The following is a 57,671-nucleotide window of genomic DNA, read 5'->3' on the forward strand; positions in this document are numbered from 1 at the left end:
CTTTCAATTACCCACAAGTGGTCCGACGCCAGATTCCACTGATCGCAGCGGTATTGCGGCGATGGAATCGGCTATGATTCCTGTTCGCGCACAGGATCGCATTGGCGAGGTGCACGATTGTGGACGAGGGCTCAGAATCTCAGGATTGGATCGATGATGAATTTGCTGCGTCGCGTTTTAGCGATGTGCGTCTTGGGCGTCGGCTGCGCCAGTTGGTGACGCAGATGGCCGGTGCGGTGGGCGGCCCAATCCCACTTGCCTGTCAGGACTGGGCCAACACCAAAGCCGCCTATCGCTTTCTTTCCAACTCAGATGTTAGCGAAGGTAAAATTCTGCAGGGCCATTTCCAATCCACGGCATTGCGTGTTGCAGCCGTTGAGGGACCGATCCTGGTTCTGCAAGATACCACCGAATTTTCATATGAACGCAAAAAGCCGGAACAGGTTGGGGCCATCGGCTATGCCCCAAGCAAGCGCGAGACTGTCGGGATTGTCAGGCGTCACACCATTTGCGGGCTGTTGATGCATAGCAGCCTGGTGGTGACGACCGAGGGACTGCCGCTCGGGTTGGCGGCGATCAAATTCTGGTCGCGCAGTAAATTCAAAGGCTCCTCTGCGCTTAAGCGTCATATAAATCCGACGAGGGTACCGATCGAGGCCAAGGAGAGCATCCGCTGGCTGGAGAATATGCGCTCCTCCACGGCTCTGCTGGGCGAAGGCCAGCGCCTGATCCACATCGGAGATCGCGAAAACGACATTTATGAGTTCTTCTGTGCTGCGCGCGAAGCCGGAACCCATTTCCTGGTACGGACATGCGTTGATCGCCTGGCGGGCGATGGCAAACACACCATTGCTGCTGAAATGGCGGACTCACCCATTGCAGGTCGCCACATGATTGAAATTGCCGATGGCGTGACCGCCAGCCTGGCACTGAAATATAAGCAGATCCGGGTCTTACCGCCGATCGGAAAGCAGAAGCGCTATCCCGCTCTCGATCTTACCATCGTCCACGCTCAGGAACAGGATGTCCCGGAGAACCGCTCTCCCATCGACTGGAAGCTGATCACTGACCTGCCCATCACGTCGCTGGAAGGGGCGGTCGAAAAGCTTCAATGGTATGCCTTGCGTTGGAAGATAGAGGTTTTTCACAAGATCCTTAAATCTGGATGCCGCGCAGAAGATGCCAAATTGCGTACCGCAGAGCGGCTTGTGAACCTGCTCGCGATTTACTGTGTTCTGAGCTGGCGGATGTTCTGGATGACCATGATCAACCGCACCGCGCCCACAGCCTCGCCAGATATCGCGCTGACCAAAGATGAAATCGACCTCATCGACCGCATTGTGATACAGCGGACGGGCCAACCACCGCCACGAGAATTATCAAGTTACCTAACACAGATCGCCAGACTTGGCGGCTATCTCGCTCGCCAGCGCGACCCTCCTCCAGGAAATACTGTCATATGGCGCGGCTGGTCCCGTCTTATGGACATGAAACTTGGAATTGATCTCGCTGGGCGCACTTATGGGTAATTGAAAGCTTCCGTCGGCGCTTACGCCGATCCATGGTCTGAGACCTTAGCGGCCGCATCCGGCCAGCCTTGATTGCCCAGATCGGAAAGTCCGCCGGTCTGCACCTGGGAACGGACAATCCGACGCTGAATGGCCGGCAGGGGGCGATGATAGATGCGAAGTATGAGATGCGACTTCGGGATCAATATCATCTGAAGCCAAATATGATGGCCTACGGCTGAGGAACGACGGCATCCATGACGGTGAGACGATCCAACGGCTTTGCCCCGACCCGCGAATTGGTCACCAGGATCGTGGCACCCGGCTTCAGGACGCCGCGCACCAGGTTATAGAAGGGTTTAGGCATCCGCACGCGGTTGAGGATAGCTTCATCCACCTCATGCCCGTCGTCATCGCCGTGACCCGGCAGGCCCACATAGACCCAGTGCGGCTTGCCGTCGCGGATCACCAGGGTGATGACATGCGACCCCGGATCATCGTCCTTGATCTGGGTGACACTCCGCCCGATCTCGATACCATTGCGCAGGACGACGATCCGCTGGTCCAATTTGGAGACGATGATCGTTAGCGGACCTTGGGGTGCTGCTTCGGGTTCCCATCGATAGGCCTCACCGGCCAGGGGCTTGACGGTTGCGGGCTGGCCCTTGGCATCGAATGGGGCAAGAAGGCTGTTCTCGCTGGTATGGACATGATCGGCGGCGCTGCCCTGTACGATCACCGTGATGCCAAGGTTGGTGATGGCGAACAGGGATCGAGCGAACTCGTAGGGCAAATGAACGCAGCCATGGCTCTCAGGGTATCCCGGTAGACCGCCTGCATGGAGCGCCACCCCGTCCCATGTTAGCCGCTGCTGAAAGGGCATGGGGGCATTATTGTAGACGCTCGACCGATGATTTGCGTCTTTTTGCAGGATGGTGAAGACGCCGGTGGGCGTTTCATGGCCATCCTTACCTGACGAGATGGTCGTGGCGCCGATTCGAATGCCGTTGCGATAGACGAGCGCGATCTGTTTCGACAGGTCGACATAGATCATCACCGGCCCGCCGGGCGCGATCGCCGGGGCCCAGACCCACTGCCCGGGCTTGAGCGCATCGATCTGCCGCGCCAGTTCCGTTGCCGCGCTGATCTTTGAACCCTGCGCATGAACTGGACCTGCCATAGCCAGCGCAAACATGATGAGCGATACAGAGACAGATTTCATAGGGCGCTCCCTGAAATTGCGCATCATGCGAAAAGCAGCCCGAGCGTGGCTGTCGCGATAATGCTCACGATCATGCCGATGGAGGCGTCGATGAAGGATCGGAACCAGGATTGCCTGAGTTCCTGCTGGAACCAGCGGATCTGCACGATGCCATAAAAAAGGAAGGCGGCAATAATGGCGGCGAGGCCAAGAAGCTGAACGCTGCCATGAAAATGCGCCGTCGCACTCACCCCGCCGCTCAGCAGCAGGGCGAAGGGCGAGATCGCATAGCATTGGGCATAAAAGGCAGGCTTGAGCGTGTCGCGATCAAGATCCTGCTCGCTCCGATGGACTTTCCTCGCTGCGAGCACGAGGGCGAACGTACCGAACAGGACCAGCCGCAGGAAAAGCAGGGTCGTATTATCGTTGACAAGACTTGCAAGGCCGTGACGATGTTTGACGATCGCGTTGGTGCCGTCGATGGCAAGGCCCAGCCCCTGGATGAGAACGATGGTCAGGATCAGCATGACCGGCGGGCTGACCGTCGCGCGATATTGCTGGTCCTGATTCAGCCTTAGCTGATCCTGCGCATAGTGCATCGTCGCCAGCGGATGGCGCAGGATCCGCCACAGCGTTATCGGATAGAAGACGAGCCAGCTCATCACTTCATAGAGAAGCTCATCGAGCGAGTTTAGCCACTGGACGAAGTTCATGGCAGGACTTGGCCAGCCCTGCCTACCGGCAGAATTTGATGCGCCAGCGGCGAACCTTTCTCAAAATCCGAAAGACTGCCCAGCGTCGTTTGCGCAATCGCGCTCAACGCTTCCTCGGTCAGAAACGCCTGATGGCCCGTCACCAGCACGTTTGGAAAGGTCAGCAGGCGCTGAAGCAGGTCATCATCGATGATCTCGCTGGACAGGTCATCGAAGAAGATGCCGGCTTCCTGTTCATAGACATCTAGGGCAACGCCGCCGACCGACCGCGCCTTGAGGGCATCGATCAGCGCCCTGGTGTCGATCAGCGCGCCGCGGCTGGTATTGACGACGATCAGGCCGGGGCGGGCTTGCGCCAACGTCGCTGCATTGATCATGTGCTTTGTGTCAGGCGTCAGCGGGCAATGCAGGCTGATGACATCGGCCTCCCGCAGGAGGCTGTCCACGCTTGTATAGTGGACGCCGATCGCTTCAAGTTCCGGATCGGGAACCGGGTCGCTGGCCAGAACCTCACAACCAAAGCCTGCACGCAGGGTTCTGGCGACGAGGGCACCGATCTGACCGGTGCCGACCACGCCCATGATCCGTCCATGGAGATTGCGGCCGACCAGACCATCCAGCGCATAATTATTCTCCCGGACGCGAGACCACGCCCTGTGGATCTTGCGGTCCAGCGCGAGTAGCAAGCCGATGGTGAATTCCGCTACGGCATGGGGCGAATAGGCAGGAACCCGCGTAACCGCGATGCCGGATCTCGCTGCCGCTTCGAGATCGACATTATTATAGCCGGCGCAGCGCAAGGCGACGATGCGCACGCCAAGGCCTGCCAACAGTTCGATCACTTCGGCGTCGAGGCAATCATTGACGAAGGCGCAAACGGCGTCACTGCCGGCCGCTAGCGGAGCGGTCGCCCGATCGAGGCCAGCCTCCAGAAATCTGAGTTCGTGGTCATGACCCGCATTGGCGGCGGTCAGGAACTGCCGGTCATAGCTCCGGGTGCCGAAAATGGTGACGCGCATGGCGGCGGCTCACCGACAACCTTGGTAGGTGCCGATGTCGGCGACATTCTGAACTCGCCCGTCGGAGACGCCCATCTGGACGCACTGGCGCGTGCGATCATTGAACCAGTAGGTGTAGCTCGACATGCCGCTTTTAAGCCCGCCCACATTGCGGAAGCCGCGACTTTGCATTTCGCTTTCGGCGCCTGCGGCGCGCGCGTCGACAAGGTCGTTCAGGTCGACCGACGGTCGATAACCGGCGCCGTCTGCGCGGTGGCTGTCTCGATGGCCGGTTTCCCGGCCCTTCTGGCTTACGCCAGCCTCATAGCCACGCGAATATGGCTCGGACCGATCATAATTATGGTAGGTCTGGGAATAGAGGCCGTCGCGAAAGCCACGCTCGTAGGTAGCGTCGGAGGCATTATCGTCATAATGTTGGCCATTATCGTGATTGTGCGATTTATGAGCCAGCGCGATGGCACCGATGATGGCGGCGATGCCAACGCCCGCGGCAACCGCCGATCCGCTTGGACCCTTGCTGCCAATCTTTTGATTGCAGTCAGGCGCGGTTGTTGGGGTGATCGAATCGAATCGCCCCTCTTTGACGGCAATGCTGACGCAGTTTTTCTGAGCGGGCTGCCACCAATAGCTCCAGACTCGGTCGTCGCCCGGATCCGTCTTGATATGCACCCAGCCACGCGATTGAAGCGCGCTTTCTCCGCCGGGCGCCCGTGCGCCTACCAGATCGTTCAGGTCATTTGCTTTCTGGGCATGAGCGGATTGCGGCGTAAGAAGCGCCGCACTGGCCAACAGCGTGATCATCAGACGCATGCTATTTCCCCTGTAGCTGCTCAACGAACCCACCGGTCATGCCATGATTTATGGTGTTTTCTAAGACATTCTGCAGCGAATTCGGCGGAGTTACATTTGGCAATGAACCAGAAGTGATATGGACATAAAATGCTGACGTAAGGATGAGAGATGGGGTGTGATGGGAGGTGGCGTCAGCTCCTACGAAGCGATCACACCGACATGTCGGATTGAGCGAGTATAGTGGGTCCAAGTCGCTTAGGCGAACGTCCGCCCTTGGGGTGAGAATTGAATCATGAATGGCCGGAATGGGGCGGGAGCGGTTATGCACGTCATGAACTTGGATATGATTTTCGAAGCCTCTAATTGGCGGATCCAATCCGTCTACTGGCTAGCCCTACTTTATAGCGGAATGCAGAAATTTTCTCAGACGGCTCAGGTTCCGCGCCGTCCCGGCCTGAAAGCGAGACCTTTTCTCTAAAATGGCGCAGAGCCATGCCTCTAACTGTTCACGAACGCGAGCGGAAGCCAGGCAGCATTATTGTCCAACTCTCTGTCCGGGAGGCCCGACAGCTTTTCCGTGGCACTATCTGCCGGTGCTGGCCCGCAAGCCCGGCGCTTTACGCAACGGAGCGCCCTTCCAGGACTGGGAGCTGCCGCCGGCGCTCGCCCGGTTGCGACGCAAGCTGGGCAACGGCGATGATGCCGATCGGCGGTTCGTGCACGTGCTGGCGGCCGTGCTGACCGATGGCCTGGAATTCGTCGAAGCCGCCGTGCGGGAGGCACTGGCAACCGGCACGGCGAGCGACGACTTGATCCTCAATATCCTGGCACGGCGCCGCGAACCGCCGCGACCGCTGACGATCGTCACGTCGGAGGACAATGCCCTGCGGCATCCGCCGATCGCCGACTGTGCCCGTTACGACCAACTGAGGAACTTCCATGCAGCGGCATGACATGATCGACGCGATGTGCGGACGCGGGCTCATGGGTGAACTCGCGTCCGCCCTTTTATCCGCCGGCCCCGCGACCTTGGCTTCTCGGTTTAAAGGCTTAAAGCAGCAAGACATAAGCCGCGCCGATCAACGCGGAGGCAGCCAGAACGGGCAAAACCCCAACCTTGAAGCGGAACACCGCGATCATGGCGCCGATCGACAGGAGCAGCGCGGGAATGTTGACGGATCTCAGGACCGGCACGTCCAGAGAACCGGTGGGTGTAGCCCATGTCCGGACGTCACCGAACAAGGTGTGAATGGCAAACCACAGCGCCAGATTAAGGATTACGCCCACCACGGCCGCCGTGATCGCGGTGAGCGCCGCGGACAGGGCCTTGTTGCCGCGCAACCGCTCGATAAATGGGGCACCGGCGAAGATCCACAGGAAGCAGGGCACGAACGTCACCCAGGTTGTGAGGATGGCGCCCAGGGTTGCCGCCAGCAGGGGCGAGAGCGAGCCCGCATCTCGGAAGGCGGCGAGAAAGCCGACGAACTGCGTCACCATGATCAGCGGCCCAGGCGTAGTCTCTGCCATGCCAAGACCATCGAGCATTTCGCCGGGGCGCAGCCAGCCGAAGGTGCCGACCGCCTCCTGAGCCACATATGCGAGCACTGCGTAGGCGCCACCGAAAGTCACGACCGCCATCTGGCTGAAAAAGCTGGCGATATGTGAGAACACATCGTCAGGGCCGAGCGTCAGGAACAACGCCAGCACCGGCCCCAGCCAAACCAGGAGCAGAACCGCGCAAATCCGCACAGACCAGCCCAGATTGGGCTTCGCATGTTCGGGCAGCGCCTCGCCAAGGGCAGTGTCGCGGTCATGGACGACCTCGCCGCCGGCCGCGCCATGGCCATTGCCACCCTTGAATTGCGGAGATCCGCTGAGGCCGCCCACATAGCCGATAAGTCCCGCTGCGAGGACGATGACTGGGAAGGGCGCGTCGAGGAAGAAAATGGCGACGAACGCCGCCGCCGCTATACCGCGCATGACGTTGTTCTTGAGCGTACGCGATCCGACCCGAACCACGGCCTGCACGACGATTGCGAGCACCGCCGCCTTGAGGCCGAAGAAAAGTCCTTCGATCAGTGGCACCTGACCCAGCAACACATAAATGTAGCTCAGGCCCAATATGGCCAGGAATCCCGGCAGCACGAACAGTGCGCCGGCAATCAGACCACCCTTCGTCTTGTGCAGGAGCCAACCAATATAGACCGCGAGCTGCTGGGCTTCCGGTCCCGGCAAGAGCATGCAGTAGTTTAGGGCATGCAGAAAGCGCTCCTCGCCGATCCATCTTTTCTCTTCGACGAGGATTCGGTGCATCACCGCAATCTGTCCCGCCGGGCCGCCGAAGCTGAGCGCGGCGATCCGGGCCCAGACGCGCACGGCTTCGTTCAAGGAAATGCCATGATCGCCATCAGTCGATTTTTGCGCAGGCGCGATGGAGGATGCACTGGCTGTCATCGGTCCGTCTTTCTGTTGCTGAAAAAGGCGTGGAACTGATCGAAGGTCGCGGTCGCCATGGCGATGCGCTGAAGATCATCGTCCGTGGACGCGCAGACACCGGAGAGCATGGCGCCGATGCCAGCTGTCTCCGGGCGAGCGAATTTGCCGTCGCCGATATCCAGCTCGTGGATGATCTCGCCGATCGCAACGAGGGCGGGATCATCGATGAGGTTGGCATGGAGCAGCAGGGTTTCGAAACTGCACCGGTCCTCCTCATGGGTGAACTCGGCATCGACCATGTCGAAACGCAGTTCGCCCAACATCGGTTCATAGTGCCGACTGTCGGCGAATTTGAAGATTGCATCCGGGTCGATGAACCGACGGATCAGCCAGGCACAGGCGATGCGATCGACATGAACGCCGCTGCGAGTGACCCAGGTCCGTTTCGTAAAATCGATCGGTTCGGAAACGTCCGATGGGTCGTTTCGGCTGACATCAGGATGCCGGTAGCGCTGGCGATCCAACTCCGCGAGCGCGGCTTCGGCTTCTTGCCGGCCATGAGCGCCGAAGAAATCCAGCTTCCCAACCTCTTCAAATCTGCGCTGGAGCTTTACAATGTCGGGGCCGCTGGCGGGGCCGGTTTCCAACAACCGCCGGGCTGTCTGCACGATCTCCTCATAATCCGCATCGCGTGCAGTATCGAACAAGGCCCGGACATCATTGTCCGACTGTCCGGCGAGCAACCTTGCTTCGATCAATATCGCTTCTCCGCCATTGGAAGTGATTTCCTCCAGGAGATCACGGAAAGCGGATTGCGATGATGAGGAATGGGGCAGCACATGGACGGCGTTCTTGAGCGGTACGGCGCCTATGGCCTGCAAGCGTCGCCATATCTTCACCCGCAAATAAGGTGGCTTGGCCGGAAGCTGATGAAGCAGGGCAAGCCAAGGACCGGTGTCTGAAACGTTCATGATTCATGTGTATCACAAAATAGAATTTTTGAAATATCTATATCAAAATCATTTGACCGGTACTTTTGTCCGATAATGTCAGTGTGACGGGTCTGGATCGTCGGCATCGACCATTCCACGATAGCGCAAATCATAACACTTTGATTATCCTGCCATGAGCTGAGAAATTCTCGTTGGCTCATGGTGGAGTTCCCCGACACTCTCGTTTCACAAGAAAACGCAGAAACGACGGCGGGCGCAGCGATGCGTCCGCCTTCATCGTCCGGGGAGAGGTGAGGCGTTCGAAAGGCGCCCCCTGATTGGCTCGTTGTGAAACAGGGAGCCATCTATATGTCCGTTACGTTGTCCATCCGCTTTTCCACGCGCGCCGCGCTGCTGCTTGCCTGCGCCGCCGGGGCGCTGAGCGCCGCCCATGCGCAGGAGCCGGTGGACGGCGATGAGGGCATGATCACCGTTACCGGCCGCCGTATCTCGCAATCGGCCGAAGCGATCGGCGAGGACAAGGTCAGCAATGTCGTGGCGGTGACGCGTGAAGCGCTGCTGTCTGCGCCTTCGGGCATTTCGGGCCTCAAGATGCTGGAGCAACTGCCCGGCTTCAACGTGCAGACCGACGGCGCGCTCGGCCTCTACGAGTTCGGCAACAGCGTCCAGACGCGTGCCTTCAACCTCGATCAGATCGGCTTCGTTGTCGACGGCATCCCGACCGGCCGCAGCGACGCCTTCGGCGGCAGCCCGGTCTTTCGCTATGTCGACAATGAAAATCTGGGCGTGGTGGAAGCGGCCGTCGGCGCGGGCGATGTCGGCCTGCCCAGCTATTCGACGCTCGGCCCGGTGGTGCAATATAGCAGCATCAAGCCGCAGGAAGAGATGGGCCTGTTCGTGTCCCAGAGCTTCGGCGACTTCAACATGAAGCGCACCTTCATCCGCGCCAGCACCGGGCAGGTCGGGCCGTTCCGGGCCTATGTCAGCCGCACCAAGCTGGACACCGATCTGTGGCGCGGCGACGGTACAGTCGATCGCGAACATTGGGAAGGGATGCTCCACGCCGATCTGGGCGGCGATAGCTGGGCGCGCTTCAAATTCGTATCGAACAAGTTCAACGACTTCGATTCCCCGTCGCTCAGCCGCAGCCAATATCTGACCGGCACCGACATTGGCGGGAAAAGCGGTCGGGATCGCGGCTATATTTCGGTCGTGCCCAACACCACGCCAGGCTTCGCGCCGGTCGCGGGCGGCCCGGCTTACAGCAACGCCAACTATGCCTATACCAACACGCTCGCCATCAACGTCCGCGACGACAAGCTCTATGGTGGCACCGTGCATGCAGGCATCGCCGACGGCGTCTGGGCCGAAGCGACGGCCTATTATGAGGACAAGGGAGGCTATGGCGTGTCGCCCGATACCTATGCCAACAGCCTGACCATCTACCAGCGCGAAACGGCGGCGGGCATTGCGCTCACTGCGCCCAAGGGCACGCAATATGGCCTGTCGACCGTCGGCGGCGACCGGTATGGCCTGACCACCAAGCTGCATTGGGAGATTGGCGCACACACGCTGGAGGCAGGCCTCTGGGGCGAGGTCGACACCTATAACCGCACGCAGGCGCGTTACAACACGACCGACGGCTCGCCCGCCAGCGCGCCAAACCTGGACGAACTCGTCTATGTCCGCCGCAACTATCAGAGCCAGCGCAATACGACGCAGGCGTTCGTGAAGGACCGGATCGCGTTGCTCGACGACAGGCTGATCTTCGATCTCGGCATCAAGGCGCTGAACATCGATTATCGCTACAGCGGCTATCGGGATTTCAACGATTATTATCGCAACGCCGGGACGACCGCCGCGCCGCGTTGGGTTGCGGGCTGGGGACCGCAGACGTTGCGCACCAGCTATAGCGACGGTTTCCTGCCGATGGCGGGTGTGCTGTACAAGCTCGATAACCAGAGCCAGATCTTCGCTTCCTATGCGGAGAATATGGCATTGCCCAAGGGACTGGACGACGTCTTCTCGGTGTCGCTCAACAGCAGCGCAACCGGCGTGCCTGCGCCGGCTCCGGAACGGTCGCAGAATTTCGAGGCGGGTATCCGCAGCAATCAGGGCGAATTCTACGCCTCCTACGCAGTCTATTACACGAAGTTCAAAAATCGCATCCAGTCGATCGGGTCGATCTTGCCCGGCACCACCAACGTCATCGAAACCTTCTACCAGAATGTCGGCCGGGTGACGGCCTATGGCGCGGAATTCAGCGGCACCTACAAGCCGGGCTATCTGAACGGCCTCGCCTATTTCAACCTCAACGCGACCTACAATATCGCCAAGTTTAAGGACGATATCCGGACTGCCACGCTCACTTATCAGACCGACGGCAAATATATCCCGGACAGCGCCAAGTGGATCGTCAATGGCGGCGTGACCATCGAGCCGGCGAGCTGGCTGGTGGGCAATTTCAGCGGCAAATATACTTCGCGCCGCTGGTCGACCTTCGACAATTCGGCCGGGTCGAGCGTCAAGGGCTTCACCGTGTTCAGCGCCTATGTCGATATCGGCGACGGCATCAGCCTGGGTCCGGTCAAGGGGGTGAAGGCGCGGTTCAACATCGACAATATCTTCGACAAGGATACGCTGTCCTACATCTCGCCGGCGGTGACGGGTGACGGCAATTTCCGTCCGCTGTCCCCGCGGACTTTCCAGTTCACCATCTCGGGTGAAATCTGATGCGGGCTGTTCTGCTGATGGGAGCGGCGCTCGCCGCGTTGCTCCCGCTTACCGCGCAGGCGGAGGCGCCGGTCGTCACGAAGAAAGACTTGTCGCTGCACCAGCGGCTGCTGACGCTCGACAGCCATCTCGACACGCCTGCTTCGCTCGACCTGCCCGGCTGGTCGATCGAGGAGGAACATGGGGTTCATAGCGATTTCACCCAGGTCGACCTGCCGCGCATGAAGAAGGGCGGCCTCGATGGCGGCTTCTGGGCGATCTATACGGGGCAGGGGCCGCTGACGATCGAGGGCTTCTACAAGGCGCGCGACTTCGCGCTGCTGCGCGGCATGTCGATCCGGTCGATGGTCGCGGCCGACCCGGACAATTTCGCGCTGGCGACGGAGGCGAAGGACGCCGCGCCGATCGCGGCGGCGGGCAAGCGGGTCGTCTACATGTCGATCGAAAACGCCTATCCGCTGGGTGAGGACGTGTCCCTGCTCAAGACCTTCTACGACATGGGCGTGCGGGTGTCGGGCTTTGCCCATTTCGCGCATAACCAGTTCGCGGACAGTTCGACCGATCCGTCGAAGAAGCCGCGCTATGGTGGCCTCAGTCCGCTGGGCAAGGAACTGCTCAAGGAAATGAACCGGCTGGGCGTGGTTCCCGATGCGTCGCACAGCAGCGATCAGGTGCTGGACGATCTGCTGGCGCTGTCAACGACGCCGGTGCTGCTAACCCATTCGGGCTGCAAGGCGGTCTATGATCATCCGCGCAACATCGATGACGCGCATCTGAAGGCGCTGGCGGCCAAGGGCGGCGTGATCCAGATGAACGCCTATGGCGCCTATCTGCGCGCATCAAAGCCCAATCCCGAACGGCAGAAGGCCTTGCAGGCGCTCTACGGCCAGATGCGCGAGGATGCCAAGCTGTCGCCGGAGAAGCGCGCTGAACTGCTGGCGAAGCGGCAGGAGATAGATCGCCTCTATCCCGACACCGACCGGCCGACCTTCGACGATTTCATGGCGCACATGCTCCATGCGCTGAAGGTCGTGGGGCCGGACCATGTCGGCATCGGCCTCGACTGGGACGGCGGTGGCGGCGTTGTCGGCATGGAGGATGTGGTCGACCTGCCGAAGATCACCGCCGCCTTGCTGAAGGCCGGTTATAGCGAGGCCGATCTCCAGAAAATCTGGTCCGGCAATGTGCTGCGCGTCCTAGCTGCGGCGGACGCAGCCAAGGGGAAATAACGCTTGGCGGATTATGGAGCGTCGATGCCATCCGGGCCCGGATGGCATCGACCATTAGCCTCTCGTTATGCGCAGCTGCCCGGCGTGTACGCTCAACGATATCCTGCAGCCGCCAATATGGCGAGCAGGTCCATGCGTTTCACCTTCAGCGATTCCGGTGCCGATATGTCGATCCACTCATCAGTCGAATGGCCCCGCTCTCCCTTCGCGGCCCGGGGAATGGTGATGGCCGGAATGCCGAGGCCCATCGGCACATTGGCGTCCGTAGAACTGAAGCTGAGCCTCGCCGTGACGCCCTCCGCCGCATAGGCGGCCGCAGTCTGCTTCACCAGCGGCGTATCGGCGGCGGTGCTGCCAGCCGGGCGATCGCCGACCATCTTCTTTTCGACGCTGATCGCTCCGTCCTTGGTAGAGCGGGTGCTGTTTTCTGAAACGACCGCCCGATCCACTGTCGCCAGAACGGCCTTTTCCAGCGCAGCCAGTTCCGCGGCGCTTTCCGATCGCATGTCGACTTCAAGCCAGACTTCGCGCGGGATCGCGTTGACCGAAGAACCACCCCCGACGACACTGGCGCTGAATGTAGTTTTAGGCGATTTAGGCACCGGGATCTTGTAGAGATCGACGACCGTCTGGCTCATTGCGGTCATCGGATTGACCAGTCCGAAGGCGCCGAAACTATGGCCGCCGGGTCCGGTGAAAATCAGTCGATAACGCTTCGATCCGACGCCGCCATTGGTCAGCCCGTCCAGCGAGGAATCGTCGATCGAAAAGAAGGCCGCAATGCGGTCCTTATATTTCCCCTTGCCGAACAATTGCTTCATGCCTCGCAAGTCGCCCAGTCCTTCCTCGCCGACATCGCCCACGAACAGGATATCCATCGGTGTCGATATCTTCGATGCGACCAGCGCCTTGGCCAGGCTGAGCTGGGTGGCAAGGCCTGCCGTGTCGTCGCCTACGCCCGGCGCATACAGGCGATTGTCCTCGCGCCGCACGGTCACGGGCGTACCTTCGGGAAATACCGTGTCGAGATGGGCGGACACGACGACCAGTTTGTCGTTCGACTTGCCGGTCCCTCGACGCAGGCCAAGGACATTGCCCGCTTCGTCAATTTCCACGTCGGTCAGGCCGGCAGCGCGGAACAGTTCTGCATAGGCTTTTGCCCGTGCAGCTTCCTTGAAAGGCGGGGCCGGAATTTCGGTCAGCGCGACGATATTCTCAACCCATTGTTCATGCTCCGCTTCCAGCGCCGCAAAGGCAGCCCTGACCGCAGGTCGCGCCTTGATCGCCTCGATCAGGCGCGTGTCACCTGGTGCGTGCACGGGCGCGGTCGCTTGAGCCGCGGCCGTTACGGAGGCCGGCATGATTGAGCCGGCCAGGATCGCGCATAGCGCCAATCGCTTCATGATTTACCTCCTTGGGAAATTTTGACCGCAAAAACCATTAGTCCGCGGCGAAATAGGCGCCTAGCAAACCAGCGTCTCCGCCAAGCATCGTCACTGCCAATATCGGTTGCTCCGGCGCATCCAGCATGCTTGCCCGGACCTTACGATCGATCTCCGCGATCAGCTCGGTCGAATTGGACAGACCGCCGCCAACGGGCACGATCGTGGCCGGAATTGTGTTCAGGACAACGGACAGAACCCCAGCCAATATGTCGGTAAAATAGCTGACGGTCGCAACAGCGTGAATTTCGCCCGAAACAAAGCCATGGGTGATGTCCTTGCTGGTTGCCGTCTTGCCATGCAGGAAATGATGCAGGCGTTCCAACCCGCGGGCGCTGCCGATGGTATCCAGGCACCCCATGCGGCCGCAACCGCATTGGAACAGTGGCGTGGCATCGGGGGCCTTGGGGGAGGGGATGATTACCTGCCCATGCCCCCATTCGCCGCCTATGCCATGGATACCTGTGACGACCTTGCCATCCTCGATTACGCCGCCGCCGACGCCTGTCCCGAGAATGACGCCCAAGACCCGGCGATGGCCCTTTGCCACGCCCAGCCGTGCTTCGCCCAGCACGAAGGCATCGGCGTCATTGATGACGAAGACCGGACGGCCCAGTTCCTGGCTCAGATCATTTGCCAGCCGTCGGCCATGCGTGCATTCGATATTGGCCGAAATGATGCGGCCATTATCCGGGGCTGGCAAACCGGCGAACGCCAGCGATATGGCGTCTCCTTCTGTCATTTTATCTGCATGAAGGGCTTGGAACTGTCGAAAAATATCGACGAAGCCGTTCCAGTCGCGGGTAGGTGTGGGAAATTTGGCACGATGATGGATCGACGCATCTGCATCGACCATCGCGATATCCACGAAGGAGCCGCCTACATCGGCACAAATCCTCACTTATTGTCTCCCATTGTCTTGACGGAGGGGGGCTGATGGCATGCGAAAGCGGGTGTTGTTATTGGATCGGCCATAATCTTCGGATGTGGAAATGCAAATCGCATCATGTTACGGAAAAGGTGAGCGCTCCGCCCTGCCAGACGGCGCGAATGCGGTGGTCGGCATCGAGCCAAAGGAGATCGGCGCGCAGACCGGAAGCAAGCCTGCCCCGATCCTGAAGGTCGAGGAAATGCGCGGGCGCTCCCGAGGCCATGAACGAGGCGTCGGCGAGAGGCAGGCCCATCATTGACATCGCGTTGCGCAGGGCCGACGCCATGTCGAGATCGGAGCCGGCCAGCGTTTCATTTTCCTCTATGCATACGCCATTGCGGACGCGGATGCGCTTTCCTTGCAAAGTAAAGCATTTGGTCGCGCTGCCCACGGTCGGCATGGCATCGGTTACGAGCATGAAGCGATCGCGAGGGCGTGCGCGCAGGGCGATACGAAGCGCCGCCGGCGATACATGCTGCCCATCCACGATGATGCCCGCATAGACATGATCATTTTCCAAGGTCGCGCCTACGACGCCGGGGGCTCTATGGTTTAGCGGCGACATTGCGTTATACAGATGCGTCACGCCCGTCATGCCGGCTGCAAAGGCCGCTGACGTGCGAGCGTGATCGGCATCACTATGCCCGACGGCAAGGGTGACGCCGGCCTCGACCAATTGCCGGATCTGATCGTCATCGCAGCATTCCGGGGCCAGCGTCACGAGCGTGCGTCCGTGCCGCAGGCCCGACAGCAAGGCTATGGCATCCTTGTCCAGCCGCCGGAATTTGGTCGCATCATGTGTCCCCTTGCGCCCGGCATTGAGGAACGGACCTTCGAGATGAATGCCGACCACGCCGCGAATGCCGGAATCGATCGCCTGCTCCACGGCGCGCATCGCTGCATCGACCTTGTCCAGATCGTCGGAAATCAAGGTCGGCAGAAAACTGGTGGTGCCGAATGGTCGATGCGCCGCGCCGATCCGCGCGATGGTCTCGACTGTGGGACTGTCATTGAACAGTACGTCGCCGCCGCCATTGACCTGCGTGTCGATGAAACCGGGCAGAAGATAGCCGCCCTGAAGGTCGATGATGCTCTCTGCCGCGGATGACGGCTCTGTAACGATAATGCCGTCCTCGACGACCAGTCGATCGATGGTGGTGCCGACGAACGTGCCATTGACGAACTGAAGGCTGCTCATATCGTCTGCGTCACCTTTTTCAGGTGCGGGGGCATATCGGGATCGAAGCCGCGAGCGAGCGAGAGCATGTTCACCAGTCGGTAGAAGCTTTGGATCATCAATATGGGTTCAATGACCGGATGCGTCATAGGGATGGGCAGGGCGCTCGCCGGATCGGCCGCATCGGCCACCGCGACCGCTGCTCTGCGTGCCAGAAACTCCTGCGCCGCGCCACGCACGTCGTCGCCGGCTTTATCCGACGTGGCGAAGGCGAGTATGGGAAATCCCTGTTGCACGATAGCCATCGGCCCATGGCGCACTTCGGCGGAGGAGAATGCCTCAGCATGTAAGCCGCTGGTTTCCTTGAGCTTGAGCGCCGCTTCCTGTGCCACAGCGAAGCTGTACCCGCGCCCCATGACGAACAGGTTTCGGGCATCGCGAAGGGGCGGAATCGCAGCGCTCCAGTCGTAATCGAAGGCCTGCGCCAGATCGTCGGGCAGGCGCGCCAATGCCGCCAACAGAGCGTCGTCGCCGGCCCAATGTGCCGCGAGCGCGGTCAGGCCGACCAGCGAGGCGATATAGGATTTTGTCGCCGCTACCGATTGCTCGAGACCGGCATGCAGCGGCAGCGTCTCGTCGGCAAGGTCAGCGAGAGGAGAGGTGGCATCATTGACCAGCACAATGACGAAGGCCCCTGCCGCTTTATAGGCTTCGACCGTACGCAGCAAATCGGGGCTGCGCCCCGATTGCGAGATGGCAATGCACAGGGCGTCTTTTGCCCTGAGCGGCGCGGCAAAGACAGATGCGACCGAAAGAGCCGCCGATGCCGTTGGAATGCCGACCAGTGTTTCGAACAGATATTTGCCGAAGGTCGCGGCATGGTCCGACGAACCCCGACCGCAAGTAACGATCAGCGAAGGCGTGTCGGCGCGGAGCCGATCCGCGATGCGCACGAGCGTTTCTGCATTGCTCATCAGGAAACGCCTGACGGCGTCTCCCGCTTCACGGGCTTCAGCATACATCAACGTCTGTTCGGGGCGTTTGCCGACAGCGTCGGCCACGATTTCAAGCATTGTCAACTCCGGAAAATATCGTCGCCACAGTCAGTCTGGACGCGTCGCCTGACGAAGCGCGGCAACCAGTCCGCGGTCGGTCTCTCGCCGACCAGCGGTTTCGAACCCAAGTTCAAGCAAGCGGCCGCTCGCAGGGGCGGCAGGCAGGCTGCAGGAGGCATGAACCGATCCGATCCCCGTAGCCGCCAGGATGACGGGGGCATTATCGGCCGTTATGCCGCCACCGGCCAGAATCTCGACACGTCCGCCTGCGCGCTCCTGCATGGCGGCAATTCGCTCGATCCCATCGATCGCTTTTGCGGCCCCTCCGGATGTCAGAATAGTCGATACGCCCAGCGCAATGGCGGCATCCACGGCGTCGACGGGGTCGGGCAGCAGATCGACCACGCGATGGAGGGTGATGGCCATGCCTCTGGCGTGGGCGGCAAGCCGTTCGAGCAACATCAGGTCGAGATCACCTGACAGGCTGGTGGCGCCGATGACGATGCCCTCAAGGCCAGCGTTGCGAACTGCGTCTATATCTCGCAGCATCGCGTCGCATTCGGCCGGATCGAAACGAAAATGACCTGAACGTGGTCGGATCATAGCGCGGACAGGAATGGGCGCCTGTGCCGCGAGAGCCATCAGTCCGGCCGACGGGGTGAGCCCGCCCAGCGCCAATGCCGAGCAAAGCTCGATCCGATCGGCGCCCCCTTCCAGTGCGGCGGCCAGTCCCGCGGCTGTGTCGATGCAGACTTCCACCAATATCATCGTGCGGCCTCGACCTGTTTGATCCGGCTGCCCCAGATGCCGAAAAAGAGAATGTAGCAATAGGCCGGCGCCATGATGAGCAGAAAGACCAGCTGAAAATCCATGTGCTGCTTCAACATCGCGAACAGTTGAGGCAGGACTGCGCCGCCACAAATCGCCATGATGAGGATCGCCGAACCGGTTTCGGTGTGCCGGCCAAGCTGGCGGATCGCCAGCGGAAAGATCGCCGGCCACATCATCGCATTGGCAAAGCCAAGCGCTGCGATGCATCCGACAGAAAGATAGCCGCTGGATAGATAGGAGCAGATCACGAGCACCACGCCCAGTGCCGCCGACAGCGCCAGATAGCGTTCCTGAGATACGAAGCGCGGGATAAGAACCAGGCCGACCAGATAGCCCAGCAGCATTCCTGCCAGAGTGAAGGAGGTGTAGAAGGCCGTTTCCTCGATCGGAAGGCCCAGGCTCTGGCCGTAGGGACCGATGGCGTCGCCTGCCATCACTTCGACGCCGACATAGAGGAAGAGGCACAGCGCGCCAAACCAGAGGTGTGGGAAGGCGAGCAGACCCGCGCCTTTGTCCCCCCGCTCGACGCTAGCCTCCTCTGGCTGGATATCGGGCAAGGGCGATCGCAGGACGAATAGGCCCAGCAGCGCCAATATTCCAGCCATACCCATATAGGGCCAGTGGATATTAGCGGCGAATGCGTCCAGCAGCGCTTCGCGCGCTATGCTATCGGGCGCCGCCCTGATCTGTGCATCCAATTCACCCACGCCATGCAGCACCAGAGTGCCGATCACGATCGGCGCCAATATTCCGGCCAGCTTATTGCAGATTCCCATGACGGCGATGCGCTGGGCCGCGCTTTCGATCGGCCCCACGATCGAGATATAGGGATTGGCCGCGGTCTGTAGAATGGCAAGGCCCGCGCCGATGACGAACAGTCCCGCGAGCGCGCCCGGAAAGATCCGCATCGTCGCCATCTGGCCGAACAGCACGGCGCCCAGCGCCATGATGAAAAGGCCGAGCGTCATGCCCCTCTTCATGCCTGTCCGCCGCAAGACCATCGCCGAAGGCAGGGCGAGGAAAAAATAAGACATGTAGAAAACCATCGGCACCATGAAGGCCGAGACATCATCCAGCGTGAAAGCGAATTTCACGAAGGTGATCAACGGGCCATTCAGCCAGGTCACAAAGCCAAAAATAAAGAACATCACACCGATGATGCCGGTGGTTGCGAGCGCACTGGCTCTACTTTCTCCGGCATTTTCAATGACTCGCGAGACCATTTTTCGCCCTTTGCTGTGCGACGCGCGCTGAATGTCGCGGTCGCGCGCACCCACCACGGTACACACCAATGGCCCGAAATTGGCGAGAGGAACCGATTTTGTCAAACTATGTTGCGTATCTTTGACTATTTTTTGAACTAAGTATTGCGTCATGGTTTCGAATCTGATTTTAATCGGTTCCAGCGAAGGAAGAGGTTCCATGCTGACCGAAATGCACGCCCATATATTGCGCCTTATCAATCAGTCGGGTCCGCTGAGCCGGATGGAGCTGGTGCGGCAGCTTGGCGTCAGTAAGGCGACGATGTCCGCACTGGCGGCCGATCTGATCGATCGCGGCATGTTGACCGAAGGCGAAGTCGTTTATGGTGCGGGCCGTCCGTCGGTCAGGCTGGAACTGGCTGCATCTTCTGCTTTCTTCATTGGTGTTTCGCTGGCCTCCGCCCCGTTCATCGTTCGTCTGACCGACCTGCATGGCAGCATCGTCGGCGAGGCCATGATGGATGCGGATACGCGGGCGGAGCAGGTTGCCGCAGCGGTCGCCCGCGCGGTGGATGACATTCTTGCGGTTGCAGGCATTGATCGCGAGCGGCTGGCAGGGATCGGCATTGCTATTCCGGGTCTGGTAGATGCGAACACGGGAACCTGCATCCGTTCGACGCTGCTCAGCTGGCGCGATGTAGCGATCGGCCCGTTGATCGCCGATGCTACCGGCCTTCCGACCTTTGTCGAAAACGACGCCAATGCGCTTGCTCTCGGCGAACATCTGTTCGGCAGCCTGCGCGGCAGCGACGCTTGCGCCGTAATCTCGGTAGGCGACGGCATCGGCTGCGGCCTGATCGTCAACGGCGAACTGCATCGCGGTGCGCGCGGCGGCGCAGGTGAAATCGCGCACTCGACGATCGAACTCAATGGATTGCCCTGCAAATGCGGCAAGCGCGGCTGTCTCGACACGCTCGCATCCGCCAAGAGCATCGCCAATTTCGCGCGCGAGGCCGACTTGCCGGGTGATCTCGCCGCGCTCGACGAGGCCGCCGACCATGGCAATCAGGATGCCATCGCCATCCTGCATCGGGCTGGCGCGGCGCTTGGCCTTTCGGTGTCGCAACTGATCCAGACGATGGATCCTGCGCGCATCGTCATCGCATTCTCGGATGGGCCGCTCGATGGCCCTTATGCCCGCGTCATTCGCCAGACCATCGAGGCGAATGTCATGTCCAGCGAGGCCCGCCAGATCGATGTCGCGATGATGCGACTGGGGCGGGAAGCCTGGGCTGTCGGCGCCGCCAGCGTGGCGGCGGGGCGAGGTTTGTTCCGGCTCTGACCAAATTTCACACGTCAGAAGTCGTGCCGAAGCCGAGATGACGAAGAGCATCCGGGCGGCAGCAGGAAGCTGTGTCGCATCTAATAGCAAAGGGGTTATTATGACGTTGAATCCTCGAGTGTCCCGTTTTCTCATGGCAACGGCGCTGGGGGCCATGGCGGTCGGCCAGGCCTTTGCCCAGGACGCGGATATCGATCCCCGTCCGCAGAACGAACGATTCAACGGCACGTCTGACCAGGGTTCGCAGGATATCGTCGTGACCGGCCGGAGTGCATCCGCCAACGGCGTGACCAACACGACGCCTGGCGGCGGCCTGATGGCGGTGCAGACCGGCACGAAGCTGCGCAGCACCATCACCCGCGACTATATCGACAAGCTGACCGGCACGACGACCGCCTTCGCCGCGATCAAGAGCCTGCCGGGCGTCGTCGTGGGATCGGGCGATCCCTTTGGCGGCAACGTCAACCTGTCGATCCGTGGCCTCAGCCAGACCTCGCTCGGCTTCAACTTCGAAGGCATGCCGATCGGCGACCAGCTGTCCTACAGCGCCTTCCCCGGCGAATGGGCGGATACGGAAAATGTCGGCCTCATCAACCTGACCCGCGGGTCGACCGACATCACCGCGCCGGTCTACAACTCGGTCGGCGCCCTGCTTCAGGAAGAGCTGAAGGCGCCCTCGCAGAATGCCGGCGGCTATGCCTCCTTCGCCTTCGGCAACCATGACCTCAACCGTCAGTTCCTGCGTCTGGAAACTGGCGAGATCGGCGACACCGGCATTCGCGGCTTCATTTCGGGATCGCGCACCTACAACAAGAGCTGGCGCGGTCCGGGCCGCACCGAGCGCCACCATATCGACAGCAAGTTCGTGAAGGACTGGGGCGAGGACAGCTTCGTGTCGCTGGTCGCCACTTATAATGAAGAAAAGTCCGACCGTTCGCGCAACCCCACCATGGCGCAGTGGAAGGCGTCAGGCCGCGACTTCAATTTCGACGAAGACTATACGCCGGGCAACGCCAACTATTATCGTCTGCGTGTCGCCGACCGCCAGAGCCTCTATGTCAGCGCCCCGTCGAACATCCGCCTGACCGAGAACCTCCAGCTATCGGTCACGCCCTATTATCTCTACACGCACGGCATCATCAACGGCGCCAGCAATCTGAACCTCGTCACCGCCTATCAGGGCAGCGTGCCGGCCGGCCCGCTTCAGGCGCCGGGGGCCACCCCCGGTGCGACCACGGCGACGGTGATGAACGTCGACCGCTACGACCAGAATACCTATGGCCAGAACAGCTATCTGAAGTGGGACATGGGTTCGAGCCAGATTCGCGTGGGTTACTGGTATTCGCACTTCGTCCATGACGAGCTGGCCGCGTTCCAGGTGGCCGACGCCAATGGCAATGTCACCGATCCCTATGGGGATCGCGGCTCGGTGCTGACCGCCAATGGCGAGGTGCTGCGTAACTTCGCGGCGATCATCAAGCAGGACGTCAACGGCGTCTATGCCGACATCACGTCGAAGCTGATGGACGACAAACTGTTGCTGAACCTCGGCTTCAAATATGTCTGGGTCGATCGTGAAGCCACCAGCCCGCTGGTCGGCACGGCGATGAACATGAGCAGCCTCAGCCGCAAGCCGCTGCCGCAGGCGTCGATCCGCTACAGCTTCGACGATAGGAACCAGGTGTTCGCGGACGTTACCACCGCATTCCGTGCACCTTCGGCAGTGTCGTCCTACGTCAACATATACAATCTGACGACCGGCCAGCCGTCGAGCACGCCGTCGGGCAACTACAAGCCCGAATATTCGATCGGTGAGGAAATCGGCTTCCGTCACCATGGCGATGTCGTCCACTTCACCATCGCGGCGTTCAATTACGACCTGAGCGATCGCCTGGTGCAGGGTAGCCAGATCGTCAACGGCACCAGCGTCGGCTTCGCCGTCAATGTGGGCGACCAGCGCGCCCGCGGTATCGAGTTCGAAATCGGGATGGTGCCCTATCATGGCTTCAGCCCCTATTTCTCGGCCCAATATCTGGATGCCAAGACGAAGGACGACTATCCGGTGCGCGGCGAATATCTGCCGACCGCGGGCAAGCGTGCGGTTCTCAGCCCCGAATTCATCGCGTCGGGCGGCATCAGCTATGACAATGGCCACTTCTTCGCGTCGGTTGAAGGCAATTATGTCGGCAAGCAATATTCGACGTTCATGAACGACGAGATCCTGCCGTCCTTCGCCACCGGCAACGCGACGATCGGCTATCGCTTCGACACGATCGGCTTCATTAAGAAGCCGCAGATGCAGTTCAACCTCACCAACTTCACCGACAAGAAATATCTGTCGGGCATGCAGGGCGTGACGTCCAATGCGCTGGCGACCACCAGCCGGACCGGAACGACCGTCGCAGGCTCGGCACCGACCTACCTCATCGGTGGCGGAATCGGCGCGACCTTCTCCATAAGCGCCGCGTTCTGATGGGAAGCCGCTGTCGGTTGCTGCACGGCTGACAGCGGCTTTTCTCCTTCGGGTCGCGCACATAAACTGACGCCGCAAAGGCGCAGCTTCTGAAATTCTCCATCAGTCGAAAAGGCTATTTCGTCATGGAACGTCGTACTTTTCTCAAATCCGCTTCGGCCATCGCGTTCGCCAGCTTCGCCATCGACGCGTTGGGCGCAAAGGGCCTGATCCCCGCCTTCGCCAAGACCCCGCGCATCGCCATCGGCGGCATCGCGTCGGAATGCAGCACCTACAGTCGCATCCGTGCCAAGCTGCCGGACATTCGCGTGCTGCGGGGCGACGATATCCTTGAGAGCGACCAGTTCAGCTTCCTCAAGCGCTACGACGTTCCTTTCCTGCCGACGCTGGTGGCCAACGCGGGATCGGGCGGCCCGATGGACCGTCAGGCCTATGAAACGCTGAAGGCCGAGTATCTGGAACGGCTGAAGGCGCTGATGCCGCTCGACGGCGTCTATTGCGCGATGCACGGCGCGTTGTTCGTGGAAGGCATGCAGGATGCCGAAGGCGACTGGTATGAAGCCACCCGCAAGCTGGTCGGCCCGGACTGCCTGATTTCCGCCAGCTACGACCTGCACGGCAATATCAGCCAGCGCATCGTCGACAATCTCGACTGCATCACCGCCTATCGCACCGCGCCCCATGTCGACCGCGTCGAAAACACGATGCGCGCCACCGACATGCTGACCCACTGCCTGCGCTACGGCATCCGCCCCTATATCAGTTGGGCGACCATTCCCGTCCTGCTGGCGGGCGAGCAGAGCAGCACCGAATGGCAGCCGGGCCGCCGCCTCTGGTCGGACCTCAGCGAATATAACCGTCAGCCCGGCATCCTGGATGTGTCGCAGTTGGTCGGCTATGTCTGGGCGGACGAGCCGCGCTCGGCCGCGTCCGTCGTCGTCACCGGCATTGCGCCCGTCACCCAGGCGCAGATCGCCACCGAACTGGCCCAGCGCTACTGGGATGCGCGCCGCGACTTCCAGTTCGGCAGCCCGACCGGCACGATCGAGGAAACCATTGCCCAGGCGATGACCTCCAAGACCCATCCGGTGGTCATCTCGGATTCCGGCGACAATCCGGGCGGCGGCGGCAATGCCGACCAATCGACTTTCCTCCAGGCGCTGCTGAAGGCGGGCGCGAAGGACGTGTTGCTGGGCGGCATGACCGATCGGCCCGCGACCGACGCCTGCTACAAGGCGGGCGTGGGTGCGACCATCCCGCTCTCTATCGGCGGCTCGCTCGATCCGATCCAGAGCCAGCCGGTCAAGGTCAACGCCACGGTCAAATATCTCGCCAAGGTGGGCAAGCCCGAAGATGGCGAAGCGGTAGTCGAATTCAACGGCATCACCGCGACCCTGTCGGCTCGCCGCCGCGCCTATCATGCGGCAGAAGCCTTCCAGGTGCTGGGCCTTGAACCCACGGCGTTCAAGATCGTCGTACTGAAATGCGGTTATCTCAATCCCACGATGAAGCCGCTGGCCAATCCGCATCTGATGGCGCTGTCGCCCGGCGCGATCGATCAGGACATTCCGAACATCGAGAACAGGAACCGCGTGCCCAGCTTCCCTTGGGTGGATGATCTGACCTACACGCCCAAGCCCTATCTGTCGAAGCGCGCGGCGCTGTCCAAGTCCAAGATATGATTGCAGGACATGCGCCTTCCCCTTGGGGTGGGCGCATGTCATCGACGGTGTCGGTTTCGCCGTTCTGCACGTTGACCGTGCCGAACGGCACAGGCTTTTGCCTCCCACGCGCAGCCTTGTGCGTCTATCCTGCCGGACCCAACAGATGGCAGGAGCAGGATGCAGGATATAGTCCAGACCCGTTCGGGCGCGGTGCGCGGCGAGACCAAAGGCGTGGTCACGCGCTTCCTCGGCATTCCCTATGCGGCGGCGCCGGTCGGGGCGCTGCGCTTCGCCTTGCCCCGGTCGCCCGATCCGTGGACGGACGTGCGCGACGCCCTGACGCCCGGTCCCAATGCGCCGCAGAAAGTGCGCGCGATACCCGGTCTCGATGTGGCGCCGCTGGTGGGGACGGGGTGGCAGGCAGGTGATGCGTTTCTGACCCTCAATATCTGGAAGCCGGCTGGCGCACAGACAGGCCTGCCGGTGATGGTCTTCATCCATGGCGGCGGCTTCGTGCTGGGCAGCAAGGATGCGGCGGTGCAGGACGGCAGCGCCTTTGCGCGGGACGGCGTGCTGCTGGTATCGATCAACTATCGGCTGGGGGTGGAGGGTTTCCTGCCAGTTCCCGGCATTCCGACCAATCTGGGGCTGCGCGACCAGATTTTCGCGCTGTACTGGGTGCGGGACAATATCGCAGCCTTTGGCGGCGATCCGGGCAATGTCACCGTCTTCGGCGAGTCCGCGGGCGGCATGTCGGTGGCGAACCTGATTGCGTCACCGCTGGCCAAGGGGGTGTTCCGGCGGGCGATCGTGGAAAGCGGCCATGGCGCGATGACGCGCGATATCGGCGTGGCGCAGCGGCTGGTCAGGAAGCTGGCGGGGTTGTTGAAGATCACCCCCGACGCGGCCGGATTCCGATCGGTCGAACCGGGCGACATGCTGGCGGCGGTGGAGAAGGTCAGTCTGCCGACCACCCGGCTGGACCTGCGCGATGCGGACGGGCGCGAGCCGGTGTTCGGCATCAGCCGCTTCATTCCAGTCCATGGCGACGATGTGCTGCCGGTCAAACCGCTGGAGGCTCTGAATCAGGGCGCGGGGACGGAGATCGACCTGCTGATCGGGACCAATGCGCAGGAGATGAACCTCTATTTCGTGCCGACCGGGGTCAGGGAGAAGATCGGGCGGCTGCTGGCCACTTATGTCGTGCACAAATGCCAGCCCCAGGCGCGGAAAATACTGCGTGCCTATGGCATGGGGGCGTCTGGGGTGAAGCCCGGCCATGCCTTTACCGATGCCCTGCATGATCTGGTGTTCCGCTGGCCGGCGCGCCGCTTTGCCGAAGAGCATCGCGGGCGGACGCACATGTATGAGTTCGAGTGGCAGTCTCCGATCTTCGATGGTCTGGGGGCCGCTCATGGCATGGAACTGCCCTTCGTGTTCGATACGCTGGCGAGCGTGACCGGTCCGCAGGGATTGTGCGGCGAGGCGCCGCCGCAGGAACTGGCCGACCGGGTGCATGGCGTCTGGGTCGATTTTGCAAAGGATGGGCGCCTGCCATGGCCGGAGTTCAGGCGTGAGGACCGGCAGGTCTATCAACTGGCGCAGGGCGCGGCGGTCCATGAACCGCCCATGGCCGCTGCGCCCTTCCTCCCCTGAATGACTGGCATCATGTATCTGCAACGGTTGAAACTGGATGGGCGGCGCGCGCTCGTGACCGGCGGGGCGAGCGGGATCGGGCTGGCCTGCGTCGAGGCGCTGGCGGAGATGGGTGCGGCGGTGGTGATCGCCGATCTCAAGGCCGAGGCGATCGAGGCGGCGGTCGCGGCGATGGCGGACAGGGGCTTCGCCTGCGAGGGCGTGGTCATGGATGTGACCGACAGCGCGCGCGTCTCACAGGTTGCGGACCGGCTGGGCGCGATCGACATATTGGTGAACAATGCCGGCATCGCCCGCAGCGAGACGGCGGCGGAGACGGTGGCGGACGAGCATTGGCTCAATGTGATCGACGTGAACCTGAACGGCGCCTTCTGGTGCGCCCGCGCCTTTGGTCGGCATATGCTGGCGGCGGGGAAGGGGGCGATCGTCAATGTCGGGTCGATGAGCGGCTTCATCGTCAACCGGCCGCAGGGGCAATGCTATTATAATGCGTCGAAGGCGGCGGTGCACCAGCTGACCAAGAGCCTGGCGGCTGAATGGGCCGATCGGGGCGTCAGGGTCAATGCGGTCGCGCCGACCTATATTCGCACGCCGCTGAACGAGTTCGCCGACAAGGAAGGTGCGATGTACCGGCGCTGGATCGATTCCACGCCGATGGCGCGGCTGGGCGAGGTGGAGGAAGTGGCGTCGGTTGTCGCCTTCCTGGCATCGGACGCGGCGAGCCTGATGACCGGGAGCATCGTGCTGGCCGATGGCGGTTATAGCTGCTGGTAAACCGACAGCGAAATGGACAATCGCCGGGCCATATTTTCGGACATCGTTATATATTCTATAATTATCAATATGTTATAGATGAATTGATTGCTGATGTCGCCGATTTGGTAATTTTATCCGGGTTCAATTATATGCCGATCGGCGCAGGGATTGCGCCGATCGGCACAGTCGATATCTCTCGCCAAACCTATCTGAAAGCTATACCTATCAGATAGGCCCGAAGCGAACCTCCCGACAGAATGAAGGGGACGCCGGGAGGAGAGGAACCATGCACCATAAGGCTTTGCTTCTTGCCGGCGTCGCGCTCGCCGCATCCATTCCCGCCATCGCCCCTGCCACCGCCCAGGCGCAGCAGGCGCCAGCGGCTTCGGCGGTGAACGACAGCGAGATCGTCGTCACCGCCCGCAAACGCGAGGAGACGCTGCTCGACGTGCCGGTGGCCGTGACCGCCGTCAGCGGCGACACGCTGGCCCGCCGCAACATCAATTCGGTGCGCGAAGCCGCCGTGCTGACCCCCGGCCTCAACATCAGCAGCGATGGCGCGGGCCGCGCCTTCGTATCGATCCGCGGCGTCGGCGTGACGCTGGTGCAGACGGTGCAGCCGGGCGTCGGCCTGTTCATCGACGGCATCTATCGGCCCAACACCGCCTATCTCAATAATCCGCTGCTGGACGTCGAGCGGATCGAGGTGCTGCGCGGGCCGCAGGGCACGCTCTACGGCAAGAATACGCTGGGCGGCGCGATCAACGTCATTACCCGCCAGCCGGGCAATGATTTCGAGGCGCGCGGGCAGGCAAGCTATGCCGGGCCGGACGATAGCTGGCTGGTGTCCGGTTCGGTGTCCGCGCCGATCGTGCAGGACAGGCTGGCGATCCGCGTCGGCGCGTCGCACCGCCAGCAGGACGGCTTCATCAAGAATGTGGTCGCGGGCGGCAACAGCAACAGCTTCAACACGGACTCGGTCAGCGGCACGCTGCGCTTCACGCCGGGCAATGACGTGGTGGTCGCGGTCAACGGCTATTATGACCGGGTGAAAGGCCATAACACGCCCTATGCCCGTGTCACCGGTCCGACCGACTATCAACGCACCAACCAGTTCAATACGACCGGCACGACCTTCTACAAATATAAGGGCGTCAATGGCCGGATCGAGCTGCCGGTCGACGCGATCGATACGAAGGTCACGCTGCTGGCGGCCTATGATGCGCGCGACACGCGCTCGCCCAATTCGGATGGCGATTTCGGGCCGCTCGATGCGGTGCGGCTGAGCGGGACGGACCAGTCGCGCACCAAGACGGTGGAACTGCGCTTCGACACGACGCTGAGCGATACGCTGTCCACGCTGGTCGGTCTGTTCTACAGCCGCGAGACGTTCGAGGCGGACGCGCTGACCAACATCCTGATCCTCAATCGGTCGGTGCGGCAGACCGACCGACGCACCGGCGACACCTATGCCGCGTTCGGCACGGTGTTCTGGAAGCCCAGCCCGGACTGGGAAGTGGCGCTGGGCCTGCGCTACGACCATGAGGATCGCAAGGCGACCGGCACGATCGCGGGCAATGTGATCCCGCCCGCGCGGATCAAGTCGAACGAGGTCGAGCCGCGCCTGTCCATCACCCGCCACTGGAACCCGCAACTGATGAGCTATGCCTCGGTCGCGCGCGGCTATCGCGGCGGTGGTTTCAACGCGCCCAACGCGCCGCTGCGCACCTATCAGGGGGATAGCGCCTGGACCTACGAGATCGGGACCAAATATGGTTCGTCCGCCTTTTCCCTGTCGGGCGATATCTTCTACAGCGATTACAAACATTATATCGGCCTGAATTCGATTGCGCCTGCGGTGCCGGCGGGGCTGGTCACGGTCGACCTCAATGCGGGGACGGTCGAAAGCTATGGCGCGGAACTGGAGGCGGTGGTCCGCCCGACCAGCCAATGGTCGCTGTCCGGCGGCCTGACCTACATGCACGCCCGGCTGACCGACACGAGCGAATATACGTCCGTGACCGGCCGCACCCTGTCGAGCGATCACCTGACCTTCCAGCCCGACTGGATGTATAATATCAGCAGCGACTATGTCGTGCCGCTGGGCGACAACAAGCTGACCTTCAACGCCAGCCTGAACGGCAAGGGGCGCCGCCTCGCCGCGACGCTCAATCAGACGACGCCGACTTTCCTGAAGGGCTATGCGGTGGTCAACGGCTCCATCACCTTTGCGACGGCGGGCGGGATCGAACTGGCGGTGTTCGGGCAGAACCTGTTCAACAAGAAATATTATGAAAGCTATATCGAGAAGACGACGCTGCAACTGGCGGGCCTGCCGGCATCGGACCTGGGCATCATAGGCGATTTGCGCCGCTACGGCGTCCGCGCCAGCTTCCGGTTCTGACGGCCATGAGCGTGCCTTCCCCCCAGCCGCGCAAGCCCTTGCCAGAGGGCTTTCTCGACCAGCTTGGCGCGGTCTTCGGCGACCGCATGGCGACGGGCGAGGCGGTCCGCAGCCAGCATGGCCAGAGCGAAACCCATTTCGAACCGGTCCTGCCCGACGTGGTGGTCTTTGCCCATTCGACAGAGGAAGTGGTCGAACTGGTCCGGCTCTGCGTCGCGGCCGAGGTGCCGGTCATTCCCTATGGCGCGGGCACGTCGATCGAGGGCAATACTTTGCCGGTGCAGGGTGGCGTTACGGTCGATCTCAGCCAGATGAACGCTATCGTCGAGGTGAATGTCGAGGATTTCGACTGCACCGTCCAGGCCGGCGTCCGGCGCGAGCAACTGAACGAATATCTGCGCGACCAGGGGCTGTTCTTCCCGATCGATCCGGGGGCGAACGCCACGATCGGCGGCATGGCGTCGACCCGCGCATCGGGCACCAATGCAGTGCGATATGGCACGATGCGCGAAGCGATATTGTCGCTGCGCGTCGTAACCCCGGACGGGCGGGACATCCGCACCGCGCGGCGGGCGCGCAAGTCGGCGGCGGGGTATGACCTGACCCGGCTGATGATCGGCAGCGAGGGGACGCTGGGCATCATCACCGAGATCACCCTGCGGCTGCACGCCATTCCGGAGGCCATTTCCTCCGCCGTGTGCAGTTTCGACACGTTGCAGGGCGCGGTCGACACGGTGGTGCAGTCGATCCAGATCGGCGTGCCGCTGGCGCGCGTCGAGATATTGGACGATCACCAGATGCGCGCGGTCAACCGCTGGTCGAAGCTGGACTATCCCGAACGCAACACGCTGTTCTTCGAATTTCATGGATCGCCATCCTATGTGGAGGAGCAGGTCCGTACCGTGGAAGATATCGCCGCCATGAACGGCGGCGGCGAATTTCGCTGGTCCAACTTGCCCGAGGAGCGATCGAAACTCTGGAAGGCGCGGCACGAGGCCTATTATGCCGCGGTCAACATGCGGCCCGGCGCGGTCGGATGGGCCACCGATGTATGCGTGCCGATCAGCCGGCTGGCGCAGTGCATCTCGGAAACACGCGCGGAGCTGGACGGGGCGAGCTTGCCCGCGACGATCCTTGGCCATGTCGGAGACGGCAATTTCCATGTCATCTTCTCCATGGACCCGAACAGTGCCGCAGAAATGGCGGAGGTGGAGGCGCTCAACGAGCGGCTGGTGCAGCGCGCCCTGGCGATGGACGGCACCTGTACCGGAGAGCATGGCATCGGCCTTGGCAAGCAGCATTGCCTGGTCGAGGAACTGGGCGACGCCGTCGACCTGATGCGCGTCATCAAGCGGGCGGTGGACCCGAAGAATCTGTTCAATCCGGGCAAGATTTTCGCCGTTTAGCCGGGGGGCTAAACTGTCCGGTCGCGTCGGTTCCCCTGGCGCGGCCGGGCATCTTTGGGAGGGGCGGCCGCCAATGCCCGCCTCTCCCCACTACCGCGCTCAAGAAGGTTTCATCCTGATGGCCACCGTCACCTTTCCCGCTACGCCTGCCCGACGGGCATCCTTCCTGCATGTCCTGCCCGGTCTGCTGATCCTGGCGCTGACCATGGCGGCGGGCTTCACCATGATGGGATCGTTCAGCATGGTGCAGGAAGGCGCAAAGGCGGAAATGGGCTTGAGCGACTTTCATCTTTCGCTGGTGCAGGGCGTGGCCGCAGCGGTGCCGCTGGTGCTGTTTTCCATCCCGATCGGCATCATGGTCGACCGGATGCGGCGCCTGCGCCTGTTCATCGGGCTGGCGATCGTCTGGACCGTGGGCACCTTCCTGACCGCGACGGCGCAGAATGTCCCGATGCTCTTCCTGGCGCGAATGCTGGCCGGGGTGGGCACCACCGGCGCGCTGACCGCCGCGCTGTCGCTGGCCGCCGACATGTGCGCGCCGCAGCAGCGGGGCCGGGCGTTGTTGATCGTGACGCTGGGCAAGTCGCTGGGACAGGCCGGCGCCTTTGCGCTGGCGGGCTGGCTGCTCAGCCTGTTCCTGCACGGCGCGACACAGCATATGTTCGGCAATGTCGCCCCCTGGCGCGCCACCCATTTTGCGCTGGCGGCCGTCAGCGCCGCACTGGTCCTGCCGATGCTGATGTTGCGCGAACCCGCGCGGCATGAGGTGGAGGCAGGCATCCATGCGCCCTGGCGGGTCGTGCTGGCGGAACTCTGGTCGCGGCGCGCCTTCCTGGGGCCGCTGTTCCTGGGACAGGTGACGGTCGTGATGGCCGATGCGGCGGCGGCGATCTGGGCCTCTCCCGTCCTGTCGCGCAGCTACGGCCTTGCCCCGCCCGAATTTGCGGGGTGGATGGGAAGCCTGATCTTCCTGACCGGACTGGTGGGATCGGTGCTGGGTGGTTTCGCCGCGGATATGGGCCAGAAGAGCGGCAGGCGCGGCGGATTGCTGCTGGGCGCGGTGATCGCGGCAGGCCTTGGAATTCCCGCCGCGCTGTTTCCGGTGATGCCGGACATCGCCTCCTTCGCGGTGGCGCTGGGCGCGCTGATGCTCTGCGGCACGATCACCGGCCTTGTCACTTCGGTGGCGCTGACGGTGTTGTTGCCCAATGAATTGCGTGGCCTGTGCATCGGTGCGTTCATCGCCATCGCCGGGCTGGTCGGCTTCGGCATGGCCCCGACGCTGGTCACGGCGATCAGCGCGCTGCTGGGCGGGGAGGCGCATCTCGCCGAGGGGCTGGCGATCGTCGGCGTGGTGGTGAGCATCATTTCCTTCTTCGCTTTCCGGGTCGCGATGCGCCGCGCACCGGCCGGAGCGGTGTGACGCGGGCGGACATGCCGTTGGGGACTGGGATCGGAAATGGACCTATCGGATAGCTCTTGCCAAAAGCTATCGGATAGGTCACTCTTTCCGGCACAGGAGAGGATCAATGGATCGAATCGATATTTCGCCTGAGATGGTCGCTTTCGCCGGGAACGGCCAGGTAGGATCGCGCTGGGACGGCGCATTGGCCTACGCTTTTCTGCTGGGCTTCGGAGCGGTGGGGACCGCGGCGTCGGTCCGGCTGATCCACCGTCCATCGACAGGGGATCTCAACGCCGACCTCGGCGATCGGCTGATCCTGCTGGTCACGCCCGATGCCTGCGAACGGGTGGCTGGTGGTCCGCTGCCGCTGTCGTTCGACCGGGCCTATTATCTTCCGGCGCCGCTGCGCGCCATCGCGCTTGCGATCCGCGATTGCGGGCTGCACGAGGCCGCCGCCACGCCCTATCGCCTGGCCAAAAGCATCGAACTGCTCTGCGATATGCTGCGGACCGCCAACGAAGGCGGCTTCGTTCCGATCGGCCAGGACGCCTGTCTCTCGCGCGCGGACAGCGAAAGGCTGATCGCGGCCCGGCGCATGATCGAGGAACGCTGGGCGGAAAAGCTGACGCTCGACATGATCGCCCGCGCCTGCGGCCTCAACCGCGCCAAGCTGACGCGCGGGTATCGCGACATGTTCGACTGTTCGGTGGCCGACGCCATAGCGCAGGAACGGCTGGGCAAGGCTGGGGAGATGTTGCTGGCGACCGAATTGCCGATATCGTCCATCGGCTACAGATGCGGCTATCTCAACAACACCAGCTTCACCCGCGCATTCGTGCGCCGCTTCGGGGTCGCGCCCACCCACTATCGCGCCCATCGGCTGGCCGCATGACGACACGGTCCAACGAGGAGGGGGGATCGCTGGTCGATCGTGCGATCCAGGCGGTGCGCGATCATATCCGCGACCATGACCTCAAGGTCGGTGACAAGCTGCCCGGCGAAGGCACGTTCGCGACCGACCTGGGCGTCAGCCGCGCGGTGATGCGCGAAGCCTTCGGCGCGCTCGCCGCGCTGGGGCTGATCGATGTCGCCAACGGGCGTCGCGCGAAAGTCGGTGCGATCGACGGATCGGTGCTGGGCGCGTCGCTGGACCATGCCGTGTCGACCGAACAGATCAGCGTCGCCGAGGTGTGGGACGTGCGCAGGACCGTAGAGGTGCGCATCGCCATGCTCGCCGCCGAACGGCGCAGCGAGGCGCAGGCCCAGCAGATCATGGCCCTGGCCCAGGCGATGGCGGGCGCGGTTGACGACCTGGACTGCATCACCGCCAATGATATCGCATTCCATGAATCCATCGCCCAGGCCGCCGACAACAAGCTGTTCGTCCAGATCGTGCACAGCTTCGCGCCGCTGTTGCGGATGGCCGTGCCGCAGGCGTGGCGCACCCGCACGGCGGAGGAACAGCGCCAAACGATGCTCGACCGCCATCTCGACCTGGCGAAAGCGATCGCCAATGGCGATCCGGAGGCGGCCGGCGCGGCGATGGAAGCGCATTTCGATGCCTCCATCGGCCAGCAACTCCATGCCAGGGGCGGGGCGATGTGAATGGTGGATTTATGTGCCGCATATCAGCTGTCAGCCGATCGCCGCTTGCGGGCCAACATCGGGCAATCCGGCCGGAAGCGCGTTCGAGCTAATCCCTAAGGGCGCTCCTCAATTCCTCCTGGCCGCCCTAATTTCGGGTCGATGGATCGGCGGCGCAATCATGACGACAGGATTAGGGTAGCCTTCCCGTTTGCCGGTAGCCTGATCGGGGGCAGCCATTTTTCGTCGCTGGGACTGGTCAAGCATCTGGACGCATCCCGGTTCGACCCGTTCGTCATTGTCGATCGGATGGACAATCCGATCGCCGATCTTTTTCGCGATCTCGGCGTCCCGATGGCCGCCGCGCCGCGCCCGATCGCCCTGCACCACGGCAAGCATGTTTCGTTGAGGAACCTCGTCTCGTCCGGGCTGGCCGTTCCGATCCTGTCGAAATTCCTGCATAGGCACGGGATCGGCCTGGTCCATGTGAATGACGGGCGGACCGCCGCCATCTGGGCGTTGCCGGCGCGGCTCGCCGGGGCCAAGCTGGTCTGGCATCATCGCAGCGGGCCGGGCGCCTGGGGCCTGCGCTTCGCATCGCCGCTTCTGGCCAATGCGGTCATTTCGGTGTCGGATTTCGCACGCGGGCGGGTGGCGCGATCGGCGCATAAGAGCCATGTCATCCATAGCCCGTTCGACACGCAGATCAGGGTCGACCGGCGGCATATGCGCGATATGCTGCTGACGGAGATCAACCATGGGCCATCGACCAGGGTGGTGGGGTTCTTCGGCGCGATGATCGCGCGCAAGCGGCCGCTGCTTTTCGTGGAAGCGATCGCGGCGCTGCGTCGGCAGCATCCGGGCCTGCCGGTGGCCGGCGCGATCTTCGGCGAGGCCGTCGAGATCCCGGTGGAGGACGTGACCGCGCTGGCAGAACGACTGGGGGTGGCGGACGCCATCCATGTCATGGGATTCCGATCGCCGGGCGCCAACTGGATCGCGGCCTGCGACCTGCTCGCCATTCCTGCGGTCGAGGAACCGTTCGGCCGTACTCTTGTCGAGGCGATGATCGTGGGGACGCCCGTCGTGGCGAGCCGATCGGGCGGAAATGCCGATGCGCTGGAAGGCGGCCGGCTGGGGCGTCTGGTGCAGGTCGATGATGCAGATGCGCTTGCCGCCGGCATGGCGGAGGCCCTGACATGTGCGGATGTCACGGACGAGATGATCGTCGCAGCGCGCGCCGCGGTGCATGACCGGTTCGGCGAGCATCGGCATGCCGAACAGGTCATGTCCGTCTATCATGACCTGTTTCCGGCCGCACGTCCCCTGTCCCGGCCATTACGCACATGAGCCGCGCGATGGTGCCCCCGCTGTCCGTCGGGCCGGCCGAAACCCCGTCTCCGCCCTCCGGCAGCAACTGGCGAAGCCTGCTCGGCGGTTCGGGCCCGGAGTTCAGGATCGGGCTGGGCCGGGTGATCGTGTCGTCCTTCGGCCTTGCCGCCGTCTATATCGACCCGACGCAGCCCGAACGGTTCGTGACCACGGCCTATGGCTTGCTGGCGAGCTATGTCGGCTTTGCCTTCCTGCTCCTGCTGGCGCACCGGCGGGTCGCGGCCAGCCGCATCCTGCGCATCGGATCGACGATCGTCGACATCTTCCTGGTCGGCATCCTGTCCTACATCACCGGAGAGCTGGAAAGTCCCTTCCTGATCTTCTTCATCTTCGTCCTCATTTCCGCCGCCGTGCACTGGAATATCAAGGGGACGCTCTGCGTCGCGGCGGCGCTTCAGGGCGTGCTGGTGACGGTGGCGATCCCCGATCTGCAGGACGGCGAATTCGATGCGAATGTGCTGATCATCCGGTCCGTCTTCTGCTGGGTGCTGGTCCTGTTGCTCGGCTATTTCATCGCCTATCGGAACCGCACCATTTCTAGGCTCGGCGAACTTGCGCAGTGGCCGCATGAATTCGTGCCGGACGTCGATCAGCCCTGGCTCGCCTTTTCGCTGCGGCATGCGGCGAAGGTGCTCAACGCGCGCGCCATCGCGGTTCTGTGGCGCGATCCGGACGAGGTCGGTTCGCATATCGCGGTCTGGCGCGAAGGCCGGTTTCGGCTGATCGAGAAGGATGGGCAAGGAACGATCGCCGAGACGCCGGATGCGAGCATGGCGGACTGGCGGGGGCAGATCGACTATCTTCAGCGGCTCGATGCGCTGCCACGCCTTTCATCCGCCGAGACTGCCGCCGTCTACCATTCGACCATTTCGACGATCCGGTATAGCGGCCGGCTGTTCCTGCTCCCGGAGGGGCCGCGCGACAATGACACGGCCATCCTCACCCGGATCGTCACGGCGCGCATCGCCATCGACCTGGAACAACATTCGCTCGTGCGTGATTATGTCACGGCGGCGGAGCTTAAGGAACGGTCGAGGCTGGCCCGCGACCTGCACGACGGCGTACTTCAGAGCCTGACCGCGGCGGTGCTGGAATTGCGGGAGCAGGAGCGGATCGTGCCCGAGGTCAGCCATCATGTGGCGCATATTCGCGCTTCGCTCGAAGATCAGCAAAAGCGTCTTCGTCAGCTGGTGGACGGCTCCTTCGCCAAGCAGCAGAGCGCCTGTTGCCTCGCGGACCAGATCGGCCTCTTCGTCGAGGCGCTGGAACCGCAATGGGGCTGCATGATTTCGGTGGAGATCGTCCCCGGATATCTGGTGACGACGGCGCCGATCGCGACCGAACTCTGCCTCGCGCTGTCCGAAGCGACGGCGAATGCCGTGAAACATGGCCGTGCGACCCAGTTGCGCGTGAAAATCGTGGACAGGGGCGAACGGCTGAGCCTCTATATCGCCGACAATGGCAACGGGCATCTTGCGCCGGAATTGCCGATCCCCGCGTCCCTGGCTGCCCGTGCACGCGAACTGGGTGGCGACCTGGAGGTGAAGCGCGGCGAGTTCGGCCTGTTGCTCCAGGTGTCGCTTCCCGCCACATTGTCGAAGGTGAGCCTGGCATGAGCGTAGCGTCTCTGGTGATATGCGACGATCATCCGCTGCTGATACGCGGGCTGGCCGACCTGATCGCAGGCAGCAGCCGCTTCCGGATCGTAGCGACCTGCGGCGACGGGGCGCACGGACTGTCCGCGATATGCGCCCTTCAGCCCGATCTGGCGGTGATCGACATCGCCATGCCCAAGATGAACGGCCTGGACCTGTTCGTCCAGGCGCGGGCCGCGGGCTGGACCGGGCGGGGCGTGCTGCTGACGGCGGCGATTTCGGATCAGGAGACGGTGCATGCGGTCGCCGCCGGGGTCAATGGCATCGTCCTCAAGGAAACCGCCGGAGCGACGCTGATCGACGCGCTGGAAGCCGTGCTGGCAGGGCAGCGATGGATGCCGCCCGACGTGCTTCAGGCGGCTGTCGGCCGCGCCCGCACGAGCCGCGACAGTTCGCCGCTGGCCCTGCTGACGCCGCGCGAGCGGCAGGTGGCGCTGATGATCGCCGACGGGCGCAGCAATCGCGAAGCGGCCAGCGCGCTCGGCCTGTCGGAAGGGACGATCAAGACGCATATCCGCACCATCTTCGAAAAACTGGGCGCGGATAACCGGACCGCGGTCGCCTTGCTGATCGCCCGCTCGGGCGCGCGGAACGAGGTGCATTTCCGGCGGTGAATTGCCCATCCATGAGGATTACCCCCGCCTGATTAGGCCCATGGGTTGATACGGCGGCCATTCCCCTACGCTAGTCTGCCCCGATCGGTCACGGGCAAGGCAAGACTATGATAGAGAATCTGGAACGGCTTGAGCTGCTGCTCCGTTGTCCCGCAACGGGCAAGCCGCTGGTGCGGACCGATGCCGGCTATGAGACCGATGGCGACGTGCCGCTCGTCTATCCGGTCATGGACGGAAAGCCTGTGCTGGTGGATTTTTCCAGTTCGGTTCTCTCCCCCGACGTCCTGCGCACCTCTGCCGCCAGCAGCCCGATCGCACGCCCGAAGATGGAATTCGGCCGCAGCCTGTTCAAGCGGATGCTGTCGCCGGAAAAGAAGAGTACGCGCGAGAATATCGCAAAGCTGCTGGAGAATTTGCCGCCGCAGCGCAGCTCATCGGTGCTGGTGATCGGCGGCGGCACGATCGGCCAGGGAACCGATGCGCTGTATGATTGCCCGATGGCCAGGGTCATCGCCCTCGACATCTATCAGACGGCCAATACCCAACTGATTGCCGACGCGCATCGCATTCCGCTGTGCGATGAGGCGGTCGATGCGGTCGTGATCCAGGCGGTGCTGGAGCATGTGGTCGATCCGCACGCCGTGGTGGAAGAAATATGGCGCGTGCTGCGTCCGGGGGGAATCGTCTATGCCGAAACGCCCTTCCTCCAGCATGTCCATGAAGGCGCTTATGACTTCATGCGCTTCACCGAGAGCGGCCACCGCTATCTTTTCCGCAAATTTTCTCTGATCGGCTCGGGGGTCAGCGGCGGTCCCGGCACGCAACTGCTCTGGTCGATCGATTATTTCTTCAAGAGCCTGTTCCGCTCACGGCGCGCGGGCAAGATGTTCAAGATGGCCTTCGCCTGGCTGCAATGGTTCGACCCCCTCATCCGCTCGGACTATGCGTCGGATGCCGCCAGCGGGACATTCTTCCTTGGCCGCAAATGCAACCATGCCGTCTCTCCGCAGGAAATCGTGCAATTCTATCGGGGCGCGCAGGTGGCATAAGGCTGACCGGGGGAGGCCGGCGGAGCGCCGGTCAGTCGAGCCTGCGCCGGTTTTTCGCTACGGCCTTGCGATAATGGGCGATCGATCGCGCCATCGCCTGGCCGCCGGTGGGGCCGAGATCGCCCGACAGCATCATCCATTGCAGCCTGCCGGCCGCCTCGATCTTCTCGACGATCATGCGTTGCGCTTCCAATGCCGAATCCGGATTGCCGGCCATCAGGCGCGGAATGCGCAATCCGATCACCGACCAGGCTTCTATGCAAAGGCTCCAGCCGTCCAGGGCAAGCGTCATGGGATTATTCTTTGCCATGTCGCGATAATGAAGGTCGAACAGGCCATTTCCGGGCACCATCATTTGCGCCCCCGTATGATGCAGCGAAAGCCGATATGGCTGGTGGCGCTGTCGACCGCCTGGGGATGGCGGGCGGCGGGGCGATAGCGCTGGCAATAATTGGGCGCACACAGATGCGATCCGCCCTTCAGAACCTTGCGCGGGATGCTGATATGGGGTGTTGCCGGATCCAGGCTTTCCCGCCGGCTACCGCCACGGGGGTTGGACGGGACGCAGCAACTGCCCTTCGCCTTGCGCTCGATGCGTGGCTGGGCGAACCAGTCGACCGTCCATTCCCAGACATTGCCGATCATGTCGTACAGGCCATGGCCGTTGGCGGGATAGGTGCGGACCGGCGACGTGCGCTCATAGCCGTCCTCGAGCGTGTTGCCGTAGGGGAATGCGCCCTGCCAGTAATTGGCCAGCATCCGTCCTTCGGGGGCCAGGCTGTCGCCCCAGGCATAGTCGGCGCCGTCCAGCCCGCCGCGTGCGGCATATTCCCACTCCGCTTCGGTCGGCAGCCCCTTGCCGGCCCAGCGTGCATAGGCTTCCGCATCCTGATAGGCGACATGGACTACCGGATGATCAGGCAGATCGTCCGCATGGCTGTCCGGGCCATGGGGGTGGCGCCAGTCGGCGCCGATGCTGAAACTCCACCACTGGCTATAGTCGCCCAGGTCGACCGGGCCGCTCGTGCGCCGGAACAGCAGCGATCCCGCCTGTGCCAGGGCCGGGTCCATGCCGGGATAATCCTTTGGGTCCGGCGCGATTTCCGCAAGGGTGCGATAGCCGGTCGCTTCCACGAAGCGCGCAAATTCGCGATTGGTCACGGGCGTCTCGTCGATCCAGAAGCCATCGACCTGAACCCGGCGGACCGGCGCTTCTTCGGGATAGAAGCGGTCCGACCCCATCAGAAAGGCGCCGCCCGCCACGAAGCGCATGCCGTGCGTCTGCGCTGCGCCCGCATCGGTCGTCGCGGCCTCCGGCGGCAATGGGGCAGTGCATGATGTCGTTTCGGGCATGAAGAGACTCTGTTCCAGAAGCAAGGCGCGCAGGATGATCTAGAGCCGCTGTGCATGATCCTGCAAGCCGATCGTTCGCACAGGGATCATTTCAACCGGAGCGGCAGGCCCGCGGTGATGAGCATGACTTCGTCGGCGATCGTGGCGATCGACTGGTTCAGCCGCCCCGCTTCGTCGCGAAACCGCCGGGCAAGCGCATTATCTGGCACGATGCCGAGGCCGACCTCGTTGGCGACGAGGATGACCTGCCCCTCGAAGATGGCGATGGACTGCATCAGCTGGGCGCCCGCCGCTGCCAGATCGGCGTCCATCAGCAGAAGATTGGACAGCCAGAGGGTCAAGCAGTCGACCAGCAGGATGTTGCCGGGGTCATTGAGCGACCGGACGGCGTCGGGCAGCGCGACCGGCGCTTCGACCGTTTGCCAGCGATGATCGCGATCGGCCTGATGCAGGGCGATGCGGTCGCGCATTTCGTCGTCATAGGCTTCGGCGGTGGCGATGAAGATCGCACGGCCGTGCAGCGCTTCGGCGCGGCTTTGTGCATAGCGGCTCTTGCCCGATCGGGCGCCGCCGAGGACGAAGAGGCAATGTCCGGTCATCAAGGTGCCTTTCGGGACGGGGGTCAGAACAGCCATGCCGCCACAGCGATCAGCCATAGCAGCAGGCAGGCGCGGCGATAGGTGGCGAGGGCGCGCCTTATGTCCCGAGCGCCTGCCTGCCTGCCCTCGCCGCCGATCCAGGGCTTGGGGTGCAGGACGCCGTCATAGGCGATGGGACCGGCGAGGCGAACGCCCAGCGCGCCGGCCATGGCGGCTTCGGGCCAGCCGGCATTGGGGGAGGCATGGTTCCGCGCGTCGCGCCGCAGGATGCGCCAGCCGCCTCCGCCGGCAAGGCAGAGCAGCAGACCGGACAGACGCGCGGGGATGAGGTTCAGCAGATCGTCCGTCCGCGCGGCCGCCCAGCCGAAAGCGCGCCAGCGTTCTTCCCGATGGCCGATCAGGCTGTCGGCAGTGTTGATCGCCTTATAGACCCAGACCCCCGGCAGGCCGCAGACCAGCAGCCAGAAAAAGGGGGCCGTCACCCCGTCGCAATAGCTTTCGGCGAGGCTTTCGATCGCGGCGCGGGCGACGCCGCTTTCGTCGAGCGCCTGCGTGTCGCGGCCGACGATGGCGCCGACGGCGGTTCGGGCGGCGGGGAGATCGCCCGCTTCCAGGGCCAGCGCGACGGGGCGGACATGGTCGTGGAGGCTGCGCTGCGCGAGGGCGGGCCAGGCGAGCAGGGCAAGGGCGATCCAGCCCGGACTGCCGAAACTTTTCAGAAGCAGCGACTGCACCAGCCAGCAGGAACCGCCGGTGAGGATGATGAGGAACAGGACGGTGGCCACGCCCCATGCGCGGCGGATGGGGAATGGCAGATTCGGCCTGTTCCAGCGGCTTTCGCATCGCTCGATCAGCCGCGCGAACAGGCCGACCGGATGGCTGATGCGGCGATAGAGGGATGGCGGCCAGCCAAGCGCGGCGTCCAGTCCCAGTGCGGCGAGCGCGACCGGATCAGCCATGGCGGAGGGTGGTTTCGAGCCGCAATGCGATGGCCCAATCCGCGGGAAGGCCGAAGCGCAGCCAGCGCGGCTGTTCGGCGAAGGGGCGGGTCAATATGCCGGCGCGGGCCAGTCGTTCGAACAGTATCGGCGCTTCGTCCGTCTCGATTAGGCGAAAGAGGGGGCAATGGCCGATCGGTCGGTGGCCTGCCTGCTCCAGCACAGCGTCGAGGTTCGTTGCAGCGGCGTGCAGGCGGTCGCGGGTTTCGGCGATCCAGGGGTTGTCGCCATAGGCGGCCGTGCCGATCGCGATCGCGGCGGCGGAGAGCGGCCAGGCTCCCAGATAATCGCGCAGCCTTGCCAGAAAGTCCGATGGGCCGAGAACGAAGCCCAGCCGGACGCCCGCGAGGCCGAAAAATTTGCCGAAGGAACGGAAGATCAGCAGGCGTCGATCGTCAGCCACCAGTGGCGCGAGAGTGGTGGCGGGATCGGTATCGGCGAAGGCTTCGTCCACCATAAGCCAGCCCCTGCCGGCGCGGGCTTCCAGCAGGTCGAGTAATTCCGCCCGGTCGATCAGGCGGCCATCGGGATTGTTCGGGTTGGCGAGGATCAGGCTGCCTTCGGATCGCGCCGCATCGGCCCATGCCGTTGCGGTCGATCCGGCGATCATTTCGCCATGGGTGCGGTAGCTGGGGCTGACATGGCTGGCCGAACCATCGATCAGGCGGCCGGCGAGGCGAAGGCCGATTTCGGTGCCGGGCACGGCACAGACATGGCGCGCGTCTACACCGAAATAGACAGAGGCAACGGCCTCCAGCTGGCGCAGGGTATCGGGTTCGGGCAGGCGGTGCCAGTCGATGGACAGGGCATCCGTGCCGGGCCAGGGATGGGGATTGATGCCGGTGGAAAGGTCGACCCAGGGCTGTTCCCCCGTGCCGAAATGCGCCTTGGCCGCCTCCAGCGAACCGCCATGGAAGGTCCAGGCATGGGTCATGTCAGCCGGCTCCACAGCAGGGCGGCGACAAGCAGCAGGCTTTCCGTAACTTCGATCCCGGCGCCATGGCCGTCGCCCGAAATGCCGCCGATGCGGCTTCGCAGCCACCATGAACAGAGCAGCCATGCGAAAGGCGCGATCCAGAGCGAGGGGGAGAGGATGGCCGCGCCGATCAGGAGCGCCGTCCAGAGGGTCAGGTCCAGCGGTCGGACGACGTCCCGGAACAGCGCGCCTAGCCCTTCATGAAGCTGAGGGACGAAGCGCGTCCAGACGAGCGGACCGATCCGCGCGGCGAAGGGGATGAGGGCGACGGCGACATAGGCCTGCGCCTCGATCAGCAGGCGCAGCAGGATCAGCTTGGACAGGAGTTGCAGCAGGATCGTGACGATCGCGAAGCTGCCGACATGCGGATCGGCGAGGACGGCGATCAACCGTTCGCGATCCTTGTGCGCGGCTCCGGCGGCATCGGCAATGTCGCCCAGCCCGTCGAGGTGCAGCGCCCCCGTTATCCCCACCCAGCAGAGGAGCGCGGCAAGCGCGCCGGCCCAGGGATCGATCCACGCGCCGAGGCAAGCGGCGGCGGCTACCAATATCCCGATAATGAGGCCGACCGCCGGGAACCAGCGGATGGACGCGGCGAATTCAGCGCCGGTGACGCTAACGCGCGGCATCGGCAGGCGCGTGAGGAACTGGATGGCGATGACCAGCCCCTTCATGCCCGCAGCGTCCTGATCTGGGCCACCGCCGGATCGCCGGGCCAGATGTGGAGGGACAGGCGCGCGCCATAGGGCAGGTCGAACGCCCAGAGTTGCGGGCGGGCGATACCGCAGAGGCAGTGCAATGCGGCGCGGATCGCCCCGGCATGGGTGACGATCAGCGTGGGGTGCGGGGACAGGTCGGCGAGGGCGGACGTTATGCGCGCGACCAGCGCCGACCAGCGTTCGCCCCGTGGCGGCGGGTTTTCATCGGGATCGGCCCAGAAGCGCCCCAGCGGTTCGGGATCGATCGCGCTGGCGGCCTTGCCGTCCCAGTCGCCAAAGTCGAGTTCGCGCCAGCGCGGGTCGATCTGCGGCGCCAGGTTTCGGGTTTCGCCGATGCCTGCGGCGGGCAGGCGGCAGCGTTGCAGGTCGGAGGAAATGATCCGGCCTATGTCCAAGTCGCTGACCTGACGGACGCAGGCGGCGATGCCCTCCGCCGTGGGCGCGACGTCGGTGCGGCCGAGCATCAGGCCGGGCTGTTCCGGCGCGCCGTGCCGAAGGAAATGGAGGGCGAAGCCGCTCACAGCGAACCGGATACCGCCGCTTCGGCGAAGGTCGCCATCTGGTTGTGGGCGGCCAGTGCGGCTCGGACGATAGTGGCGGCGACCGCTGCGCCGCTGCCTTCGCCGAGCCGCATGCCGAGCGACAGGAGCGGGGCAAGGTCCAGCCGTTCGAGCAGGCGCGCATGGCCCGGCTCCATCGAGCGATGGCCCGCGAGGCAATGGGCGGTGATGGCCGGATTGTCGGTGGCGAGCGGGGCGATGGCGGAGCAGCAGATGAAGCCGTCGAGCAGCACGGGGATAGTCAGCTTCCGTGCGCGCAGGATGGCGCCGGCGATGGCGGCGATTTCACGGCCGCCGACCCGGCGCAATGTCTCGAAAGCGGAATGGGGCGCATCGGCATGATGCGCGAGCGCGCGGTCGATCACCTGCGTTTTGCGCCTGATGCCTTCGCCGTCGATCCCGGTGCCGGGACCGACCCAATATTGCGCCTCCGTCCCGTAGCTGCGCGCGCAGAGCGCCGCCGCCGCGGTCGAATTGCCGATGCCCATTTCGCCGAGGATGAGGAGGTGCAGATCATCCTCGACCGTGGCCGCGCCGGCGTTGAGCGCGGCAAGGCATTCCTCCACGCTCATGGCGGGCGCGGAGGTGAAGTCGGCGGTGGGCCGGTCGAGGTCGAGCGCGACGATCCTGAGGTCCAGTCCGGCCACAGCCGACAGCGCATTGATCGCGGCGCCGCCGGCCCGGAAGTTGGCGACCATCTGCGCGGTCACGCTGGCGGGATAGGCGCTGACGCCATGAACGGTGACGCCATGGTTGCCCGCGAAGATGGCGGTTCGTGCGCGGTCGATCGCCGGACGTTCACGCCCCTGCCAGCCGGCGAAGAAGATCGCGATGTCTTCGAGCCGTCCGAGCGACCCCAGCGGCTTGGTCAATAGCTCCTGCCGCGCGCGCGCTGCCTTTGCGGCGTCCGCGTCTGGGGTCCGCAAATCGGCAAGGGCGGCCTCGAAGGCGGCGACGGAGGCGAAGCTGGTCATTCGGCGACAAATCCCGGTGGCGGCGTGCGGGTGATGAAATGGCCTTTGACGCCCTGGGGCCATTGCGAAAAGGGCACGCGGCCATGCTCGCTTTCCGCATAATGGACGGCATAGTCCAATATGGCGCGGGCTGCTTCCTCGGTCGGCTCGAACCGGCCGAGGACATAGCCGACCTTGTCCGGCGCGCGCAGATGGACGGTGCAATAATCCTGACAGGCGAAGAGGCAGGGCATTTCCTGCACCGCGACATCGTCATAGCGCGGATCGCCGGCCTTCACCCGTTTGAGGGCGGACACCAGATGCGCGCCGCCGCGAACGCCATCGGCATCCTCGCGCATATCCTTGCTGTGACGACAGGTGTTGCAGGCGACGATCGCCGGCCCGGTATCGACCCGCTTCAGCATTGGACGTCTCGGCTCGTAAATATCGGCACGGCTACCCCATCGACATTGCCGCAGGATGGCGCCGGTGCGCGACACCGGCCACGCATCGCGCGGTTTCCCTGTCGTCGCGCGGGTTCACCCCCGTCCGCCCGGATCACCCTGTCCGTGCGAAAGACGACCGCGACAGGCAGGTCTCCTGGCTTGCGGGTCAGCGCCGATCGACCGCCTTCTCGGAGATTTCTCTCCAATGGCATATGGCCGATGGCTCACCGCGTACAGTTGCAGGGGCAGCCGGGTTTGTCCCGTTCCCATCTTCGTCCCCGTCGCCGGGGAACCTGTCACGCGGCGGGCGTTACATCGATTTGGATGGCGCGGTCAACGGGCTGCGCCACAGCGGGGTGACGGTCGGCCATGCGCCGGTCAGATCGACCTGCGCCTCTATGCGGTAGACGGTGCGGAGATGGTCGGGGGTGAGGACATCCGCCGGACTGCCATCGGCGACAAGGCGTCCCCGGTCGATCAGCAGCAGGCGGTCGCAATAGCGTGCGGCCATGGTGAGATCGTGGAGGACGGCGATCACCAGCGCGCCGCCGTGAGCTTCGGCTCGCAACAGGTCCATGACGTCGATCTGATGGCCGGGGTCGAGGCTGGCGAGCGGCTCGTCCGCGATCAGCATGGGCGCCTCGACCGCGAGCGCGCGTGCGAGCAGGACGCGGGCGCGCTCGCCGCCGGACAGTTCGGTCGCGATCCGATCGCGCAGGTCCAGCACGTCCGCGCGCGCCATCGCGCGCTCGATGGCGGCGGTGTCCTGGCTGCGGATGCGGGACATAGGGCCGAGATGGGGCAGGCGGCCCAGGCCGACCAGCCGCTCGACGGTGATCGGCCAGTGGAGCGTCTGCCCCTGCGGCAGATAGGCGACGCGGCGCGCCAGTTCATCGCGGCGCAGGGTGGCGACATGCTGACCGTCGAAGCGGATATCGCCTCTCGCCGGGACAAGGCCAAGCATCGCTCGTGCAAGCGTGGACTTGCCCGCGCCATTGGGGCCGACGATGCCGACCAGCGCGCCGTCGCCGAACCGGGCGCTGATCCCGCCCAGCACGTTGCGTCGGCCCAGCGTGACGCCGACCGCGTCGAGTTCCAGCATCACCATAGCCGCCGCTCGCGCATCAGATGGAGGAGGAAGATCGGGATGCCGAGAAAGGCCGTCACTACCCCCAGCTTGAGTTCGTTCATGATGTTGATGAGCCGCACGGCGATGTCGGCGAAGGTGAGCAACGCCGCGCCGCCCAGCGCTGCCGGCAGGAGGATGGCCGAGGGGCTGCGATCGGTCAGCGGTCGCAGCAGATGCGGCACGATCAGGCCGATGAAGCCGATAGAACCCGACACCGCCACCGCGCCGCCCACGCCGATCGCCGTGCCGAGCATCAGCCGCAGCCGGGTGCGGCGCAGGTCCACGCCCAGCGCCTGCGCGCCATCCTCGCCCAGCGTCAGCGCGTCGAGCGCGCGACCGTCCCACAGCAGCAGCGCCATGCCGATGACGATGCAGGGGAGGGCGATCCAGAGATGGTCGAAGGAGCGGTTTTCAAGGCTGCCCATCAGCCAGGTCATGATTTCCATCGCGGCGAAGGGATTGGGCGACAGGTTGAGCGCCAGTGCGATGCCCGCCTGCGCCAGTGTCGCCACCGCTATGCCGGCAAGGATCAGCGTCAGGCTGCTTTCCGACCGTCCGGCGAGGAAGAAGAGCAGCAGGAGCGACAGACAGGCGCCGCCGATCGACAGGAGCGGCAGCATGGCGGGATGGAGTTCGGACAGGCCGAAATAGAGCGCGCCGACCGCGCCCAGCGCCGCCGCGCTGGACGTGCCGAGCACTGATGGTTCGGCCAGCGGATTGCGCAGATAGCCCTGCATTGCCGCGCCCGCGACGCCCAGCATCGCGCCGACGGCGAGGCCGATCAGCGTGCGCGGCAGGCGCAGGTCGAAGAGGATCGTGTCCGTCACCTGATCGCCATGGCCGAGCATGGCGCTCCAGATGCGGGGCAGGGGGATGTCGACCGGGCCGAGCAGCAACGATCCGATCGCCGCGGCGGCGGTCAGCAGGGTAAGGCAGGTCAGCAGTCCCATGCGCCGTCGGGTCGGTGCCATCATCTTATCCATTTGCCGCGCATGGCGAGGCGATTATGGGAAGATCCATGTCGCGCAAAGCCTTTCTTGCATCCGCCTGCCTTTGCATCGTCGTCGCGGGCGCTGCGGTCGCCTCCCGTCCGGCGGCCAAGCCCGTGCGTCCGCCGCAGCGGATCGTGTCGCTCAACCTTTGCGCCGATCAGCTTGTCATGGCGCTGGCCGATCGCGGGCAGATTGCCGGGCTGACCCGTAACGCCGCCGACAAGGAGATGTCGGCCGAGGCGGCGCAGGCGCGGGGTTTGCCGATGCTGACCAATTCGGCCGAGCAGATATTGGCGATCCGCCCCGATCTGGTCGCGGGCGTGCCTGCGCGGCGCCGGAGCGTCATGCTCGGGGGGATCAAGGGGCAGGGCTATCGTACGCTCGACCTCCAGAGTGCGGACAGGCTGGCGGATATCTACGTTTCGATCCGTACGACGGCTCTGGCCGTCGGCCATGCCGACCGGGGCGAGGCGATGGTCGCGCGGATGCAGAAGGAACTGGCGGGGCTTCCCCGGCCCGGCCGGGGACGTGTCGCGGCCTATTATCAGCGGCGGGGATATATGACCGGCACCGGCACGCTGATCGACGATCTGATGCAGCGCATGGGGTTGGTGAACCTCGCCGCGAAACTCGGCAAGCCGCCGCTGGCGCAGGTCAGCCTGGAGGAAATGGTGGCGGCGCGTCCCGATTTCCTGATTATGGAAAGCGCCACGGACCGCGTCACCGATCAGGGGAGCGAGATGCTGCACCATCCGGCGCTGCGCGGCATTCCCCGCATCAGCATACCGCAGGCCTGGACGGTCTGCGGCACGCAGGCCTATACGCTCGCCGCGCGGAGCATGGCGCGTCAGATAATCCAGTGGGATAGCACGCATCGCTGACACTCGATCTGAGATGGACGACGCGCCGCTGATGCCGCGCGCCGTCCGATCGATCAGAAGGTCAGGCGGACGCCGCCATAGGCGGCGCGGCCGGCGGTGGCGAAACTGAACACCTCCTCATACTCTTCGTCGGCGAGATTCTCGATCCGGCCGAACAAAGCGATATTGCGCGACAGCTTATAGTCGAGGCTGAGGTTCACCAGCACATATTCCTGCATCGATACCGTGATGGGGATATAGCTGGGATCGGTATAGGCCGTGTCGGTCATGCGGCCATTGTAACGGATGGTGAGGGTGCCGGAGAGCCGCTGGTCAGCCGTGCTGACCGTGGTGTTGAAGCTCGCCACATGCCGGGGGCGGCGGATTTCCCGCACGCCGTCTTCCTTGGCGTTGAGCCAGGTATAGGCGAGGTCGAAGCGCAGCTGGGGCAGGGGCTGGGCGCTGACGAACGCCTCGATCCCATGCTGCTTGCTCTTCGTGTCGCGATTGGCGGGGGTCGCGATGAAATCCGGGGCGGGGTAGCTGGTGTAGATCTCATCTTTCAGCGTGGAATCGAACCAGGTCGCGCCGATCGTCGCCCAGCCGCCTACGCTCTGCTCAAGGCCCGCTTCCCAGCCTTCGGACTTTTCCGGTTTCAGGTTCGGGTTGCCGATATAGGTGCCGTCCATATAGCCATAGAGTTCATAATAGCCGGGATTCTTGAGGCCCGTGCCGTAGGCGGCGCGGATGCGCGTGCCGGTGGGGAGCAGATAGCTGCCCTGCACCCGCCAGGTGGTGGTGTCGTCAAAGCGGTTATTTTCGTCATAACGCAGCGAACCGCCCAGCGACAGCGCACCGGCGGTCAGTTCATATTGGCCGACAATGCCCAGATTGTCGGTATGCCGCTTGCCCATGAAGGCGAAGCTGGAGAGGTTGCGGAAACTCTCCCGCTCCACGTCGACCGCGCCGGTGATGCGGTGGGTCACGGCCTCCGTCCCCAGCGTCAGGCTGGAGGTGAAGGAGCCTTTATAGCGCCGGCCCTTGTCGCCATAGTCGAAGCCATAGGAGGCATAGCCCTTGCGCGTGGTGTCGGCAAACTGGCCCGACAGCGTGTTGATCCAGCGCCCGTCAAGCGCGGTCAGCTGCGCCGACAACAGGCCATAGAGCGCTTCGTTGCGATAGCGCACGCCGGGGCTGTCGACGGTGTAGCCGAAGAGCGGGCTGGCGGGATCATATTCGCTATTGTTGGTGTCGGCCTTTGTCAGGCTGTAGCGCAGGACGCCGGTCAGCTTGAGCGTATCGGTCGGCGTCCAGTTGAGCTTGCCGCTGGCGCCCAGGCTCTGCGACCCGATATCGCGGTTGCCGCCGCGCGCGGTCGGATAGCCGTCCGTGTCATAATAGGAAGCGGACAGGGCATAGTCGATGGCATCGCTGGCGCCCGCGACCCGCGCCGCGCCGTTGAATGTGCCGAAGGAGCCGCCCTCGGCGCGCGCGCTGATGCCCGGCGCCTCGCGGCCCGACAGGGTGATATAGTTGATGACGCCGCCGATCGCGTCGGACCCGTAGAGCGAGGATTGCTGGCCGCGCAGCACCTCGATCCGGACGGCGGGATCGGCGATCAGCGTGCCGAAATCATATTCGCCATAATAGGGATCGGCCGCCTCGATCCCGTCGATCAGCACCAGCACATGGTTGGATTCGCTGCCGCGCAGGCGGACCTGGGTCTGGCCGCCCATTGCGCCGATCCGGCTGACGGCGATACCGGGCACGTCGCGCAGCACGTCCGATACGACGCGCGTCTGGCGCGCCTCCAGCGTGGCGTTGTCGATCACGGTGACGGACGCGCCTAGCTGACTGGCCTTGATGCCCTCGCCGGAGCGGGAGGCGGTGACGATGATCTCGTCGCCGGGCAGGGTGCCGGGTTCGCCGTCGGGCGTTTGCGCCAGGGCGGGCGTCGCCGCCGTCAAGGCAATCAGGGAAATGGTCGTGACAAATTTCATGGAGGCCCCCTCCGAACACCGGCAACGAAGACGGGGCCTGCCGATACGCGCCGTGCGATCGGCCGGCGCATGGCTGGCGAGCCGGCGTCATGCGCCCGCATGCCCTGCGCCGAAGCGGCCCGCGCCGCTTGGTCGTCGCTCGACGGACTTCCTCCGTGCCCCGGCCTTTCCCTGGACCTGGGACAATGAGCGACCCACGCCGGCTGGTCTCCTGGCTCACGGGTCGTCGCTTGATGCACGCCTTCCCAGGTTTCCCCAGTGGCTGTTCCGGATTGCTCCAGAACCCGTGCATCGCGCTCACCGCTTACAGTTGCAGGGACAGCCCTGGATTTGCCGGCTTTCGGGAAAGCCGCCTCACCATGTTCCCATTCAAGCCCCTTGCGGGGCACCGGCGCGATCATGTGGGAAGCATTGGTTCCCCACCTGATCGCCCTTAGCGCGCATCGCGATTTTCGCAATCGGCTTTCGCTTTTGCGGCAGGAAGCGCGGCTATCGACCTAAGGTCCAATTGCGTCATTCGCCCCCTGTGCCACCTTGGAGGCCAGATTTTCAAACCAGCTCGGGAGAAGGATGATGTTGCAACAGGCGCTGGAGCGGTTCGCGGGAAAAACGCTGATCCGCGAAAAATATGAGAATTTCATCGGGGGCCAGTGGGTCGCACCCGTCCGTGGCGAATATTTCGACAATATCTCGCCGGTGACGGGCCAGGTCGTGTGCCAGGTGGCACGCGGCACCGCCGAGGATATCGAACTGGCGCTCGACGCCGCCCACAAGGGGAAGGACGCCTGGGGTAAGGCATCGCCGACCGAGCGGTCCAACATTCTTTTGAAGATAGCCGACCGGATGGAGGCCAATCTGGACCTGATCGCGATGGCCGAGACGATCGACAACGGCAAGCCGATCCGTGAGACGACCCATGCTGATATCCCGCTCGCCATCGACCATTTCCGCTATTTCGCCGGCTGCGTCCGGGCGCAGGAAGGGTCGATCGCGGAGATCGACCATGACACCATCGCCTATCATTTCCACGAACCGCTGGGCGTGGTCGGCCAGATCATTCCGTGGAACTTTCCGATCCTGATGGCGGTGTGGAAGCTGGCGCCTGCGCTGGCCGCCGGCAATTGCGTGGTGCTCAAGCCCGCCGAGCAGACGCCCATGTCGGTGCTGGTGCTGATGGAGATCATCGGCGACCTGCTGCCCGCCGGCGTGCTGAACGTCGTCAACGGCTTTGGCGTGGAGGCGGGCAAGCCGCTCGCCAGCAACAAGCGGATCAGCAAGATCGCCTTCACCGGCGAGACGACGACTGGCCGCCTGATCATGCAATATGCGTCGGAAAACCTGATCCCGGTCACGCTGGAACTGGGTGGCAAAAGCCCGAACATCTTCTTCGCGGATGTGATGGATGCCGATGACGATTATTTCGACAAGTGCCTGGAAGGCTTTGCGATGTTCGCGCTCAATCAGGGCGAGGTCTGCACCTGTCCCAGCCGCGCGCTGATTCAGGAGAGCATCTATGAAAAGTTCATCGAGCGCGCCGTTGCGCGGGTGAAGGCGATCAAGCAGGGCAGTCCGCTCGATCCGGGCACGATGATCGGTGCGCAGGCGTCGAACGACCAGCTGGAAAAGATCCTCTCCTATATCGAGATCGGCCTCAATGAGGGTGCGGAACTGCTGACTGGCGGCGAGCGTGCGACCCTCGATGGCGAACTGGCCGACGGCTATTATGTGACCCCGACCGTGCTGAAGGGCCATAACAAGATGCGCATCTTCCAGGAGGAGATTTTCGGTCCGGTCCTGTCGGTGACGACATTCAAGGATGAGGCCGAGGCGCTGGCGATCGCCAACGACACGCTCTACGGGCTGGGCGCAGGCGTTTGGACCCGTGACGGCAGCCGCGCTTATCGCATGGGCCGGGGTATCCAGGCCGGTCGCGTGTGGACCAATTGCTACCATGCCTATCCGGCCCATGCGGCCTTTGGCGGCTACAAGCAGTCGGGCATCGGGCGTGAGACGCACAAGATGATGCTCGATCACTATCAGCAGACCAAGAATCTGCTGGTCAGCTACAGCCCGAAGGCTTTGGGTTTCTTCTGAGCCGAGGCGGCGGCTCGCAGCGAAGACGCGCTTTCCTCTCCCCTGCGTCTTCGTTGCCGGCGGGTGCCCAAGGGCACCCGCCCACCGCCTGTTTCGGGAATGGATCGCCATGCAAGATATCCCGCCCCGCATACTTTCCACCCCGGCCGCCGATGACCTAATCGCGCGGCTGACGGAGCGTCATGGGCCGCTGATGTTCCACCAGTCGGGCGGCTGTTGCGATGGGTCCGCGCCGATGTGCTTCCCGCGCGGCGAGTTCAAGGTCGGCGGGCAGGATGCGCTGCTGGGCCATGTTATGGGGGATGTCCCGGTCTGGATCGGCGCGGCGCAGTTCGATTATTGGCGGCATACGCAGGTGACAATCGATGTCGTGCCGGGGCGCGGTGCGGGCATGTCGCTGGAAAGCCCGGAAGGCGTGCGTTTCATCGTCCGTTCGCGCGTCTTCACCGACGAGGAGGATGCGGCGCTGCGGGCGGGCGGCAATCCTCCGAGAGGCGGCTGAATAGTCGGAAATCGCTTGATGACAAGCCTGCACAAGACAGGGCATAAGTTAGGAAAATAACGACAAATGGGGAGATGGGATGACCTTGCTGGCTTCGGCGATCGCCTTCGGATCCAGCCATGCCACGGACCCGGCGCAGGCGATGGATGACATTGCCGCCCATTTCGGGGACGAGCCGCTGGCGGGCATGATGCTGTTCTGTTCGCACCGTTTCGACCGGACGGCGCTGGCGCGCGCGATCAACCGGCGCAGCGAGGGGATCGTCACGATCGGCTGCACCAGTTCGGGCGAGCTGACCGAGCAGGGCTATGACCAGGACAGTATCAGCGTCATCGGCTTTCCCGCGTCGGGCTTTCACCTGACGTCGCATTGCTTCGACGATATCGAGAATTTCGATCCGGTGACGGCGCGCGAGGCGATCCGCTCGCTCGCGGCGGTGGCCGATCGCGACAGCCGCCATCTGGGCGACAAGGTCAACCATGTGGCGCTCTTCCTGGTCGATGGCCTCTCGCACCGCGAGGAATTGCTGACCATGACGATCCAGGATGCGCTGGGCGACATAGCGCTGATCGGTGGATCGTCGGGTGACGGCATGGTGTTTCGGGAAACGGCGATCTTCGAGGGCGGCCGCTTCCACGCCCGCGCCGCCGTGGTGGCGATCCTGTCCACGCCGCGGCCGATGCATGTCTTCAAGGCCCAGCATTATCGGCCGAGTGCGGAAAAGATGGTAGTCACCGGCGCCGATCCGCAGGACCGGGTCGTGACGGAGATCGATGCCGAACCGGCGGCGGGCGAATATCTGCGGCTGGCGGGGCATGCCGGCGAGGCGCTGGGCGTCGAGTTTTTCGCCGCGCATCCGCCGATGGTGCGCGCGGGCGGCGAATATCATGTCCGATCGATCCAGAGCGCCAATGCCGACGGCAGCCTGACCTTCTACTGCGCGATCGACGAGGGCATCGTGCTGGCGGTGGGCGAGCCGATCGACCGGATCGCTGGGATGCAGGCCCTGTTCGAGGATATCGGCCAGCATATCGGCCAGATCGACCGGGTCATCGCCTTCGATTGCGTGCTCAACCGGATCGACGCCGAACAGCGGCAGATCAGCCGGGCGGTGTCGGAGCTTTATGCCCGCAACCGGGTGATCGGTTTCAACACCTATGGCGAGCAATATCATGCGCTGCACGTCAACCAGACCTTCAGCGGGCTGGCGATCGGACGATGAGCGACGGGGGCGTCGCCTTGCCCGACAGGATTGATCCGGAGGTTGAAAGCCTGCGGAACGAGATACGCAAGCTCAGGAAGATCAACGCCGCGCTGATGGATCGGGTCGAGCGCTCCAGCGACCTGGCCGGCAATGCCTTTTCCATGTTCGAGACGGCGATCTCGCTGGAAACCATGGTCCGTGAGCGGACTATGCAGCTGGAGGATGCGCTGGGTCGACTGGCGAAGGCCAACGCCGAAATCGCCGAAGCGCATCGCAGCGCCGATGCCGCGCGGATGCGGCTGCGCGATGCGATCGATTCCATCAATGAGGGCTTCGTGCTGTTCGACGCCGAGGATCGGCTGGTCCTGTTCAACGAAGCCTATCTAGGCTTCTGGCCCGAGATCGCCGATCAGATACGCGAGGGCATGGTCTTCGACGAGATCGTGAAGCTCGCCGCCGTCCATCAACGGCCGAGGAGCGCGCTGGTCGGGCCGGATCGATGGGTGTCGGACCGGCTGGCGAGGCACAGCGTCGCCGATGGCGGGCATGTCCAGGCGCTTGCCGACGGCCGCTGGGTGCAGATCAACGAACTGCGCACGAGCGAGGGCGGGATCGTCGGCATCTATACCGACATCACCGAAGCCAAGGCAGAGGATGCGCGGGATCGGGCGCGCGAACTGGCGGAGCGCAATATCGTCCTCCAGTCGACGCTCGACAATCTTTCCGAAGGCGTCTGCCTGTTCGACGGCGAAGGGCGGATCGCCGCCTGGAATGAGGCGCTCCAGCGGCTGCTGACGCTGCCGGAGGACTGGAGCACCGAACTGGGCAGTCATGCCGCCTTTCTGGCCTGGTGCCGGGGGCAATTGGCGATGGAGGATGGCGGCTGCCTCGACTGGCGCGGGAACGGCGTGTCGGGCGACCGGATGCAGCGGCTGGTGCGCTGTGGCGATCGCAGTTTCGAGGTGCGCAGCAAGGCGATGGAGGGTGGCGGGCAGGTGATCGGCTTCACCGACGTGACCGATATGCTGCGCGCCCAGACCAGCCTGCAGGAAACTGCCGAGACGCTGGAGCGCCGCGTCACTGAACGCACCGGCGAACTGGTCGCGGTCAATCGCCAGTTGGCCGAGGAAGTGGCCGAACGGCGCGAGATCGAGGCGCAGCTGATGGACGCCAAGACGGTCGCGGAGAAGGCGAACCTGTCCAAGACGAGCTTTCTTGCCGCCGCCAGCCACGACCTGCTCCAGCCGCTCAACGCCGCGCGGCTGTTCGTGGCGGCGCTGGGCGACCGGCGGCTCGCCCTGCCGACCCGCGCGCTTGTCAGCCAGACATCGACCGCGCTGGATTCGGTCGAGGATCTGCTGGAGGCATTGCTGGAGATCAGTCGTCTCGATGCGGGCGCCATCCAGCCGGAGATTGCCGACTTCCGGCTGGACCGGTTGCTGGAGACGTTGCGCGTCGAGTTCGCGCCGATGGCCCGATCGTCGGGGTTGGTGCTGGAAATCGAGGCCGAACCTGTGTGGGTACGCTCGGACGTCCGGCTGCTGCGCCGCATCCTCCAGAATTTCCTGTCGAACGCCATCCGCTATACCCAGCGGGGATCGGTGCGGCTGCTGTGCGCGACACGGTCCGACGGTGTCCGGGTCAGTGTGGCCGATACCGGGCCGGGCATCGCGCCGGACAAGCAGGGGCTGATCTTCGAGGAGTTTCGTCGCTTCGATACGCGGCAGGGGGGCAAGGGGCTGGGCCTCGCCATTGTCCGGCGGGCGGGCAATATGCTGGGCCATGCGATCAGCCTGGAATCCGAGCCGGGACAGGGATCGACCTTCTCCATCGACCTGCCGGTCGGCACGCCTGCGGTCGAAACGGCTGAACGCGCCGACGGCATGGCGCGCGACCGGAGCATGCGCGGGCTTTCCATCCTGATCGTCGACAATGAGCGGAGCATCCAGACCGGCATGCGCACCTTGCTGGAGGGGTGGGGCTGCACCGTGGCGACGGCGGGCGGCTATGACGAGGCGGCGGCGATCTTTCCCGCGGGCGAACGGCCCGATGTGGTGCTGGTCGACTATCATCTGAACGATGGCGAGACGGGGGACGTTGCGATCAGCCGGCTCAACACGCATTTCGGCGCGCAGGTGCCGGCGATCATGATTTCGGCGGATCGGGGTGAGGCGCTGAAGGCGCTGCTCGATGCGCGGGCCATCGCGCTGCTCAACAAGCCGGTCAAGCCGGCGCAGCTCCGTTCCTTGCTGCGGACGATGATGACGTGAAAAAGGGAGGCGATTGCCTCCCCTCAAGTCAACCGGCAGTGCAGCCTGTCAGTTCGGATCGTCGGCCCGGAAATGCACCATGTTCGCCTTGATGACGGCCTGGGTGCGGCTGAACACGCCCAGTTTTTGCAGGATCGCGGAAACATGCGCCTTGATGGTGGTCATCGAGACGTTGAGGTCATGGGCGATCTGCTTGTTGAGCCGGCCGCGCACCAGATGGGCGAGCACCGTGCGCTGCTGCGGCGTCAGCGTGTCGATGCGGCGGATGATCTCATCCTCTTCGGGCGAAGGCGCCTGCGCGTCGCCCATGGTTTCGGGCAGGTAGATCTCGCCCGCGACGATGCGGTGCAGCGCATCGACGATGCCGCTGCGCTTCAGCGACTTGGGGATGAAGCCGGCCGCGCCCGCCGCCAGCGCCTCCTGCACGATGGCCCGGTCGAACGCGCCCGACACCATGACGACCGGCAGGATCGGGAAACGGGTGCGCAGCAGCTTCAGCCCATCCAGCCGCCGCACGTCGGGAATGTTGAGGTCGAGCAAGATCAGGTCGAAACTGTCCTGCTTTTCCAGCAGGGCGACCGCCTCTTCCAGGCTGGCGGCTTCCAATATCTCGATATTGTCGAAGCTGATCGCGATCACGCTGCGCAGGCCGTCGCGGACCAGCGGATGATCGTCGATGATCAGCACCCGCTCCATGATCGCGTCGCCCCCCATATAGTGATTCATCGTCCGCCCCTGCCCAGAATGATCGGCCAAGTCATGGGGCATGACAAGTCGCATCGCCTCCGGCGGAAGGCCCGAGCCGAAAGAATGCACGTGATTGCCGCGTCCCATGACGATCATGACCGTTAGCCCTCTTATTTTGCGAGCTTGAACACCCAGAGCGCGCCGCCCTGGTTGATGTCCTTGAAGGATTTGGCGACTTCGCCGCCCCAGAGCGGCACTGCGCCGCCCCAGCCCGACATCACCGCCACATATTGTTCGCCATCCTGTTCCCAGGTGACGGGCGATCCGACCACGCCGGACCCGGTCTGGAACTTCCACAGTTCCTGCCCGGTTTTGGCGTCGAAGGCCTTGAGATAGCCCTCCGGCGTGCCGGTGAAGACGAGGTTGCCGCCGGTGGTCAGCACGCCGCCCCAGAGCGGCGCCTTGTTCTTATATTCCCACATGATCTTGCCGGTCCTGGGGTCCATCGCGCGGAGCACGCCGATATGATCGTCCGCGATCGGCTTGATGGTGAAGCCCGCGCCCAGATAGGCGGCGCCCTTCTTGTAGGCGATGCCTTCGTTCCAGATGTCCATGCCCCAGTCGTTGGACGGGATGTAGAACAGGCCGGTGTCATGGCTGTAGGCCATGGGCATCCAGTTCTTGCCGCCAAGGAAGGAGGGGGAGGC

Annotated in this window: 48 protein-coding genes, 1 pseudogene and 2 riboswitches (1 of these 51 running past the window's edge); of the genes and pseudogenes, 23 read left to right on the plus strand and 26 right to left on the minus strand. The window is 63.6% G+C overall.

Annotation, left to right across the window (positions count from 1 at the left end):
• The first annotated feature begins 119 nt into the window (after positions 1-119).
• Positions 120-1,529, plus strand: coding sequence for an IS4 family transposase (locus DM806_RS12100; protein WP_179041764.1), 1,410 nt, complete (start codon positions 120-122; stop codon positions 1,527-1,529).
• 211 nt (positions 1,530-1,740) lie between these two features.
• Here the strand turns inward: DM806_RS12100 and DM806_RS12105 are convergent, their stop codons facing one another.
• The 4 genes from DM806_RS12105 to DM806_RS12120 are packed head-to-tail and all read right to left on the minus strand — an operon-like array spanning position 1,741 to position 5,251.
• Complete coding sequence (locus DM806_RS12105; protein ID WP_256869274.1) at positions 1,741-2,730, minus strand: L,D-transpeptidase; 990 nt, start codon at positions 2,728-2,730, stop codon at positions 1,741-1,743.
• A 23-nt stretch (positions 2,731-2,753) separates the two neighbouring features.
• The gene (locus DM806_RS12110) at positions 2,754-3,422 is read right to left on the minus strand and encodes a hypothetical protein (protein WP_179043454.1); all 669 of its coding nucleotides are present in this window, start codon (positions 3,420-3,422) and stop codon (positions 2,754-2,756) included.
• Positions 3,419-4,441 carry a 2-hydroxyacid dehydrogenase gene (locus DM806_RS12115; protein WP_179043455.1) on the minus strand — a complete coding sequence of 341 codons (1,023 nt, stop codon included), beginning with the start codon at positions 4,439-4,441 and terminating at the stop codon, positions 3,419-3,421. Before DM806_RS12115 ends, DM806_RS12110 begins: the two co-directional genes overlap by 4 nt.
• 9 nt (positions 4,442-4,450) lie before the next feature.
• On the minus strand, positions 4,451-5,251 hold the full coding sequence (locus DM806_RS12120; RefSeq protein ID WP_179043456.1) for a hypothetical protein: 801 nt from the start codon (positions 5,249-5,251) through the stop codon (positions 4,451-4,453).
• 557 nt (positions 5,252-5,808) lie between these two features.
• On the opposite strand from DM806_RS12120, the pseudogene DM806_RS12125 reads away from it, so the two are divergent.
• A pseudogene (locus DM806_RS12125) lies at positions 5,809-6,186 on the plus strand (IS21 family transposase); the annotation flags it as partial.
• Between the two features lie 97 nt (positions 6,187-6,283).
• Here the strand turns inward: DM806_RS12125 and chrA are convergent.
• Both chrA and DM806_RS12135 read right to left on the minus strand, forming a co-directional pair.
• A complete protein-coding gene (gene chrA, locus DM806_RS12130) occupies positions 6,284-7,687 on the minus strand; it encodes a chromate efflux transporter (protein ID WP_179043457.1) in 1,404 nt (467 codons plus the stop codon).
• Positions 7,684-8,640, minus strand: a complete 957-nt coding sequence (locus tag DM806_RS12135) for a chromate resistance protein ChrB domain-containing protein (RefSeq protein ID WP_179043458.1) — start codon at positions 8,638-8,640, stop codon at positions 7,684-7,686. The genes chrA and DM806_RS12135 overlap by 4 nt, the downstream gene beginning before the upstream one ends.
• Before the next feature lie 330 nt (positions 8,641-8,970).
• On the opposite strand from DM806_RS12135, the gene DM806_RS12140 reads away from it, so the two are divergent.
• Positions 8,971-11,355: a TonB-dependent receptor gene (locus DM806_RS12140; protein WP_179043459.1), complete on the plus strand. Its 2,385-nt coding sequence runs from the start codon at positions 8,971-8,973 to the stop codon at positions 11,353-11,355.
• Complete coding sequence (locus DM806_RS12145) at positions 11,355-12,584, plus strand: dipeptidase (RefSeq protein ID WP_179043460.1); 1,230 nt, start codon at positions 11,355-11,357, stop codon at positions 12,582-12,584. Before DM806_RS12140 ends, DM806_RS12145 begins: the two co-directional genes overlap by 1 nt.
• 92 nt (positions 12,585-12,676) lie before the next feature.
• Here the strand turns inward: DM806_RS12145 and DM806_RS12150 are convergent, their stop codons facing one another.
• From DM806_RS12150 to DM806_RS12175, 6 genes are all read right to left on the minus strand, one after another.
• The gene (locus DM806_RS12150) at positions 12,677-13,987 is read right to left on the minus strand and encodes a M20/M25/M40 family metallo-hydrolase (RefSeq protein ID WP_179043461.1); all 1,311 of its coding nucleotides are present in this window, start codon (positions 13,985-13,987) and stop codon (positions 12,677-12,679) included.
• A 37-nt stretch (positions 13,988-14,024) separates the two neighbouring features.
• A complete protein-coding gene (locus DM806_RS12155; protein WP_179043462.1) occupies positions 14,025-14,927 on the minus strand; it encodes an ROK family protein in 903 nt (300 codons plus the stop codon).
• Positions 14,928-15,030: 103 nt separating this feature from the next.
• Positions 15,031-16,155 (minus strand): N-acetylglucosamine-6-phosphate deacetylase, encoded by a 1,125-nt coding sequence (nagA, locus tag DM806_RS12160; RefSeq protein WP_179043463.1) that lies wholly within the window; start codon positions 16,153-16,155, stop codon positions 15,031-15,033.
• On the minus strand, positions 16,152-17,207 hold the full coding sequence (locus DM806_RS12165; protein WP_179043464.1) for an SIS domain-containing protein: 1,056 nt from the start codon (positions 17,205-17,207) through the stop codon (positions 16,152-16,154). The genes nagA and DM806_RS12165 overlap by 4 nt, the downstream gene beginning before the upstream one ends.
• A 30-nt stretch (positions 17,208-17,237) precedes the next feature.
• Complete coding sequence (locus DM806_RS12170; protein WP_179043465.1) at positions 17,238-17,957, minus strand: copper homeostasis protein CutC; 720 nt, start codon at positions 17,955-17,957, stop codon at positions 17,238-17,240.
• Positions 17,954-19,444 (minus strand): sugar MFS transporter, encoded by a 1,491-nt coding sequence (locus tag DM806_RS12175; protein ID WP_306294761.1) that lies wholly within the window; start codon positions 19,442-19,444, stop codon positions 17,954-17,956. The genes DM806_RS12170 and DM806_RS12175 overlap by 4 nt, the downstream gene beginning before the upstream one ends.
• Between DM806_RS12175 and DM806_RS12180 the strand changes: the two genes are divergently transcribed.
• The 14 genes from DM806_RS12180 to DM806_RS12245 all read left to right on the plus strand — a co-directional run bounded on the left by DM806_RS12180 (position 19,443) and on the right by DM806_RS12245 (position 38,622).
• Positions 19,443-20,564, plus strand: coding sequence for an ROK family transcriptional regulator (locus DM806_RS12180; RefSeq protein WP_179043467.1), 1,122 nt, complete (start codon positions 19,443-19,445; stop codon positions 20,562-20,564). The genes DM806_RS12175 and DM806_RS12180 overlap by 2 nt on opposite strands.
• Before the next feature lie 100 nt (positions 20,565-20,664).
• Positions 20,665-23,037, plus strand: a complete 2,373-nt coding sequence (locus tag DM806_RS12185; RefSeq protein ID WP_179043468.1) for a TonB-dependent receptor — start codon at positions 20,665-20,667, stop codon at positions 23,035-23,037.
• Positions 23,038-23,162: 125 nt separating this feature from the next.
• Positions 23,163-24,719 carry a M81 family metallopeptidase gene (locus DM806_RS12190; RefSeq protein WP_179043469.1) on the plus strand — a complete coding sequence of 519 codons (1,557 nt, stop codon included), beginning with the start codon at positions 23,163-23,165 and terminating at the stop codon, positions 24,717-24,719.
• 159 nt (positions 24,720-24,878) lie between these two features.
• Complete coding sequence (locus tag DM806_RS12195; protein ID WP_179043470.1) at positions 24,879-26,357, plus strand: carboxylesterase/lipase family protein; 1,479 nt, start codon at positions 24,879-24,881, stop codon at positions 26,355-26,357.
• Between the two features lie 12 nt (positions 26,358-26,369).
• A complete protein-coding gene (locus tag DM806_RS12200; protein WP_179043471.1) occupies positions 26,370-27,131 on the plus strand; it encodes an SDR family NAD(P)-dependent oxidoreductase in 762 nt (253 codons plus the stop codon).
• A 268-nt stretch (positions 27,132-27,399) separates the two neighbouring features.
• On the plus strand, positions 27,400-29,517 hold the full coding sequence (locus tag DM806_RS12205) for a TonB-dependent receptor (protein WP_179043472.1): 2,118 nt from the start codon (positions 27,400-27,402) through the stop codon (positions 29,515-29,517).
• Between the two features lie 5 nt (positions 29,518-29,522).
• Positions 29,523-30,923, plus strand: coding sequence for an FAD-linked oxidase C-terminal domain-containing protein (locus DM806_RS12210; RefSeq protein WP_179043473.1), 1,401 nt, complete (start codon positions 29,523-29,525; stop codon positions 30,921-30,923).
• 118 nt (positions 30,924-31,041) lie between these two features.
• Entirely contained in the window at positions 31,042-32,346 is a 1,305-nt protein-coding gene (locus DM806_RS12215) for an MFS transporter (RefSeq protein ID WP_179043474.1), read from the plus strand.
• 106 nt (positions 32,347-32,452) lie between these two features.
• Positions 32,453-33,220 (plus strand): helix-turn-helix domain-containing protein, encoded by a 768-nt coding sequence (locus DM806_RS12220; protein ID WP_256869276.1) that lies wholly within the window; start codon positions 32,453-32,455, stop codon positions 33,218-33,220.
• Positions 33,217-33,933, plus strand: a complete 717-nt coding sequence (locus DM806_RS12225) for a FadR/GntR family transcriptional regulator (RefSeq protein WP_179043475.1) — start codon at positions 33,217-33,219, stop codon at positions 33,931-33,933. Before DM806_RS12220 ends, DM806_RS12225 begins: the two co-directional genes overlap by 4 nt.
• 141 nt (positions 33,934-34,074) lie before the next feature.
• A complete protein-coding gene (locus DM806_RS12230; protein WP_179043476.1) occupies positions 34,075-35,262 on the plus strand; it encodes a glycosyltransferase family 4 protein in 1,188 nt (395 codons plus the stop codon).
• Between the two features lie 8 nt (positions 35,263-35,270).
• A complete protein-coding gene (locus tag DM806_RS12235) occupies positions 35,271-36,920 on the plus strand; it encodes a sensor histidine kinase (protein ID WP_218647478.1) in 1,650 nt (549 codons plus the stop codon).
• Complete coding sequence (locus DM806_RS12240; protein WP_179043478.1) at positions 36,917-37,573, plus strand: response regulator; 657 nt, start codon at positions 36,917-36,919, stop codon at positions 37,571-37,573. Before DM806_RS12235 ends, DM806_RS12240 begins: the two co-directional genes overlap by 4 nt.
• 107 nt (positions 37,574-37,680) lie before the next feature.
• Positions 37,681-38,622, plus strand: a complete 942-nt coding sequence (locus DM806_RS12245) for a class I SAM-dependent methyltransferase (RefSeq protein WP_179043479.1) — start codon at positions 37,681-37,683, stop codon at positions 38,620-38,622.
• 31 nt (positions 38,623-38,653) lie between these two features.
• On the opposite strand, the gene DM806_RS12250 is transcribed toward DM806_RS12245, so the two are convergent.
• From DM806_RS12250 to DM806_RS12300, 11 genes are all read right to left on the minus strand, one after another.
• Positions 38,654-38,977: a hypothetical protein gene (locus DM806_RS12250; RefSeq protein WP_179043480.1), complete on the minus strand. Its 324-nt coding sequence runs from the start codon at positions 38,975-38,977 to the stop codon at positions 38,654-38,656.
• Entirely contained in the window at positions 38,974-39,894 is a 921-nt protein-coding gene (locus DM806_RS12255) for a formylglycine-generating enzyme family protein (RefSeq protein ID WP_179043761.1), read from the minus strand. The genes DM806_RS12250 and DM806_RS12255 overlap by 4 nt, the downstream gene beginning before the upstream one ends.
• A gap of 167 nt (positions 39,895-40,061) precedes the next feature.
• Positions 40,062-40,574 (minus strand): bifunctional adenosylcobinamide kinase/adenosylcobinamide-phosphate guanylyltransferase, encoded by a 513-nt coding sequence (gene cobU, locus DM806_RS12260; protein ID WP_179043481.1) that lies wholly within the window; start codon positions 40,572-40,574, stop codon positions 40,062-40,064.
• 23 nt (positions 40,575-40,597) lie between these two features.
• Positions 40,598-41,533 carry an adenosylcobinamide-phosphate synthase CbiB gene (gene cbiB / locus DM806_RS12265; RefSeq protein ID WP_179043482.1) on the minus strand — a complete coding sequence of 312 codons (936 nt, stop codon included), beginning with the start codon at positions 41,531-41,533 and terminating at the stop codon, positions 40,598-40,600.
• Positions 41,526-42,506 (minus strand): threonine-phosphate decarboxylase, encoded by a 981-nt coding sequence (locus tag DM806_RS12270; RefSeq protein ID WP_179043483.1) that lies wholly within the window; start codon positions 42,504-42,506, stop codon positions 41,526-41,528. The genes cbiB and DM806_RS12270 overlap by 8 nt, the downstream gene beginning before the upstream one ends.
• Positions 42,503-43,222 (minus strand): adenosylcobinamide-GDP ribazoletransferase, encoded by a 720-nt coding sequence (locus tag DM806_RS12275; RefSeq protein ID WP_179043484.1) that lies wholly within the window; start codon positions 43,220-43,222, stop codon positions 42,503-42,505. Before DM806_RS12275 ends, DM806_RS12270 begins: the two co-directional genes overlap by 4 nt.
• The gene (locus tag DM806_RS12280; protein WP_179043485.1) at positions 43,219-43,788 is read right to left on the minus strand and encodes a histidine phosphatase family protein; all 570 of its coding nucleotides are present in this window, start codon (positions 43,786-43,788) and stop codon (positions 43,219-43,221) included. Before DM806_RS12280 ends, DM806_RS12275 begins: the two co-directional genes overlap by 4 nt.
• On the minus strand, positions 43,785-44,801 hold the full coding sequence (gene cobT / locus DM806_RS12285) for a nicotinate-nucleotide--dimethylbenzimidazole phosphoribosyltransferase (protein ID WP_179043486.1): 1,017 nt from the start codon (positions 44,799-44,801) through the stop codon (positions 43,785-43,787). Before cobT ends, DM806_RS12280 begins: the two co-directional genes overlap by 4 nt.
• Positions 44,798-45,205, minus strand: a complete 408-nt coding sequence (locus DM806_RS12290; protein WP_179043487.1) for a DUF1636 domain-containing protein — start codon at positions 45,203-45,205, stop codon at positions 44,798-44,800. Before DM806_RS12290 ends, cobT begins: the two co-directional genes overlap by 4 nt.
• 148 nt (positions 45,206-45,353) lie before the next feature.
• Positions 45,354-45,538, minus strand: a riboswitch (cobalamin riboswitch).
• Positions 45,537-46,334: an ABC transporter ATP-binding protein gene (locus DM806_RS12295; RefSeq protein WP_179043488.1), complete on the minus strand. Its 798-nt coding sequence runs from the start codon at positions 46,332-46,334 to the stop codon at positions 45,537-45,539. Its footprint overlaps the riboswitch before it by 2 nt.
• Positions 46,328-47,326, minus strand: coding sequence for a FecCD family ABC transporter permease (locus DM806_RS12300; protein ID WP_256869278.1), 999 nt, complete (start codon positions 47,324-47,326; stop codon positions 46,328-46,330). The genes DM806_RS12295 and DM806_RS12300 overlap by 7 nt, the downstream gene beginning before the upstream one ends.
• A 47-nt stretch (positions 47,327-47,373) precedes the next feature.
• Between DM806_RS12300 and DM806_RS12305 the strand changes: the two genes are divergently transcribed.
• Positions 47,374-48,228: an ABC transporter substrate-binding protein gene (locus DM806_RS12305; RefSeq protein WP_179043489.1), complete on the plus strand. Its 855-nt coding sequence runs from the start codon at positions 47,374-47,376 to the stop codon at positions 48,226-48,228.
• Positions 48,229-48,281: 53 nt separating this feature from the next.
• Here the strand turns inward: DM806_RS12305 and DM806_RS12310 are convergent, their stop codons facing one another.
• Positions 48,282-50,207 (minus strand): TonB-dependent receptor plug domain-containing protein, encoded by a 1,926-nt coding sequence (locus DM806_RS12310; RefSeq protein ID WP_179043490.1) that lies wholly within the window; start codon positions 50,205-50,207, stop codon positions 48,282-48,284.
• Positions 50,208-50,391: 184 nt separating this feature from the next.
• Positions 50,392-50,615, minus strand: a riboswitch (cobalamin riboswitch).
• A gap of 165 nt (positions 50,616-50,780) precedes the next feature.
• Between DM806_RS12310 and adh the strand changes: the two genes are divergently transcribed.
• The 4 genes from adh (at position 50,781) to DM806_RS12330 (ending at position 56,277) form a co-directional block, all read left to right on the plus strand.
• The gene (gene adh, locus DM806_RS12315) at positions 50,781-52,301 is read left to right on the plus strand and encodes an aldehyde dehydrogenase (protein WP_179043763.1); all 1,521 of its coding nucleotides are present in this window, start codon (positions 50,781-50,783) and stop codon (positions 52,299-52,301) included.
• 109 nt (positions 52,302-52,410) lie between these two features.
• Positions 52,411-52,803: a DUF779 domain-containing protein gene (locus DM806_RS12320; RefSeq protein ID WP_179043491.1), complete on the plus strand. Its 393-nt coding sequence runs from the start codon at positions 52,411-52,413 to the stop codon at positions 52,801-52,803.
• A 79-nt stretch (positions 52,804-52,882) separates the two neighbouring features.
• The gene (locus DM806_RS12325) at positions 52,883-54,025 is read left to right on the plus strand and encodes an FIST N-terminal domain-containing protein (RefSeq protein ID WP_179043492.1); all 1,143 of its coding nucleotides are present in this window, start codon (positions 52,883-52,885) and stop codon (positions 54,023-54,025) included.
• Positions 54,022-56,277 carry a hybrid sensor histidine kinase/response regulator gene (locus tag DM806_RS12330; protein WP_179043493.1) on the plus strand — a complete coding sequence of 752 codons (2,256 nt, stop codon included), beginning with the start codon at positions 54,022-54,024 and terminating at the stop codon, positions 56,275-56,277. Before DM806_RS12325 ends, DM806_RS12330 begins: the two co-directional genes overlap by 4 nt.
• 48 nt (positions 56,278-56,325) lie before the next feature.
• On the opposite strand, the gene DM806_RS12335 is transcribed toward DM806_RS12330, so the two are convergent.
• Together DM806_RS12335 and DM806_RS12340 are read right to left on the minus strand one after the other, a co-directional pair.
• The gene (locus DM806_RS12335; RefSeq protein ID WP_179043494.1) at positions 56,326-57,120 is read right to left on the minus strand and encodes a response regulator; all 795 of its coding nucleotides are present in this window, start codon (positions 57,118-57,120) and stop codon (positions 56,326-56,328) included.
• Positions 57,121-57,134: 14 nt separating this feature from the next.
• Positions 57,135-57,671 carry the 3' end of a methanol/ethanol family PQQ-dependent dehydrogenase gene (locus DM806_RS12340; protein WP_179043495.1) on the minus strand. 1,218 nt of this gene lie beyond the right edge of the window, so the window shows 537 of its 1,755 coding nt (coding positions 1,219-1,755); its start codon lies off the right edge, out of view; its stop codon occupies positions 57,135-57,137.

The organism is Sphingobium lactosutens (assembly GCF_013393185.1).
In the GTDB taxonomy this organism is placed as follows: Bacteria; Pseudomonadota; Alphaproteobacteria; order Sphingomonadales; family Sphingomonadaceae; genus Sphingobium; species Sphingobium lactosutens_A.

Excerpts from the sequence above, each read along its gene's own strand:
- DM806_RS12105 (WP_256869274.1), bottom strand. The coding sequence starts at position 2,730 with ATGAAATCTGTCTCTGTATCGCTCATCATGTTTGCGCTGGCTATGGCA.
- DM806_RS12110 (WP_179043454.1), bottom strand. The coding sequence starts at position 3,422 with ATGAACTTCGTCCAGTGGCTAAACTCGCTCGATGAGCTTCTCTATGAA.
- DM806_RS12115 (WP_179043455.1), bottom strand. The coding sequence starts at position 4,441 with ATGCGCGTCACCATTTTCGGCACCCGGAGCTATGACCGGCAGTTCCTG.
- DM806_RS12120 (WP_179043456.1), bottom strand. The coding sequence starts at position 5,251 with ATGCGTCTGATGATCACGCTGTTGGCCAGTGCGGCGCTTCTTACGCCG.
- chrA (WP_179043457.1), bottom strand. The coding sequence starts at position 7,687 with ATGACAGCCAGTGCATCCTCCATCGCGCCTGCGCAAAAATCGACTGAT.
- DM806_RS12135 (WP_179043458.1), bottom strand. The coding sequence starts at position 8,640 with ATGAACGTTTCAGACACCGGTCCTTGGCTTGCCCTGCTTCATCAGCTT.
- DM806_RS12140 (WP_179043459.1), top strand. The coding sequence starts at position 8,971 with ATGTCCGTTACGTTGTCCATCCGCTTTTCCACGCGCGCCGCGCTGCTG.
- DM806_RS12145 (WP_179043460.1), top strand. The coding sequence starts at position 11,355 with ATGCGGGCTGTTCTGCTGATGGGAGCGGCGCTCGCCGCGTTGCTCCCG.
- DM806_RS12150 (WP_179043461.1), bottom strand. The coding sequence starts at position 13,987 with ATGAAGCGATTGGCGCTATGCGCGATCCTGGCCGGCTCAATCATGCCG.
- nagA (WP_179043463.1), bottom strand. The coding sequence starts at position 16,155 with ATGAGCAGCCTTCAGTTCGTCAATGGCACGTTCGTCGGCACCACCATC.
- DM806_RS12165 (WP_179043464.1), bottom strand. The coding sequence starts at position 17,207 with ATGCTTGAAATCGTGGCCGACGCTGTCGGCAAACGCCCCGAACAGACG.
- DM806_RS12170 (WP_179043465.1), bottom strand. The coding sequence starts at position 17,957 with ATGATATTGGTGGAAGTCTGCATCGACACAGCCGCGGGACTGGCCGCC.
- DM806_RS12180 (WP_179043467.1), top strand. The coding sequence starts at position 19,443 with ATGCTGACCGAAATGCACGCCCATATATTGCGCCTTATCAATCAGTCG.
- DM806_RS12175 (WP_306294761.1), bottom strand. The coding sequence starts at position 19,444 with ATGGAACCTCTTCCTTCGCTGGAACCGATTAAAATCAGATTCGAAACC.
- DM806_RS12185 (WP_179043468.1), top strand. The coding sequence starts at position 20,665 with ATGACGTTGAATCCTCGAGTGTCCCGTTTTCTCATGGCAACGGCGCTG.
- DM806_RS12190 (WP_179043469.1), top strand. The coding sequence starts at position 23,163 with ATGGAACGTCGTACTTTTCTCAAATCCGCTTCGGCCATCGCGTTCGCC.
- DM806_RS12195 (WP_179043470.1), top strand. The coding sequence starts at position 24,879 with ATGCAGGATATAGTCCAGACCCGTTCGGGCGCGGTGCGCGGCGAGACC.
- DM806_RS12200 (WP_179043471.1), top strand. The coding sequence starts at position 26,370 with ATGTATCTGCAACGGTTGAAACTGGATGGGCGGCGCGCGCTCGTGACC.
- DM806_RS12205 (WP_179043472.1), top strand. The coding sequence starts at position 27,400 with ATGCACCATAAGGCTTTGCTTCTTGCCGGCGTCGCGCTCGCCGCATCC.
- DM806_RS12210 (WP_179043473.1), top strand. The coding sequence starts at position 29,523 with ATGAGCGTGCCTTCCCCCCAGCCGCGCAAGCCCTTGCCAGAGGGCTTT.
- DM806_RS12215 (WP_179043474.1), top strand. The coding sequence starts at position 31,042 with ATGGCCACCGTCACCTTTCCCGCTACGCCTGCCCGACGGGCATCCTTC.
- DM806_RS12220 (WP_256869276.1), top strand. The coding sequence starts at position 32,453 with ATGGATCGAATCGATATTTCGCCTGAGATGGTCGCTTTCGCCGGGAAC.
- DM806_RS12225 (WP_179043475.1), top strand. The coding sequence starts at position 33,217 with ATGACGACACGGTCCAACGAGGAGGGGGGATCGCTGGTCGATCGTGCG.
- DM806_RS12230 (WP_179043476.1), top strand. The coding sequence starts at position 34,075 with ATGGATCGGCGGCGCAATCATGACGACAGGATTAGGGTAGCCTTCCCG.
- DM806_RS12235 (WP_218647478.1), top strand. The coding sequence starts at position 35,271 with ATGGTGCCCCCGCTGTCCGTCGGGCCGGCCGAAACCCCGTCTCCGCCC.
- DM806_RS12240 (WP_179043478.1), top strand. The coding sequence starts at position 36,917 with ATGAGCGTAGCGTCTCTGGTGATATGCGACGATCATCCGCTGCTGATA.
- DM806_RS12245 (WP_179043479.1), top strand. The coding sequence starts at position 37,681 with ATGATAGAGAATCTGGAACGGCTTGAGCTGCTGCTCCGTTGTCCCGCA.
- DM806_RS12250 (WP_179043480.1), bottom strand. The coding sequence starts at position 38,977 with ATGATGGTGCCCGGAAATGGCCTGTTCGACCTTCATTATCGCGACATG.
- DM806_RS12255 (WP_179043761.1), bottom strand. The coding sequence starts at position 39,894 with ATGCGCTTCGTGGCGGGCGGCGCCTTTCTGATGGGGTCGGACCGCTTC.
- cobU (WP_179043481.1), bottom strand. The coding sequence starts at position 40,574 with ATGACCGGACATTGCCTCTTCGTCCTCGGCGGCGCCCGATCGGGCAAG.
- cbiB (WP_179043482.1), bottom strand. The coding sequence starts at position 41,533 with ATGGCTGATCCGGTCGCGCTCGCCGCACTGGGACTGGACGCCGCGCTT.
- DM806_RS12270 (WP_179043483.1), bottom strand. The coding sequence starts at position 42,506 with ATGACCCATGCCTGGACCTTCCATGGCGGTTCGCTGGAGGCGGCCAAG.
- DM806_RS12275 (WP_179043484.1), bottom strand. The coding sequence starts at position 43,222 with ATGAAGGGGCTGGTCATCGCCATCCAGTTCCTCACGCGCCTGCCGATG.
- cobT (WP_179043486.1), bottom strand. The coding sequence starts at position 44,801 with ATGACCAGCTTCGCCTCCGTCGCCGCCTTCGAGGCCGCCCTTGCCGAT.
- DM806_RS12290 (WP_179043487.1), bottom strand. The coding sequence starts at position 45,205 with ATGCTGAAGCGGGTCGATACCGGGCCGGCGATCGTCGCCTGCAACACC.
- DM806_RS12295 (WP_179043488.1), bottom strand. The coding sequence starts at position 46,334 with ATGGTGATGCTGGAACTCGACGCGGTCGGCGTCACGCTGGGCCGACGC.
- DM806_RS12300 (WP_256869278.1), bottom strand. The coding sequence starts at position 47,326 with ATGGCACCGACCCGACGGCGCATGGGACTGCTGACCTGCCTTACCCTG.
- DM806_RS12305 (WP_179043489.1), top strand. The coding sequence starts at position 47,374 with ATGTCGCGCAAAGCCTTTCTTGCATCCGCCTGCCTTTGCATCGTCGTC.
- DM806_RS12310 (WP_179043490.1), bottom strand. The coding sequence starts at position 50,207 with ATGAAATTTGTCACGACCATTTCCCTGATTGCCTTGACGGCGGCGACG.
- adh (WP_179043763.1), top strand. The coding sequence starts at position 50,781 with ATGTTGCAACAGGCGCTGGAGCGGTTCGCGGGAAAAACGCTGATCCGC.
- DM806_RS12320 (WP_179043491.1), top strand. The coding sequence starts at position 52,411 with ATGCAAGATATCCCGCCCCGCATACTTTCCACCCCGGCCGCCGATGAC.
- DM806_RS12325 (WP_179043492.1), top strand. The coding sequence starts at position 52,883 with ATGACCTTGCTGGCTTCGGCGATCGCCTTCGGATCCAGCCATGCCACG.
- DM806_RS12330 (WP_179043493.1), top strand. The coding sequence starts at position 54,022 with ATGAGCGACGGGGGCGTCGCCTTGCCCGACAGGATTGATCCGGAGGTT.
- DM806_RS12335 (WP_179043494.1), bottom strand. The coding sequence starts at position 57,120 with ATGATCGTCATGGGACGCGGCAATCACGTGCATTCTTTCGGCTCGGGC.